The 57,671-nt window shown below is 70.0% G+C and carries 44 protein-coding genes (2 of these 44 only partly in view); 22 read left to right on the top strand and 22 right to left on the bottom strand.

Annotated elements, in window-relative coordinates; translation table 11 throughout:
• A protein-coding gene (locus tag ACFY36_RS04915) for an LLM class flavin-dependent oxidoreductase (protein WP_499744561.1) crosses the window boundary here: on the bottom strand, window positions 1-349 show its 5' portion. Its footprint begins 512 nt before the window's first position; only the first 349 of its 861 coding nucleotides appear in the window; the start codon lies at window positions 347-349; its stop codon lies beyond the left edge, outside the window.
• Window positions 346-1,227, bottom strand: a complete 882-nt coding sequence (locus ACFY36_RS04910; RefSeq protein ID WP_499744560.1) for an ornithine cyclodeaminase family protein — start codon at window positions 1,225-1,227, stop codon at window positions 346-348. Before ACFY36_RS04910 ends, ACFY36_RS04915 begins: the two co-directional genes overlap by 4 nt.
• A gap of 40 nt (window positions 1,228-1,267) precedes the next feature.
• On the opposite strand from ACFY36_RS04910, the gene ACFY36_RS04905 reads away from it, so the two are divergent.
• The 9 genes from ACFY36_RS04905 to ACFY36_RS04865 all read left to right on the top strand — a co-directional run bounded on the left by ACFY36_RS04905 (window position 1,268) and on the right by ACFY36_RS04865 (window position 10,216).
• Window positions 1,268-1,933, top strand: a complete 666-nt coding sequence (locus ACFY36_RS04905; protein ID WP_499744559.1) for a GntR family transcriptional regulator — start codon at window positions 1,268-1,270, stop codon at window positions 1,931-1,933.
• Window positions 1,930-3,081: an NAD(P)/FAD-dependent oxidoreductase gene (locus tag ACFY36_RS04900; protein WP_499744558.1), complete on the top strand. Its 1,152-nt coding sequence runs from the start codon at window positions 1,930-1,932 to the stop codon at window positions 3,079-3,081. Before ACFY36_RS04905 ends, ACFY36_RS04900 begins: the two co-directional genes overlap by 4 nt.
• A gap of 13 nt (window positions 3,082-3,094) precedes the next feature.
• Complete coding sequence (locus ACFY36_RS04895) at window positions 3,095-3,403, top strand: (2Fe-2S)-binding protein (protein WP_499744557.1); 309 nt, start codon at window positions 3,095-3,097, stop codon at window positions 3,401-3,403.
• A complete protein-coding gene (locus ACFY36_RS04890; protein WP_499744556.1) occupies window positions 3,396-4,787 on the top strand; it encodes an FAD-dependent oxidoreductase in 1,392 nt (463 codons plus the stop codon). The genes ACFY36_RS04895 and ACFY36_RS04890 overlap by 8 nt, the downstream gene beginning before the upstream one ends.
• Entirely contained in the window at window positions 4,784-5,695 is a 912-nt protein-coding gene (locus ACFY36_RS04885) for a dihydrodipicolinate synthase family protein (RefSeq protein WP_499744555.1), read from the top strand. Before ACFY36_RS04890 ends, ACFY36_RS04885 begins: the two co-directional genes overlap by 4 nt.
• A 1-nt stretch (window position 5,696) precedes the next feature.
• Window positions 5,697-6,698, top strand: coding sequence for a proline racemase family protein (locus tag ACFY36_RS04880; protein ID WP_499744554.1), 1,002 nt, complete (start codon window positions 5,697-5,699; stop codon window positions 6,696-6,698).
• Between the two features lie 7 nt (window positions 6,699-6,705).
• Window positions 6,706-8,211: an aldehyde dehydrogenase (NADP(+)) gene (locus ACFY36_RS04875; protein ID WP_499744553.1), complete on the top strand. Its 1,506-nt coding sequence runs from the start codon at window positions 6,706-6,708 to the stop codon at window positions 8,209-8,211.
• 78 nt (window positions 8,212-8,289) lie between these two features.
• The gene (locus tag ACFY36_RS04870; RefSeq protein ID WP_499744552.1) at window positions 8,290-9,450 is read left to right on the top strand and encodes a cytochrome P450 family protein; all 1,161 of its coding nucleotides are present in this window, start codon (window positions 8,290-8,292) and stop codon (window positions 9,448-9,450) included.
• Window positions 9,451-9,472: 22 nt separating this feature from the next.
• A complete protein-coding gene (locus ACFY36_RS04865) occupies window positions 9,473-10,216 on the top strand; it encodes a hypothetical protein (protein WP_499744551.1) in 744 nt (247 codons plus the stop codon).
• Here ACFY36_RS04865 and ACFY36_RS04860 read toward each other — a convergent pair.
• Complete coding sequence (locus ACFY36_RS04860; protein WP_499744550.1) at window positions 10,176-10,643, bottom strand: nuclear transport factor 2 family protein; 468 nt, start codon at window positions 10,641-10,643, stop codon at window positions 10,176-10,178. The genes ACFY36_RS04865 and ACFY36_RS04860 overlap by 41 nt on opposite strands.
• 149 nt (window positions 10,644-10,792) lie before the next feature.
• Between ACFY36_RS04860 and ACFY36_RS04855 the strand changes: the two genes are divergently transcribed.
• Window positions 10,793-11,260: a cyclic nucleotide-binding domain-containing protein gene (locus tag ACFY36_RS04855; protein ID WP_499744549.1), complete on the top strand. Its 468-nt coding sequence runs from the start codon at window positions 10,793-10,795 to the stop codon at window positions 11,258-11,260.
• On the opposite strand, the gene ACFY36_RS04850 is transcribed toward ACFY36_RS04855, so the two are convergent.
• A complete protein-coding gene (locus tag ACFY36_RS04850; RefSeq protein ID WP_499744548.1) occupies window positions 11,242-12,093 on the bottom strand; it encodes a TetR/AcrR family transcriptional regulator in 852 nt (283 codons plus the stop codon). The two genes, ACFY36_RS04855 and ACFY36_RS04850, sit on opposite strands and share 19 nt — an antisense overlap.
• 61 nt (window positions 12,094-12,154) lie before the next feature.
• On the opposite strand from ACFY36_RS04850, the gene ACFY36_RS04845 reads away from it, so the two are divergent.
• Together ACFY36_RS04845 and ACFY36_RS04840 are read left to right on the top strand one after the other, a co-directional pair.
• Complete coding sequence (locus ACFY36_RS04845) at window positions 12,155-12,532, top strand: nuclear transport factor 2 family protein (RefSeq protein ID WP_499744547.1); 378 nt, start codon at window positions 12,155-12,157, stop codon at window positions 12,530-12,532.
• A gap of 11 nt (window positions 12,533-12,543) precedes the next feature.
• Window positions 12,544-13,332: an LLM class flavin-dependent oxidoreductase gene (locus ACFY36_RS04840; RefSeq protein ID WP_499744546.1), complete on the top strand. Its 789-nt coding sequence runs from the start codon at window positions 12,544-12,546 to the stop codon at window positions 13,330-13,332.
• Here the strand turns inward: ACFY36_RS04840 and ACFY36_RS04835 are convergent.
• The 3 genes from ACFY36_RS04835 to ACFY36_RS04825 form a co-directional block, all read right to left on the bottom strand.
• On the bottom strand, window positions 13,308-15,563 hold the full coding sequence (locus tag ACFY36_RS04835) for a hypothetical protein (protein ID WP_499744545.1): 2,256 nt from the start codon (window positions 15,561-15,563) through the stop codon (window positions 13,308-13,310). The genes ACFY36_RS04840 and ACFY36_RS04835 overlap by 25 nt on opposite strands.
• A 4-nt stretch (window positions 15,564-15,567) precedes the next feature.
• The gene (locus tag ACFY36_RS04830) at window positions 15,568-16,443 is read right to left on the bottom strand and encodes an EamA family transporter (protein WP_499744544.1); all 876 of its coding nucleotides are present in this window, start codon (window positions 16,441-16,443) and stop codon (window positions 15,568-15,570) included.
• Window positions 16,444-16,510: 67 nt separating this feature from the next.
• Window positions 16,511-17,104: an NADPH-dependent F420 reductase gene (locus tag ACFY36_RS04825; protein ID WP_499744543.1), complete on the bottom strand. Its 594-nt coding sequence runs from the start codon at window positions 17,102-17,104 to the stop codon at window positions 16,511-16,513.
• A gap of 70 nt (window positions 17,105-17,174) precedes the next feature.
• On the opposite strand from ACFY36_RS04825, the gene ACFY36_RS04820 reads away from it, so the two are divergent.
• Entirely contained in the window at window positions 17,175-17,654 is a 480-nt protein-coding gene (locus ACFY36_RS04820; protein WP_499744542.1) for a MarR family winged helix-turn-helix transcriptional regulator, read from the top strand.
• On the opposite strand, the gene ACFY36_RS04815 is transcribed toward ACFY36_RS04820, so the two are convergent.
• On the bottom strand, window positions 17,651-18,490 hold the full coding sequence (locus tag ACFY36_RS04815) for an aldo/keto reductase (RefSeq protein ID WP_499744541.1): 840 nt from the start codon (window positions 18,488-18,490) through the stop codon (window positions 17,651-17,653). The genes ACFY36_RS04820 and ACFY36_RS04815 overlap by 4 nt on opposite strands.
• Window positions 18,491-18,631: 141 nt before the next feature.
• On the opposite strand from ACFY36_RS04815, the gene ACFY36_RS04810 reads away from it, so the two are divergent.
• Window positions 18,632-19,351 (top strand): L-type lectin-domain containing protein, encoded by a 720-nt coding sequence (locus tag ACFY36_RS04810; protein ID WP_499744540.1) that lies wholly within the window; start codon window positions 18,632-18,634, stop codon window positions 19,349-19,351.
• A 1-nt stretch (window position 19,352) separates the two neighbouring features.
• On the opposite strand, the gene ACFY36_RS04805 is transcribed toward ACFY36_RS04810, so the two are convergent.
• Window positions 19,353-20,174, bottom strand: a complete 822-nt coding sequence (locus tag ACFY36_RS04805; protein ID WP_499744539.1) for a helix-turn-helix domain-containing protein — start codon at window positions 20,172-20,174, stop codon at window positions 19,353-19,355.
• 102 nt (window positions 20,175-20,276) lie between these two features.
• On the opposite strand from ACFY36_RS04805, the gene ACFY36_RS04800 reads away from it, so the two are divergent.
• Window positions 20,277-21,113: an SDR family oxidoreductase gene (locus ACFY36_RS04800; RefSeq protein ID WP_499744538.1), complete on the top strand. Its 837-nt coding sequence runs from the start codon at window positions 20,277-20,279 to the stop codon at window positions 21,111-21,113.
• A 24-nt stretch (window positions 21,114-21,137) separates the two neighbouring features.
• On the opposite strand, the gene ACFY36_RS04795 is transcribed toward ACFY36_RS04800, so the two are convergent.
• Window positions 21,138-24,500, bottom strand: coding sequence for a phosphodiester glycosidase family protein (locus ACFY36_RS04795; protein ID WP_499744537.1), 3,363 nt, complete (start codon window positions 24,498-24,500; stop codon window positions 21,138-21,140).
• A 197-nt stretch (window positions 24,501-24,697) separates the two neighbouring features.
• Here ACFY36_RS04795 and ACFY36_RS04790 point away from each other — a divergent pair, with 197 nt between their 5' ends.
• Genes ACFY36_RS04790 through ACFY36_RS04780 form a run of 3 tightly spaced genes read left to right on the top strand, consistent with a single transcriptional unit; the run spans window position 24,698 to window position 26,827 of the window.
• Window positions 24,698-25,735 (top strand): sensor histidine kinase, encoded by a 1,038-nt coding sequence (locus tag ACFY36_RS04790; RefSeq protein ID WP_499744536.1) that lies wholly within the window; start codon window positions 24,698-24,700, stop codon window positions 25,733-25,735.
• On the top strand, window positions 25,732-26,367 hold the full coding sequence (locus ACFY36_RS04785; RefSeq protein ID WP_499744535.1) for a response regulator: 636 nt from the start codon (window positions 25,732-25,734) through the stop codon (window positions 26,365-26,367). The genes ACFY36_RS04790 and ACFY36_RS04785 overlap by 4 nt, the downstream gene beginning before the upstream one ends.
• A 58-nt stretch (window positions 26,368-26,425) precedes the next feature.
• Window positions 26,426-26,827 (top strand): hypothetical protein, encoded by a 402-nt coding sequence (locus tag ACFY36_RS04780; protein ID WP_499744534.1) that lies wholly within the window; start codon window positions 26,426-26,428, stop codon window positions 26,825-26,827.
• On the opposite strand, the gene ACFY36_RS04775 is transcribed toward ACFY36_RS04780, so the two are convergent.
• On the bottom strand, window positions 26,745-27,908 hold the full coding sequence (locus ACFY36_RS04775; protein WP_499744533.1) for an NAD(P)/FAD-dependent oxidoreductase: 1,164 nt from the start codon (window positions 27,906-27,908) through the stop codon (window positions 26,745-26,747). The genes ACFY36_RS04780 and ACFY36_RS04775 overlap by 83 nt on opposite strands.
• A gap of 74 nt (window positions 27,909-27,982) precedes the next feature.
• On the opposite strand from ACFY36_RS04775, the gene ACFY36_RS04770 reads away from it, so the two are divergent.
• The gene (locus tag ACFY36_RS04770) at window positions 27,983-28,453 is read left to right on the top strand and encodes an RrF2 family transcriptional regulator (RefSeq protein ID WP_499744532.1); all 471 of its coding nucleotides are present in this window, start codon (window positions 27,983-27,985) and stop codon (window positions 28,451-28,453) included.
• Window positions 28,454-28,520: 67 nt separating this feature from the next.
• Entirely contained in the window at window positions 28,521-28,916 is a 396-nt protein-coding gene (locus ACFY36_RS04765; RefSeq protein ID WP_499744531.1) for a DUF6188 family protein, read from the top strand.
• Here the strand turns inward: ACFY36_RS04765 and ACFY36_RS04760 are convergent.
• The 4 genes from ACFY36_RS04760 to ACFY36_RS04745 form a co-directional block, all read right to left on the bottom strand.
• Window positions 28,840-29,322: an alpha/beta fold hydrolase gene (locus tag ACFY36_RS04760; RefSeq protein ID WP_499744530.1), complete on the bottom strand. Its 483-nt coding sequence runs from the start codon at window positions 29,320-29,322 to the stop codon at window positions 28,840-28,842. The genes ACFY36_RS04765 and ACFY36_RS04760 overlap by 77 nt on opposite strands.
• Window positions 29,323-29,446: 124 nt before the next feature.
• Entirely contained in the window at window positions 29,447-30,880 is a 1,434-nt protein-coding gene (locus ACFY36_RS04755) for a hypothetical protein (protein ID WP_499744529.1), read from the bottom strand.
• 8 nt (window positions 30,881-30,888) lie between these two features.
• Window positions 30,889-31,227 (bottom strand): trypco2 family protein, encoded by a 339-nt coding sequence (locus tag ACFY36_RS04750; RefSeq protein ID WP_499744528.1) that lies wholly within the window; start codon window positions 31,225-31,227, stop codon window positions 30,889-30,891.
• A 41-nt stretch (window positions 31,228-31,268) separates the two neighbouring features.
• Entirely contained in the window at window positions 31,269-31,889 is a 621-nt protein-coding gene (locus tag ACFY36_RS04745; protein ID WP_499744527.1) for a TetR/AcrR family transcriptional regulator, read from the bottom strand.
• A 150-nt stretch (window positions 31,890-32,039) separates the two neighbouring features.
• Here ACFY36_RS04745 and ACFY36_RS04740 point away from each other — a divergent pair, with 150 nt between their 5' ends.
• Window positions 32,040-33,008, top strand: a complete 969-nt coding sequence (locus tag ACFY36_RS04740) for an LLM class flavin-dependent oxidoreductase (protein WP_499744526.1) — start codon at window positions 32,040-32,042, stop codon at window positions 33,006-33,008.
• On the opposite strand, the gene ACFY36_RS04735 is transcribed toward ACFY36_RS04740, so the two are convergent.
• Entirely contained in the window at window positions 32,988-33,428 is a 441-nt protein-coding gene (locus ACFY36_RS04735; protein ID WP_499744525.1) for a hypothetical protein, read from the bottom strand. The genes ACFY36_RS04740 and ACFY36_RS04735 overlap by 21 nt on opposite strands.
• Here ACFY36_RS04735 and ACFY36_RS04730 point away from each other — a divergent pair, their 5' ends adjacent.
• Complete coding sequence (locus ACFY36_RS04730) at window positions 33,429-33,671, top strand: DUF3632 domain-containing protein (RefSeq protein ID WP_499744524.1); 243 nt, start codon at window positions 33,429-33,431, stop codon at window positions 33,669-33,671.
• Window positions 33,672-33,724: 53 nt separating this feature from the next.
• Here ACFY36_RS04730 and ACFY36_RS04725 read toward each other — a convergent pair whose 3' ends face one another.
• The 6 genes from ACFY36_RS04725 to ACFY36_RS04700 form a co-directional block, all read right to left on the bottom strand.
• A complete protein-coding gene (locus tag ACFY36_RS04725) occupies window positions 33,725-39,724 on the bottom strand; it encodes a LamG-like jellyroll fold domain-containing protein (RefSeq protein ID WP_499744523.1) in 6,000 nt (1,999 codons plus the stop codon).
• 136 nt (window positions 39,725-39,860) lie between these two features.
• Window positions 39,861-40,529, bottom strand: a complete 669-nt coding sequence (locus ACFY36_RS04720; protein WP_499744859.1) for a HEAT repeat domain-containing protein — start codon at window positions 40,527-40,529, stop codon at window positions 39,861-39,863.
• Entirely contained in the window at window positions 40,529-47,503 is a 6,975-nt protein-coding gene (locus ACFY36_RS04715) for a polymorphic toxin-type HINT domain-containing protein (RefSeq protein ID WP_499744522.1), read from the bottom strand. Before ACFY36_RS04715 ends, ACFY36_RS04720 begins: the two co-directional genes overlap by 1 nt.
• 198 nt (window positions 47,504-47,701) lie before the next feature.
• Complete coding sequence (locus ACFY36_RS04710) at window positions 47,702-53,665, bottom strand: LamG-like jellyroll fold domain-containing protein (protein WP_499744521.1); 5,964 nt, start codon at window positions 53,663-53,665, stop codon at window positions 47,702-47,704.
• Between the two features lie 83 nt (window positions 53,666-53,748).
• Window positions 53,749-54,009 carry a hypothetical protein gene (locus ACFY36_RS04705; RefSeq protein WP_499744520.1) on the bottom strand — a complete coding sequence of 87 codons (261 nt, stop codon included), beginning with the start codon at window positions 54,007-54,009 and terminating at the stop codon, window positions 53,749-53,751.
• Window positions 54,010-54,029: 20 nt separating this feature from the next.
• On the bottom strand, window positions 54,030-57,671 hold the 3' portion of the coding sequence (locus ACFY36_RS04700; RefSeq protein WP_499744519.1) for a polymorphic toxin-type HINT domain-containing protein. Its footprint extends 3,405 nt past the window's final position; the window shows 3,642 of its 7,047 coding nt (coding positions 3,406-7,047); the start codon falls outside the window, past its right edge; its stop codon occupies window positions 54,030-54,032.

Genomic DNA, 57,671 nt, shown 5'->3' with positions numbered 1-57,671 from the left:
GCGGGTCACCGAGAACCAGCGCGTCGGGCCCCTCGGCGCCGGCGCCCAGCCCGACGTCGATGCGGCCGCCGCTGAGCTGGTCGAGCGTCATGAGCTCTTTGGCGAACGGCACGGGATGCCGGTAGTTCGGCGTGGCGACCTGGCAGCCGAGGCGCACGCGCGTGGTCGTCACGGCCGCCGCGGCGAGCAGGGGAACGCAGCCGTACCACGGATTGTCGGCCAGCAACGGCCAGGTCAAATGATCGTAGGTCCAGACAGTGTGCACGCCGAAGCGCTCGGCCTCGGACACCTCGGCGAGAAATGTGCTGGCCGGATGGCGGTCGGGCAGCACCAGAGCGGACAGTCTCATGCGGCGGCCTCCACGACGGCAGTGGCGATCACGAGATCCTCCCAGCCCATCCCCACAGTTTTGATCAACCGGGGCCGGGTGGGGACGGAATCCCGGACCAGGTCGGCATAGGTGACCAGCGCGCCGTCGTCGATGACGCCGGCCTCGATGGCCTGAATGACGTCGCCGGCCTCGCGCAGGGCAGCCGCGCGAGATTCCACGAGCACGCCGCCCCGGCTCACCGTCTCGGCGTCGACCTCACGGGCCTCGGGCTCGTGCGATCCGACGGCCACCACCACGGCCTCCGGCGCGAGCAGCGAACCGGAGAAGAGAGGCTGCCGAGCCGTGGTGCAGCAGACCACGATGTCGGCCTCGGCAACTGCGGAGGCGTCGGCAGCGGTCGCGTGCAGGCTCTCGGCGAAGGCGGCCGTCTTCGCCGGGTCGCGGCCCACGATCCGTACGGAATCAATCGATCTTGTCGCCCGCAGCGCCGCGACGTGACCGCGAGCCTGAGGGCCCGTGCCGAAGACGACCAGCCGGTGGGCGCCGGGCGGAGCGACCAGGTCGACGCCGAGCGCCGACACCGCCGGAGTGCGCAGGGCGGTGAGCGCCGCTCCATCGAGGACCGCGCGCGGCACCAGCGTCTCGGCGTCGAAGAGCACGTAGACCCCATGGATGCGGGGCAGACCGCGGGACGGGTTGCCGGGGGCGATGGTGACCAGCTTGACGCCGGCGGTCTTGCGGTCGGCGGAGGGCATCACGAGGATCTCGCCGGTGCCGGTATTCATAGGTATGCGCGGTGGCTCCCGCTCGGGGTCGAGGCCTGCGGTCAGGGCACCGCGCAGGGCCGCGACGGCTTGAGAAAAGCCGAGCGAGTGCACCTGGTCCGCATTGAACATGCGCTGTACTATGTCACATACCACTGGAGGAGGCAACAGCATGACGATCGGCCCACTGCACACCGCCGGCAGCTATCGCCAGTCCGTTGAGGAGGCGGTTTCGGCCGCCATCGTCTCCGGAGAGTTCCCACCGGGCACCATGCTGACCGCTCCCACGCTGGCCGCGCGTTTCGACGTTTCCGCCACTCCCGTACGGGAAGCGCTGTTGAATCTCGAGAAACGCGGTTTCGTGGAGATCGCGCGCAACAAGGGCTTCCGGGTCACCGAGGTCAGTGAGCAGGAGCTCGAGCAGATCGTGCAGATCCGTCAGTGGCTCGAGGCGCCGGCGATGCGCCTGCTCGCGGGCAAGATCGACGGTACGGCGCTGACCGAGCTCCGCGCGCAGGCCGAAGACATCGTGACCAGCGCGGACGCCTCCGCGTTGCAGACTTATCTGGCGGCCGACACCGCCTTCCATCTTCATCTGCTCAGCCTGACCGGTAACGATCGGCTGGTCACGCTGGTCGGCGATCTTCGGCAGCAGACCCGGCTGGTGGGTCTGGCCAACATGCTGGGCACGCCCGAGCTGGCCCGTTCGTCGGCCGAGCATCACACCCTGCTCGACCTTCTCGTGGCCGGTGAGGGCGCCGCCGCCGAGGGTTTGATGCGGGTGCACATCGGCCATGTCACCGGCTGGTGGAGCGGTCGCCCCGAGGGCGCGCGATGAGGGTGATCGTCGTCGGCGCCGGCATCGTCGGCGCCGCCGTGGCGCGCGAGTTGGCCGGCGCCGGCGCGTCCGTGACCGTTTTGGATCGCGCGGCTTCGGCGGGCGGCACGTCGGCCGCGGGCGAGGGAAACCTGCTGGTCTCCGACAAGGGGCCGGGCGACGAGCTGGTGCTGGCCCAGCGCTCCCTGGCGCTCTGGGAAGCGATGAAAGACGAGGTCAAAGGCTTTCCCAGCATTGAGTACGAGGCCAAGGGCGGCCTGGTCGTCGCCACCACCGAGGCCGGGGCCCGGGGATTGCGGGCGTTCGCGTCCCGCCAGCGCGGCGCCGGGGTGATCGCCGAAGAGGTCGATCCGCACGAGTTGGAACCCGAGCTGACCCGCGACTACACCGCGGCCGTCCATTATCCGCAGGACGCGCAGGTGCAGCCCGCGATCGCCACCGAGGCGCTGCTGGCCGAGGCCCGGCGACGGGGCGCCGCCGTACGGCAAGGGGTCGAAGTCCTCTCTTCTCTTCTCTCGGGCGATCGGCTCGCCGGCGTCCGCACCACCGCCGGTGACCTGCACGCCGACCATGTCGTGATCGCCGCCGGGCCCTGGTCCGGCGAGGTCGCCGCCCGCCTGGGCGTCGCGCTGCCGGTGCGGCCTCGCCGGGGCACGATCCTGGTCACCACCCGCATGCCGCAGCGCATCCGCCACAAGGTCTACGACGCCGACTACGTGGGCGCCGTCGGGTCGAGCGACGCCGCGCTCCAGACATCCAGCGTGGTCGAGTCGACAGCGTCCGGCACGGTTCTGATCGGCTCCTCGCGCGAGCGGCGCGGCTTCGACGGCCGGATCGAGGCGCGGGTCCTGTCCGCGCTGGCCGCCAAGGCGATGGTGCTTTTTCCTTTCCTGGCCGATGTTGCGGTGATGCGGGCGTACGGCGGCTTCCGCCCCTATGTCCCCGACCATCTGCCGGTGATCGGGGCCGATCCGCGGCTGCCCGGCCTGTGGCATGCGACCGGACATGAGGGCGCGGGCATCGTGCTGTCGGCGGCGACCGCCGAGTTGCTGGCCGACCTGCTGCTGGGGCGGGAGACGAGGGTGCCGGCTTCGCCGTTCGCCGTGGAAAGGCCGACTTTGGCCTCGCATCTCGTAAGTAGTGTGTGACATACTACTGAGCATGACGACGACCGGACCGGCCCGCATAGGCCCCGCCGACGACCCCGTTCAGCCGGGCGAGGCGGCGGAGATCGTGATCGTCGTCGACGACGTCCCGGTCGCGGGCCTGGCCGGGCAGACCATCGCCGGGTTGCTCATGGGCGCGGGCCGCCAGAGCTGGCGCACCACCGGCCGGCAGGGCCGGCCGCGGGGCGTCTTCTGCGGCATCGGCGTCTGCTTCGACTGCCTGATCACCGTGAACGGCCTGCGTGACGTGCGCGCCTGTCAGCGCCGCGCCGCCGACGGAGACGAGGTGACCACCCATGACTGAGGTTCTGATCATCGGGGCCGGTCCGGCCGGCCTGGCCGCCGCCGCGGCCGCCCGCCGGTCCGGCGCCCGGGTCGTCGTGCTCGACGCGGCCGAGGATGTCGGCGGCCAATACTGGCGTCATCTCCCCGCGCAGCGCCCGGCCGCCCGCGAGCAGGTGCTGCATCACGGCTGGGGACGGTTCGCCGCCCTCCGAAGGGAACTGACCGGAGTCGAGATCGTGACCGGGGCGCAGGTCTGGCTCGCCGAGCGCCACGACGACCGGCCACCCACCGTGCACGTGCTGATCGGCCCCGCCGACGGCGGCGATCGCCGGCCACAGACTTTCGAGCCCGACGCGCTCGTGTTCGCGACCGGGGCCTACGAGCGGACACTGCCCTTCCCCGGCTGGGACCTGCCCGGTGTCTTCACCGCCGGAGCCGCCCAGGCGCTGGCCAAGGCCGAGCGGGTCGCGGTGGGCCGGCGCGTGCTGGTCGCCGGGGCGGGCCCGTTCCTGCTGCCGGTGGCGTCCAGCCTGATCCGCACCGGCGCCCGGGTGGCCGGCGTGCTCGAGGCCGGCGGCTGGGGCCGGCTCGGCCGCGCCTGGACCACTCGCCCGGCCGAGCTGCTGAGCGCCTCGCACAAGACCGGCGAGCTCGCGGGTTACGTCCGTGATCTCGCGCGTCACCGCGTTCCCTACCGCGTGGCGACCGGCGTGATCGCCGCACACGGCCGCGACCGGGTCGAGGAGGTGACCGTCGCCCGCCTCGACACGGAGTGGGCGCCGGTTCCCGGCACGTCCCGGCGGATCGCGGTGGACGCGGTCTGCGTCAGCCACGGCTTCCTGCCCCGTACCGAGCTGGCCGTCGCCGCCGGATGCGCGACCGGGCCCGACGGCGCCGTCGTCGTCGACGGCGCCTGCCGCACAAGCGTGCCCGGCGTCTTCGCGGCCGGCGAGATCACCGGCATCGGCGGCGCCGATCTGGCCCTGGCCGAGGGCGCGCTCGCGGGCACGGTGGCCGCCGGGGCGGCTCCCACAGCGGCCCAGCGCCGCGAGGTCCTGGTGAACCAGCGCTTCGCCGCCCGTCTCGGCGCCGGGCACGGCATCCGCCCGGGCTGGACCGGATGGCTCGCCGACGACACCCTGATCTGCCGCTGCGAGGAGGTGACCGCGGGCGAGCTGCGCGACATCGCCGCGGCCACCGGGTCGCGCGGGCTACGGTCCCTGAAGCTGAGCACCCGTGCGGGGCTCGGCGTCTGCCAGGGCCGGGTCTGCGGGCGCAGCGTCGAAGAGCTTCTCGACCGTACGACCGGCGGCCTGCTCGACCCGGGCCGGACCGCCACCCGCCCCCTGGCCGGCCTGGTTCGCCTCGGCGAACTGGCACGCATGCAAGGAGACACCGAATGACCGAGACTCTGCGTGGCGTCATCGTCGCCACCGCCCTCCCCTACCGTGAAGACCCCTCCGCCCCGGCCGGCCTGGCCGTCGACTACGACAAGTTCGCCGAGCACTGCGACTGGCTGATCAGCAACGGCTGCCACGGTGTCGGGCCCAACGGCTCGCTCGGCGAATACTCGTCGCTGACCGACGCCGAGCGGCGCAAGGTCGTCCAGGTGGCGGTCGAGGCCGTCGGCGGGCGCGGCGTGGTCGTCGCCGGCGTGCACGGCCCGGGCTGGCACCAGGCGAAGCACTGGGCCGAGCTGGCGGCCGAGGACGGCGCCGACGGCGTGCTCGCACTGCCCCCGACCATGTACCGGGCCAGCGCGTCGCAGGTGGTCGAGCACTACACGCACATCGCCGAGGCCGGGCTCCCGATGATGATCTACAACAACCCGTACGACACCAAGGTCGACCTGGTGCCCTCGCTGGTGGCCGAGATCGCGCAGATCCCGCAGGTGAAAGCGGTCAAGGAGTTCAGCGGCGACGTGCGGCGGCTCTTCGAGATCCGCGAGAAGTGCGACATCGACGTGGTGGCCGGCGCCGACGACGTCCTGTTCGAGCTCATGGTGGACGGCGCGGTGGGCTGGTTCGCCGGTTTCCCCAACGTGTTCCCGGCCGAGTCGGTGCGCATCTACAACCTCATGCTCGACGGTCAGGTGGCCGAGGCCCGCGCGCTGTACGAGAAGCTGGTCGCGCTCTTCCGCTGGGACTCGCGCACCGAGTTCGTCCAGGCCATCAAGCTGAGCATGGACATCGTCGGCCGGTACGGCGGCCCGTGCCGCCCGCCGCGCGGCGCGCTCACGCCGGAGCACCGCGCCCAGATCGAGGCCGAGACCAAGCGGGCCGTCGAGGCCGTCGCGAGCCTGGCGGTCTGACATGCGCGCGTCCCGCATGTTCACCGCGGTCGACTCGCACACCGAGGGCATGCCGACGCGGGTCGTCACCGGTGGTGTCGGCACCATCCCCGGCGCCACCATGAACGAGCGCCGCCTTCACTTCATCGAGCACCTCGACGGCATCCGGCAGCTGCTGATGAACGAGCCGCGCGGGCACGCGGCGATGAGCGGCGCGATCCTTCAGCCGCCGACCCGGCCGGACGCGGACTTCGGCGTGGTCTACATCGAGGTGTCGGGCTGCCTGCCGATGTGCGGGCACGGCACGATCGGGGTGGCGACGGTGCTGGTCGAGACCGGCATGGTGCCGGTCACCGAGCCGGTCACCACGATCCGGCTCGACACCCCGGCCGGCCTGGTCGTCGCCAGGGTGCACGTGAGCGACGGGCACGCCGACGCGGTCACTCTGGAGAACGTGCCTGCGTACTGCGACCGGCTGGACGCGAGCATCGACGTTCCCGGCCTCGGCACGGTCCCGTACAGCCTGGCGTTCGGCGGCAACTTCTACGCGATGGTCGACCTCGACGCGGTCGGGCTGCCGTTCGACCGGGCCCGTCAGCGCGACATTCTCGACGCCGGGCTGGCCATCATGGAGGCGATCAACCAGCAGGACCCTCCCAAGCACCCGTCGATCGCCGGCGTCGACCACTGCCACCACGTCGAGTTCCTCGCGCCGGGCTCCGACGCCCAGCTGTCCCGGCACGCGATGGCCATCCATCCGGGATGGTTCGACCGCTCCCCCTGCGGCACCGGCACATCGGCCCGGATGGCCGAGTTGTGGGCGCGCGGCGAGCTGGCGCTCGGCCAGGACTTCGTCAACGAGTCGTTCATCGGCAGCCGTTTCACCGGCCGGCTGATCGGCGAGGCGACCGTCGGCGGCCGGCCCGCCGTCCTGCCGACCATCACCGGACGTGCTTGGGTGACGGGCATAGGCCAGTACATGCTCGACCCGTCCGACCCCTATCCCACCGGCTTCGCGTTCTGAGGTTCTCATGACTGACGTAATCGGCGCCGCGGCCGCGGCCGACTTCGGCGCCTTCTCACCGCGCGATCGGGCTCGCGCCCTGGTCGCCGTCGCGGACGCGCTCGACGCCGCGGCCGACGAGCTGGTCCCCGTGGCGCAGGCCGAGACGGGCCTGGCCGAGGGCCGGCTGCGCGGCGAGCTCAAGCGGACCACCGTGCAGCTCCGGCTCTTCGCCTCGGTCGCGGCCGCGGGCGAGTTCCTCGACGTGCGCATCGACGACGCCGACCCGGACTTCGTCCTGGGCCCACGGCCCGACCTGCGGCGCTACCGGGTGCCGCTCGGCCCGGTGCTCAACTTCGCGGCGAGCAACTTCCCGTTCGCCTTCTCGGTGCTGGGCGGCGACACGGCCTCGGCCCTGGCGGCGGGATGCCCCGTCGTGGTCAAGGCCCACCCCGGCCACCCGAAACTCTCCGACCGCACCGCCGAGATCGCCCGCGCCGCGATCGCGTCGGCCGGCCTGCCGGCCGACGCCCTGACCGTGATCCACGGTCAGGAGGAGGGCGTCGCCGCGCTGCGCGACCCGCGGATCACGGCGGCCGCCTTCACCGGATCGGTGGCCGGGGGCCGTGCGCTCGCCCGTATCGCCGCCGAGCGCGAACACCCGATCCCGTTCTACGGCGAACTGGGCAGCATCAACCCGGTCGTCGTGACACCGGCCGCCCTCGCCGAGCGGGCCGACCAGATCGCCGCCGGTTTCGCCACCAGCGTCACCAGCTCCGCCGGCCAGCTGTGCACCAAGCCGGGCCTGCTCTTCGTCCCGGCCGTCACTTCCGCACCCGAAGGCGACGCATCGGGCGACCCGGCTGGGGATGCTTCCGTGGCCGGGGGAATCGCTGGGCTTGCGGCCGGTGCCTTCGAGGCGGCGGGGCCGCATCGGCTGCTGCATTCCGGCATTGCCGAGGGTTATGCGCGGCGGCGCGACGAAGTGCTGGGCACGCCGGGGGTCACGGTGGTCGTAGCGGGCGAGGTCTCCGACCTTGATGCCTCGCCGACGTTGGTGGAGACCGATCTGGCGACGCTGATCGAGCATCGGGACACGTTGCTGGACGAGGCGTTCGGGCCGTTGTCGGTGGTCGTTCGCTACGACCCCGGCGGGGCGCTCGCCGGTGAGCTGGCCGGGCTGGTCGAGGGGTCGCTGGCGGCCGGTGTGCACACCGGCGCCGGTGAGGACTCGCCGTGGCTGCGCGATCTCGTCGCGCTGTTGAGTGACCGGTCCGGGCGGCTGCTGTTCAACGGGTGGCCCACCGGTGTGGCGGTGACGCCGGCCCAGCAGCACGGCGGACCGTGGCCGGCCACCACCAACCCGACCACCACGTCGGTGGGCACGGCCGCGATCGACCGGTTCCTGCGGCCGGTCACCTATCAGGACTGCCCGCCCGCGCTGCTTCCCGAGCCGCTGCGCGACGACAACCCGTGGGACGTTCCGCAGCATCGCTCCCCCGCCGGCGAGTCGGCCCACTGGGGCGAGATCTGACGATGGCCCGGCCCGGTCGCGCATCGCGATCGGGCCGGTACTCTCATCGATAGCCATGGATGGCGCGGAGGAGAGCCCATGACGCAGGACGCTCAGCTCGATCTCACCGACCCGGCGTTCCACGCCGACCCTCATCCGTTCTACGCCCGGCTGCGCAGCGAGGATCCGGTGCATCGGGTGCGGCTTCCCGGCGGGGCCGACGCCTGGCTGGTCACCCGGTACGAGGACGCCAAGCATGCGCTGAGCGATCCGCGGCTCTCCAAGCAGTACCCGGCGATCGGCCTTCCCTCGGTCAGCCGGCACATGCTCGCGGCCGACCCGCCCGACCACACGCGCCTGCGGCGGCTCGTGTCGGCGGCCTTCACCGGCCGCCGCGTCGAAGCGCTGCGCCCGCGTATCGAGGAGATCACCGCGGGACTGCTGGACGACATGGCGGGGCGGCGCGAGGTCGATCTGATCGACGCCTTTGCTTTTCCGCTGCCCATTCAGGTCATCTGTGAGCTGCTCGGGGTGCCGGCCGGCGATCGCGACGCCTTCCGGGAGTGGACCACCATCATCGTGGGCGGGCCGCAGCCGGGCGTCGACCACTCCGGTGCTGTGCTGGCGTTGATCGCGTACATCCAGGAGTTGCTTGCCCGGCGGCGCCACCAAGGTGGGGACGATCTTCTGGCGGCGCTGCTCGAGGTGCGCGAGGAAGGGGACCGGCTCAGCGAGGACGAACTGACCTCGATGGTGTTCCTGCTGCTCATCGCGGGGCACGAGACCACGGTCAACCTGATCGGGAACGGGGCCTGGCTGCTGCTGAACGAGCGGGAGCGGTGGGAGCGGGTGATGGCCGATCCGGGGCTGCTGCCGGCGGCGATCGAGGAGATGCTGCGGTTCGAGGCGCCCGTGGAGACGGCCACGTTCCGGATCGCGGCGACCGATCTGACCATCGGCGACCAGCGCATCGCGGCCGGGGACCAGGTGGTGATCGGGCTGTTGGCGGCCAACCGGGACGAGCGCTTCCCGTCGCCGGACGAGATGGTGCTCGACCGGGACAACAATCCGCATCTGGCCTTCGGGCACGGCATCCACTACTGCCTGGGGGCGCCGCTCGCCCGGCTGGAGGGGCAGATCGCCTTCGCGCGGCTGATCGAGCGGTTCCCGGGTCTTCGCCTGGCGCCGTCGGCCCGTCCCGAGTGGCGGCCGGGGCTGCTTCTGCGCGGGCTGCGGGGTCTGCCTGTGTTGTTGTCTTGAACCGCGGTTCCACAATTGGGGAATGCGGTGGTGGGGGCGGGCGGAATGCCCGGTACGGGAGGTGGAGCGCGACTGGATCGAGACGTCGCTGGACTGGATGATCGGCGAGTTCGGGCGGGAGCGGCTGCTGGGGACGGTCGTGCTGCCCACGGACGAGTTCTTCCCGGGGGTCTACCGGGGAAGCCGGGACGACGTCCGCGCGGTGTTCCGCCGGGTCTGCGCGCACATGGGGGTCGATCCGGCGCGCATCGACCTCGAACACGATGCTGACGACGAGGACGACGGGTTGGCCGCGTACGTGCCGTTGAACCGGCGATGGCACGTGGCGGCCGGGCACCACCGCGTTCGGAACGGGCGCTCGGTCATCGGCATCCGCGACGACAAGGCGGCCGAGCCCATGGCCCTGGTCGCCACCATCGCCCACGAACTCGGCCACGCGATCCTGCTCAACGACGACCGCGGCGCGGGTGGCGGGCTACGGATCGATCCGGAGCGGGAAGACCACGAGCCGCTCACCGATCTGCTGAGCGTGTACTTCGGGCTGGGGATCTTCGCGGCCAACGCGGCCTTCGAGTTCAACCGGCACGAGGCGGGATACCGGACGTCGCGGCTGGGTTATCTGACGGAGCCCATGTACGGCTATGCGCTGGCACGCTATGCCTGGCTGCGCGGGGAACCGGAACCTTTGTGGGCCCGGTGCCTGGACACCAACCCGCGGGTCTATCTCAAGCGCGGGCTTCGCTATCTGGAGCGGAACCCGGCCTGACGCCGCGGGCCAGGGCGGCCAGCGTGTCGTGGTCGATGCGGTGGGTCAGCGCGTCGGCGTGGCGGTGCAGGAGCAGCCAGCGGTCCTCTTCCCGGCGGAAGACCAAAGTCACCCGCAGGGACCAGTCCTGGGTCAGGCCGCCTACGCGGCCGTGCTGGCGTTCGATCAGGACCAGCACAGCCAGGTCGCCCGACTGGTGGGCGGCAACGATCTCGGTCTCCGCCTCGCCGCCCTGGAACCACTCCGCGATGCCCGCCACGGCCTCGTCCGTCACAGTGGCGCCGTGATCGACCTCGCCTCCGTACGGGGACATCAAGGTGTAGTCGCCGGCGTGCGGGAGCAGGTCGAAGTAGCCGCGCGCGTCGCCCCGGATCAGGCAGCGGGCCGCCGCGGCCACCCGGTCGAGCAAGGGAGCAAGGTCGGTCATCGGGCCATGGTGACGGCCCGGGCGCCGAGACGCCGCCGGATAGGCGACAACGGGCGGCCGGCGGCGGAAGTAACCGGGCCGGCCGGGCCGGAAGGTTGACGGTCCTTTCGGCCCTACTGGGAGCCCGGCCGCCGGACAAGCCTGGAGCCATGACCACACTGTCCGTCTTCGATCTGCTCACCATGCACGACTTCGTGGCCGACATGCCGGCGCACTGGACGCACCGGCTGTCGTGGGCGGGCCGCCCGGTCTACCGCGCCTCGGGGCACCGGCTGTGCCGTGAGGACGGCGCGGCCGACCGTTTCTGGCTCGTCCACTCCGGGACGGTCGCCATCGACCTGTTCGTGCCCGGCCGTGGCGAGGTCACCATCGAGCGCCTCGGCGCCGGCGCCGTGGTGGGCTGGTCGTGGCTGCTCCCGCCCTGCCGTTGGCGCTTCGGCGCCGTCGTGGCCGAGGACATCCGGGCCGTCGAGCTCGACGCCGTACGGGTCCACAAGCTCATGGCCGAGGACCCCGGCCTCGCCCTCGACCTGGGCCGGCGCTTCCTCGCCGTCACCGGCGATCGTCTGGCCGCGGCCCGGCATCGTCTGGTCGAGCTCTACGCCGTGGCTCCGTAGTCACCAAGCCCCCGCTCCAGCAAGGCGAAGGCCTCCGCTCCCTCGGCCGCCACCACCGCCGAAAGCTCACGAACCGCCGAAAGCTCACGAACCGCCAACGACGGCTCACCGCCCGCCGCCCCAGCCGAGGACGAAGGCGAAGGTGACGGCGAGGGCGAAGGTGAGGGCACGGGCGAAGGTGAGGGCACGGGCGAAGGTGAGAGCACGGGCGAAGGTGAGGGCACGGGCGAAGGTGAGGGCACGGGCGAAGGTGAGGGCACGGGCGAGGACGCGGGCGAGGACGGAACGGCCGTTGCGCCGGAGGGAAAGGCGCTGGACAGCACGATCTCGCGGACGTGCCGGACCAGGGAGCGCTGCACCGCCACCAGCGCGTGGGCGACCACCCGGGCCTGGACCGGGCCGGCCGGCAGGTGGGTGGCCAGGGCGTCGGCCGTACGGATGTAGGAAAGCTCCTCCCGCGCCCGCAAAGCCGGACTGTCCGCGATGACCCGGTTGACCGTCCGCAGGCGGTCGAGGGCCCGCGGATCGTCGCCCGCCCGGCCCAGCAGGCCGCCCGACTCGAGCAGCAGGCGGCGGAACGCCGACAGGACGCTCTCGCCCGCCGGCCGCGCGGCCACCGCGTCCACCAGGTCGAGCCCGTACCTGTCCAGGCGTTCGAAGAACAGGTCCTCCTTCGACGCGAAGTAGTTGAACACCGTCGCCTCGGACACCCCGGTCGCCGCCGCGATCTGCGCCACCGTCACGCGCTCGAAGCCGCGGTCGGCGAACAGCTCCCACGCCCTGTCGGCGATCTGGCGCCGGGTGCGCTCCTTCTTCTCCTCGCGAAGTCCCATCCTGCTCTTTCTTTTTTAGTCGCTCTAAGTTTAGAGTGACTCTAACAATCGAGGAGGCGACATGCCAACAGCAACGCGCGCCACGATCGACGACCTTCAGCAGCGGGTCAACCGGGCCCTGCTCGACGGGGACTGGCGCACCCTGACCGAGCTCGTCGCGGCCGACGCGGTGATCACCGGGCCGCGCGGCTTCGTCATCGACCGCGACACCTGGATCGGCGTTCACCGCGAGAGCGAATACGAGCAGGTTCGACTCGATGTCGTCGAGAGGACCACGCACACGTACGAGGGCTCCGGTCTGCGCTCCGACCTGGTCGAGTCCGAGTGCCGATACCACGGCGAGGTGATCCGCGGCCGGTTCCGCGTGAGCCAGATGTGGGCCACCTCCGGCGGCCGCTGGCAGCTGGCCGCGCTCCAATACACGACGGCGGCCGCGTGATGGACGTCAGCGTGAGCATCACCAACCACCCCGTCGATCTGCGGGATCTGGGCCGGGCCGCCGACGACTGCGGGTTGCACACGCTCTGGGTCGCCGATCACCTCGTCCAGGCCGATCCCGCCGCCAAGGCCACGGATCCGATGCTCGAGGCGTACTCGGTCCTCTGTTTCCTCTCGGCCGTGACCTCGCGCGTCCGGCTGGGGGCGATGGTCAGCCCGGTCACCTTCCGGGCTCCCGCGCTGCTGGTCAAGACCGTCACCACGCTCGACGTGCTCTCCGGCGGCCGGGCCTGGCTCGGGCTCGGCGCCGGCTATCAGGCCGACGAGGCCGAGGCCATCGGCCTGCCGCTGCCCCCGGTCGGCGAGCGCTTCCGGCTGCTCGAGGAGACGCTGCGGCTGGCCGCCGCCACCTGGAAGGGCGACACTCCGCTCTCCTATCCGCCGCCCGTCGCCCGGCCGCCCGTCCTGATCGGCGGCACCGGCGAGCAGCGGACGCTGCGCCTGGTGGCCGAGCACGCCGACGCCTGCAACCTGTTCGACGTCCCGGACGGCGGCGCGACCATCCGGCGCAAGCTCGACGTGCTGCGCCGGCACTGCGACGCCGTCGGCCGCGACTTCGGCGGCATCACCAAGACGGTCGCCACCGGGCTGGCCGACGGTGAGCCGGCGGCGGCTTTCGCGGCGCGGTGCGCCGAGTTGCGGTCGTACGGCATGGACCATGTCGTCGTCATCACCCGCGGGCGCCCTTTGACGCCCCGTGATGTCGAGGTCGTGGCTCAGGCGCCGGGCCTGATCTCGTAGACCGTGGCCGCGCCGTCCTGATAGCGGATGTCGGCGAGCCGGGTCAGCGCGGGCGCGACCTCACCGGCCCGGCTGTCGGCGAACAGCCATCTCACGCCGTACTCGTCGCGCAGCCGCCGGATGTCGGCCTCGTCGCCCCGGGCGAAGGCGCGCTCGTTCAGCTCGTGGACCGCGGGGTCGGGCGGAGGCTGGAAGTAGTACGCGAGCCCGTTCTTCCCGTGCGCGGCCACCGCCGAGTCCGAATAGCCCCAGCTCTCGATCAGCATGCGCCGCCCGCTGAGGCCGGCCACCCAGAAGGCGCGGGCGTTGCACTTCTCGGCATTCAGAGGGACGCAGTGCACGTTCGTGGCGACCAGGTCGTCCTGGCCCGAGTGCTCGCCGAGCCAGAGCGCGGCCCGCATCTCGGCCGCCGTCACGGCCACGGCCGGTCGCACCGTCGGCCGGGGGTCGTTCAGGCTCGCCAGCTGATAGCTCACCCCGCCGGCCAGCCCGGCCGCGACGACCGCGGCGATCAGCGCCGTCGGCAGGGCCACCAGGGCCCGCTTGCGCCGGATGGCCACCGCGATCCCGGCCGCCACCACCACGGCCACCGCCGTGATGAGGAACGGCTCGGCCAGGGCCTTGCCCCATCCCACGAAGTTGTTCCGGGACGGCCCGTGGATCTGCGGCACGACCACGACCCAGGCCGCGGCGGCCAGCGCCGCCCCCACCGCCGCCGCCCGGAAGCGGTCGGCCCGGTCGGCCAGGGCGCAGACGGTGAGCAGCGCGCCGAACGGGGCGGTGCCGGCGAAGAAGTAGATCTGGCTGGACGACGGGTGCCAGAAGACCCAGACCGCGCCGACACCGGCCAGCACGATCCCGCCGAGCAGCCACCAGGCCGCGTCGAAGTCGCGCGGCCGCAGGGCCAGGCCGAGCAGGCGCGGCGCCTGCGACACCACCCACCACAGCACGACGAAGGCGACGAAGAGGTGGCCCGCCGTCACGGCGTGGGCCACCCCGTCCGGCACCAGGCCGCCGAGCTCGATGCCGTCGCCGGAGCCGATCGTCCGCTCGTACGGGGGCATCCGGCGCAACGTGCTCAGGAACTGCAGTTGCAGGGTGCCCGCTCCCCCACCGGCGAACAGCCTCAGTCCGGCCAGCATGCCGAACCCGGCCACGGCCAGCAGCCCGGCCGCCGTCCACGGCACGCGCCGATGCTTGATCAGCAGCGCCACGCCGGCCAGCCCAAGACCGGCCACCAGCGGCGGCAGCGCGCTCGACTTCGATCCCGCGCAGGCCACGGCGAGCAGCGGCAGCGCCGCCCACATCCAGCGCAGCGGCCGGCCGCGCAGCGCGTCGACCGCGATCACCGTGAAAAGGGCGATGAGCGGCATGACGTACGTCTGTGAAGGGCTGATCAGCATGACCGGCAGTCCGCTGCCGAACGGCATGACCGCGCCGTTGGCCAGCATGGCCCGGCCGGCCACGACGGCCGCCGCCGCGACCGGGCCGGTCCACCAGCGGCCGCTCACCGTGCGGGCCAGCGCCGCGAAGACGAAAGCGGCCGTGCCCACGATCGGCAGGAACCACAGTCGCAGATAGACGGTTTCCGGCGCGATGCCGGTGAGGGCCGAGGCCGACGCGATGTCGGCGTCGGACAGGTAGTGGTAGCGCAGCGTCTCGCCGTCCACCTGGGGCACGTGGAACGGGATCGTGCGGGCCATCTCGTGCACCAGCGCGAGGTGGTAGTAGATGTCCTGGTAGATCTGGAACGTCGTCGGCGGCAGCGGGACCGTCCGGAGGTTCGTCACCCCCGCCAGCACCACCAGGAGCAGCACCACCGACATGCCCCACGACCAGGCCAGGGGCAGCGGCTGGGGATCGCTGATCCGCCAGTGCCGGCGCAGTCCGGGCACCGCCACGAAGAGCAGCACGACCAGCCCCAGCCAGATCGGCAGCAGCAGCCCGGCGCCGGTCGCGGCCGTCAGCGCCCAGCCGATCAGCTGCACGACGAGCCCGGCCGCCGCGCCCAGGCCGAGGTCCTCGGGCCAGTTGCCGCGGCTGCCGTGCAGCGCGCGCAGCACGAGCGTGCCCGGGAGCACGACGGCGACCGCGAAGTAGGCGGCGTAGATCGCGATCGGCCCGGCCGGGGTGTCGAGCCGGAGGAGCGTGGCGACGGCCGCGACCGCCGGGATCAACCACGGCAGCACCCGCCACAACACGTTCGCGCGGGGCTTGTCCGCTGTGGTCATGTAGTTACACCTGAGGGCTCGAGTCTGTGCGCCGGCTGTGCGCCGACGGCGCATCGTAACCACCCCGCACAAGCGCGATCGCGGCCAGGCTGACCAGCATCAGCGCGACGATCGGGGCCGGGCCGAGCCGCTGCCCGAGGATCACCAGCCCGGCGACCGCCGCGGCCGCCGGTTGCAGGCTCATCAGGACGCCGAAGATCCGGGTCGGCAGCCTTCTCAAGGCGATCAGTTCCAGGGTGTACGGGATGACGCCGGCCAGAAGCGCAACGACGACAGCGCCGCCGAGCAGGCGCGGTTCACCGAACGCCTGTACCGCCCCCGAGAAGCCGAAAGGCAGCACGAGCAGCGCCGCGACCGCGAACGACACCGCCAGTCCGCCCACCCCGCTGACCGCCCCGCCGAGCCGCGCGCTGAAGACGATGTATCCGGCCCCGCACGCGCCCGCCGCGAGCGCGAGCACGAGCCCGGCCAGCGGCACGTCCGCGCCGGCCCGCAACCCGAGCAGCGCCACCCCGCCCGCGGCCACCAGCGCCCACGACAGGTCGGCCAACCGCCGCGTCTGCACCAGCGCCAGCACGAGCGGCCCGGCGAACGACGCCGTCACCACGATCCCCTGCGGCGCGATCCGCAAGGCCAGGTACGACAGCATGGTCAGCCCGGCCGCGAACGCGCCGAGCAGGATCGCGGCCCGCCACGCGGCGCCCGTCCACCGCCACACCCGGGGCCGCACGACGACGGCGAAGACGAGCCCCGCCAGCCCCATCCGCCAGGTCAGCACGCCCGCCGGGCCCAGCTCCCCGAAAAGCGTGCGCGCGACGGCCGACCCCGACTGCGCCGACGCGACCGACGCCACCACCAGCATCGCCGGCGCTGCCCTCATGTCGCCGACGGTAGGTGCGGCCGCTTCCGGGGCGGTACGAAGACGTACCACCCCGGGGTTTCAAGCGTCAGGCGACGACGGCGAAGCCACCCGTCCAGGAGACCTTCTCGGCGGCGGCCAGGCCGATCTGGAGGAAGCCGAGGGACTCGAGCTCGCGGGCCCGCTTGAGGCCGCCCGCGTCGACGGCGCGCAGACCGGCCGCGGCGACCACGCCGGCCAGCAGGGCCTTGGCGTCGGCGTCGTCGCCGGCGATCAGGACCGCGGTCGGTTCCGTGCCGTTGGTGCCGGCGACGAGCGTACCGGCGAAATTGGTGTTGAAGGCCTTGACGACGCTCGCCGTGGGCAGGGCCGAGGCGATGCCGGCGGCGGCCGAGCTGTCGGCCGGGACGACCAGGTCGTCGAAGGTGGCGAAGTCGACCGGGTTGGTGATGTCGACGACGACCTTGCCGGCCAGCTGGCTGGCCCGCTCGGCGATGATGCCGGCGACGGCCGCGTGCGGCACCGCCAGCACGACGATGTCGCCGGTGACCGGCTTGGCGGCGTCGGCGCTGGTGAAGGTCTCGACGGTGTTGCCGCCCTTGGTGACCAGGTTCGCGATCGCCGCGCCCATGTTCCCGGTGCCGATGATGCTGACGTGTGCCATCTGGACCATCTCCCTCATTGGTTGTTGCTACAACTATCGCATCGAACCTAAGTTGTAGCAACAACCAATTGCGTGGGATGATGTGGTCATGGACACACGATGGCTGACCCCCGAGGAGCTGAACGCCTGGGTTCGCCTGGCCGCCGTGCTCGAGCTGCTGCCGGGGGTGCTGGAGAGTCAGCTGCGCCGCGACGCCGACCTCGGTCATTTCGAGTACTACGTGCTCGCGATGCTCTCCGAGGCCGACCGGAAGACGCTGCGGATGACGGCGCTGGCCCAGATGACCAACGCCACCCTCCCCCGCCTCTCGCACGTCGTGCAGCGCCTGGAGACGCGCGGCTTCGTCGAGCGTTTCCCCTGCCCCGAGGACCGGCGGGCGACGAACGCCCGGCTCACCGACGCCGGCTGGGAGAAGGTCAAGGCGAGTGCGCCGGGCCACGTCGCCACGGCCCGGGAGTACGTCATTGACGCCCTCACCCCGGAACAGATCGCCCAGCTCAGCGAGATCACCGGCGCGATCCTCACCCGCCTCGACCCGGGCGGCAAGTTCGCCGCCCGGCGCTCCTAGACCAGGGCCTCGTACTCCTCGTCGGTCAGCCGGATCTCCGCAGCGGCACAGTTCTCCTCCAGATGCGCCACCGAGGAGGTGCCCGGGATCGGCACCATCACCGGGGAGCGGCGCAGCAGCCACGCCAGCGCCAGCTGACCGGTCGTCGTGCCCGGGTGGGCCGCCGCGACCTTGTCGAGCGGGCCGCCGGGCCGGGCCAGCGCGCCCGCGTCGACCGGCGCCCACGGGATGAACGCGATGCCCTGCTCGGCGCAGTAGTCCACCAGTTCCTCGGCCCGGCGGTCGCCCAGGTTGTAGCGGTTCTGCACCGAGGCGACCGGCACTCCGAAGTCCTGCGCCTGCTTGACGTCCTCGACCGTCACCTCGGACAGGCCGACCTGCTTGGCCAGGCCCTCGTCGAGGAACCAGCGGAGCACCTCGAACTGCTCCTCGCGCGGTGTCCTGGGGTCGATGCGGTGCAGCTGCCACAGGTCGATCTGCTCGACGCCGAGGCGCCGCAGGGACAGCTGCATGCACTGCTTGAGATATTCGGCGCGGCCCAGGGCCACCCACGCTCCGGGACCGGTACGAGCAAAACCGCCCTTGGTCGCGATGACCACGTCGCCGTAGCCCTTGCCGTCGTGCAGGGCCTCCCGGATCAAATTCTCCGAGACCTCCGGGCCGTACGAGTCGGCGGTGTCGATGAAGGTCACACCGAGCTCCACCGAGCGGCGCAACACCCGTACCGCCTCGTCGTGGTCGGCCGGCGGGCCCCAGATGCCCGGTCCGGTGATCCGCATGGCGCCGTATCCGAGCCGCTGGACCGTCCGGCCGCCGAGATCGATCGTGCCGCTCATTCCGCACTCCTCAAAGCTTGTTGAGATCCCCAAACTATGCCGACGCAAACACCTGCCGCCAATGCGCCGATTCCGCGTACGGGAGCCCCTCGGCCGACCTACGTTGAGCCCGCCAACACCGCTTCTCTGGAGGACGGAACAATGTCCCAGTCTGTCTATCGCAAGCGGCTGACGGGCGGTCTGCTGACCGCCGCCGCGTCCGTGGCGGCCGCCGTCGCGGCGTCGCCCGCCCAGGCCGCGCCGGGCGGATTCCCGTTCAGCGACTTCAGCCTCAACGGCTCGGCGAGCTTCGTGTCGGCCAGCGATTCGCCCAGCTCGGTGCTGCGCCTGACCGGCGGCGGCTATCGCCAGGCCGGCTCGGCGTGGGGCGCCGAGCAGATCGACCTGACCCGCTCGTTCGAGACCAGCTTCGGCGTGCACCTGCGCGGCAACGCCCCGGGCGCGGACGGTGTCGCCTTCCTGGTGCAGGCGGCCGGCCCGAGGGCCCTCGGCGGCTGGGGCGGCGGCCTCGGCTACCGGGGCATCCACGAGAGCGTGGCGGTCGAGCTGGACGACTTCCGCAACCCGGGCGACGCCGACGCCAGCCACGCCGGTGTCGTGCTGCGCGGCAACCCGGACTACCACCTGGCCGCCGCACCGACCGGCACGCCCCTGTTCGGCACGCCCGTCTGGGTCCGTGTCACCTACGACGCCGGCACCCACAACCTGGCCGTGCACGTCGGCCGCCGGCAGCTGATCAGCACGACCGTCGACCTCGCGGCCCAGGTCGGCGCCGACATGGCGTGGGCGGGTTTCACCGGCTCCACCGGCAGCACGTCGTCGACCCAGGAGATCCTCGACTGGAACCTCTCAGTCAGCTGACTCACGGCGGCCCCGCTGTTTCCAGCTCGTTGGCCAGCAGGGCCAGGGCGTCGGCGGCCGGGCTGCCCGGCTCGGCGTGGTACATCACCAGCTGCAGGCCGTCGCTGCCGATGACGGCCAGCTTCTCGCGGCGCAGCCGCATCTCGCCGGCCCGCGGATGGTGGATGACGCCGGTGTCGCTGCCGCCGCGGTGGATGTCGTGCCGGGCCCACAGCTTGCGGAACTGCTCGCTCTTGAGCGACAGCTCGCCGATCAGCGACTGCAGGCGCGGGTCGTCGGTGTCGGCGCCCATCTCGGCCCGCAGCTGCGCCACCACGTTGCCCACGTTCTCGTCCAGGTCAGGGTGGGCCAGCCGGGCCGACGGGTCGGTGAAGAGCACGACCAGCCGGTTCGTGCCGGGCCGCATCAGCGGGGACAGCTCGGCCGCCAGCGGGTTGGCGGCCAGCACGTCCCGATAGCGGTTGACCACGAACGCGGGCACGTTCAGCGTGCCCAGCAGCATCTCGATGCCGTCCGGCACCCGGTCGGCGGCCTTCGGGGCCCGGCGCCGGCTCTTCGGCCGGGCCAGGTCCAGGAGGTACGAGGTCCCCTCGGCGTCCAACCGCAGGACACGGGCCAGCGCCTCGACGACCTGGGCCGACGGCGTCCGGTCGCGGCCCTGCTCCAGGCGCAGGTAGTACTCGGCGCTGATCCCGGCCAGCATCGCCACCTCCTCGCGGCGCAGCCCCGGCACCCGGCGCAGCCCGCCGCCGGGCAGGCCCACCTCGCCCGGCGTCACCAGTTCGCGGCGTGCCCGCAGAAAATCGCCCAGCGCGTTGTCCATGATCCCCACGGTACGAGCCGCCGCGCCCCGGTGCCTGTCCCCGCCACTACCAGGAACAACTCTGTCTGCCACTTCCCCCGCGGCCCGCGCAGAGTCGACCTCATGACATCGAAGACATGGTTCATCACCGGCGTCAACAGCGGCTTCGGCCGCCAGATGACCGAACAGCTGCTCTCGCGGGGCGACCGCGTCGCCGGCACCGTGCGGCGCTCGCACTCCGTGGACGATCTCCGGGAGAAGTACGGCGACCGGTTCTGGGTCGCCACCCTGGACGTGACCGACCGGCCGGGCGTGCGCTCGGCCGTCGACCGGGCGTTCGCCGAGCTCGGCCGCGTCGACGTGATCGTCAACAACGCCGGCTACGGCCTGTTCGGCGCGGCCGAGGAACTGACCGACGAGCAGGTCATCGCCCAGATCAACACGAACCTGCTGGGCTCGATCGCGGTGGTCCGGGCGGCCCTGCCGCACCTGCGGGCCCAGGGCGGCGGCCGGGTCATCCAGATCTCCACGTACGGCGGTCAGGCCACCAACCCGGGCGCCTCGCTCTACCACGCCGGCAAGTGGGGCATCGAGGGCTTCATCGAGGGCACGGCCCGCGACGTCGCCCCGTTCGGCATCGAGATGACGATCGTCGAGCCGGGCGGCGCCCGCACCGAGTTCCGGTTCGGCAGCCTGCAGTTGGCCACCCCGCTCGAGGCGTACGACAACACACCCGCCGCCATGGTCCGCGGGGCCAAGGACCGCACCCGTCCCCCGCTGGGCGACCCGGCGAAGATGGCCGCCCGCATCATCGAGAGCGCCGGCCAGTCACCGGCCCCGCTGCGCCTGGTGCTCGGCTCCGACGCGTACAGGTTCGTGACGAGCGCCCTGCGCGAGCGTCTCGCCCAGATCGAGCCGCAGGAGGCCCTGGCCGCCTCCACCGACTGGGCCGAGGGATGAGTCCCCTCGGCCCAGCGGCCGGGCCTACTTGACCGTCACGGTCTTCGAGGTGGTGATCGGGGCCAGCGACGCCGCGCCCGTGTAGGCGCGCATCGAGTCGCTCGTCACGGTCACCGTCACCGAGCCGCGGCGCAGCGCGGTCAGCTCGCGCGTGGCCGGGTCGAGGATGGCCACCTTGCCGCTGCGGCGGGCGGCCGCCACGGCCTGGTCGCCGCTGCCGATGGCCAGGGTGGACGAGCCGCTCCAGTGCACCGACATCGGATACCGCAGCGGCACCACCCGCGTGCCGGTCCCGACGCCCTCCGGCTGCACGATGCTGCCGCTGAGCGAGGCCGTCCGGCCCGGGGCGACCGAGACCGGCGCGTTCAGCGTGATCGACTGGGCGAAGGCCCGCACGTCCACCGTGAGCCACTGCTGGGCGGCGTTACGGGTCCGGTCGACCGACCAGTCGGCCCAGCCGGTGAAGCCGCCCCGGTCGGGCGTGCCGTACGGGTCCTTGCCCGACGACGGGTGCACGAAGTACGGGACGCCCTCGAGGCGGTGGACGTCGGCGATCTGCGCGTGCGAGCCCATCATCATCGCGCCCTTGCCCGTCCTGCCGCGGAAGTCGGTGAGCAGCTTCTCGATCAGGGCCGCCTCGTTGCGGTCGGTGATCTGGCTCGACTTGGTGTCGGCCGGGTCGTCCACCGGGTGGTGGGCGGCCACGACGACGTTGCGCACCGACGGGTCACGCTCGGCGTCGGTCAGCGCCTGGGCGAACATCGGCCACTGGTCCCAGGCCGAGGCCCGCAGCGAGCCGAGCGAGCTGGCCAGCAGGATGAACCGGGTGCCCTTGTGGTCGAAGGTCTGATACGGCCGGCCGAACTCCTTGGTGAAGTTGGTCAGATCCTGCTGGGTGTTGTCGAGGCCGTACGACTCGTGGTTGCCCGGAACGTAGTAACAGGGCACCGTTCCCGGCTTGCCCGACGGCTTCTGTCCCGCCGCGACCAGGTCGCAGCCGGCGTCGGTCAGCACCTGCCGGGCCAGCGACAGGTCCTGCGGAAGGCCCCGGTCGGTGATGTCGCCGTTCAGGATGACCAGGTCGGGCCGGGTGGCCCGGATCCGCTGGATGGCGGCGGTGGCGACCTGGGTCAGCGCCGGGTTGTCCGCGGTGAACTGCACGTCCGAGAGGGAGGCGAACTTCCACGTGCCATAGCCGCCCGGCAGTGTGCCGTCGGCCGAGACGAGCCGGTCGGCCTGGAGGGCGGGCCGGGCCGGCAGGTCGATCGAGGTGGGCACGTCGGCCTCGACGCGGTTGAGGACGAACGTGCCCGCCTTCTGCTGGGCCACCGCGGTGTTGATGCCCTGGAAGCTGGCGATCGCGATCGGGAAGACCGTGCTGGCGGGCAGCGTGAAGGTGGCGTTCTGCCACTCGGTGCTCGCCTCGAGCGCGGTGCCGTAGACGCCGGACGCCTTGCCGGTGCCGTCGTAGTAGCCGAGATACGTCAGCCCGGCCGGCACGCTGATGCTGGACTTCATGCGGACCCGTACGCGCAGCGGCTGCCCCGGCACGGCGATCCGGCCGGCGGCCGACGTGGCCGTGATGCCCACGTTGCGCATCGCCGGGAAGTCGATCTTCAGGCCGTCGGCGTCCTTCGCGAACGTGGTCGCCGCGGTGCTGTTGTTGCGCCAGCGGGCCAGCACGTCGTCATCGAACCCGTACGCCGTCACGGTCTGCACGCCGATGGTGATCGGCAGCTGGACCGACTTGCCGCCCACCGAGATGGTCAGGACCGTGCCCGCCGCCTTCAGCGGGACGATCTTCAGCTTGCCGCCGGCCGGAACCACGTCGATGACGCTGTGGTCGTACGCCAGCTTCAGGTCGGCCGGGTCGATCGACGCGGTGTAGCCCTGATCGTCGCGGCCGGTCACCCCGACCGTCACCGCCTGCGAGGCGGCCGCCTCGGCGATGGAAAGCCGCTGCGCCGAGAGCTCGACCCGGTCCAGAGCGCCCAGCACGTCGACCTTCTTGACCGCGAGCTCATGTCCCGCCCAGGCCGTGACCAGCACGGAACCGCGCCGCGGGGCGGTGACCACGCCGGACTTGACCGACCAGCGCACCGACTGCGGCTTCACGGCCACGGGAGTCTGGTGGTCGTCCACACCGGCCGCGGTCAGCGTGCGGTGCAGCCCCGGGAAGACCTTGGCCTCGCCGTTGATCAGCAGGTCGTGGAGCTTGCCGTCGCCGGGCGCCACGAAGACGCCGACACCGTTGGGGTCGTTGCGCTCGTGCCCGTCGGAGGGCACGTTCCGTACGGTGGCCTGGTCGTCGCCCAAAGCCCTGGCGACCATGGTCGTCGAGCCACCGCCGTCGAGGTTGACCGCGGTCCGCACGCCGAGCGCGGCCAGGTCGCGCGCCTCCTTGTCGATGCCGACGCCGCCCTTGCCGGTGCCGCCCGGACCGTCCCAGGTGGCCAGCACGAGGGTCCTGCCGCCGTCCTTGAAGCCCAGCGCGGTGCGCGGCGCGATCGACGGGTCGAGGCCGGGCACGACCTTCCCGTCCTTCACCACGGTGCCGCCGTTGCCCAGGGCGAACTTCATGGCCTTGCTGGCGTCGTTCGACATCCCGTAGGACAGCGTGGCCGCGTCGCCCGCCTTCAGCGCCCGCAGCGCCGTCGCCGCCGTGTCCCGCCCGACCAGGGTGAAGCCGTCGGCCGGGATCTCCCCCGCGCCGGGCGCGCCGACCGAGACGACCTTGCCGCCGGAGACGACCGCCTCCACCGCGTCCACACCGGTGAACCCGCGGTTGCGGCTGTAGGTTCCCCAGGCTCGGGTGTACGCGACCAGGCCGTCCGCGGGCACACCAGCGCCGTTGGCGGCGTTGATGGTGAGGACCTTGTGGTCGGCCCCGCCGAAGACCGCGCCGGCGTCGACGGCGAGGTCGACGAGCTGGGCCACACCGTCCTTGCTCACGCCGACGTGCTGCCGCCCGCTGACGTCGGCGGTCTTGACCAGCTGCCCGTTCTGGATCTCCCCGCCCAGGGCGGCGTTGCTGCCACCGATGTCGAAGAACTCACCGTTCACCCCGGCGACCGCGCCGGCCTTGTCGGCGGCCTCGCTGAGCGGCCCACCCGAGGCGACCGCCCCGGAGGTGAGAAGGTCGGTGCTGACGGCTTTCTCGGACAGGTCGACGGTCAGGAACCGGGCGTCGTACCAGCCGCTGCTCTCCAGCGCTTGCACGTGCCGCAGATCGATGCCGGGCCCGATCCGCTCCGCGGTGTCGACCAGCGGGATGCCACCGGTGACAGGCGCTGTGGGCTTGACCGAGGCGTTGGCGGCCACCGGCGACGCGATCAGCGTCGTGGCGGTGGCGACCGCCCCCACCCAGGGCAGGACTCTTGATCTCATGGGCCGGGACGCTAGAGATCTTGCATAACGCGAGAATGAATCACACCCAGCGCCCCCATGAACCTGTGACGCGCCTGTGTACTTGCTAAGGACCAGAACCCACCACGGCCGACGGCCTGGCCGGTGGGCCGATGAGCGGGCGGCCGCTGGGCGGACAGGCGTTTGACCCCGGGCCGGGGCTGCCGGAAAGTAAGGGCGTGAGAGCAGCCATGGCCGCGCTGACCGTCGCGGCCTTCGTGACGCTGCTGGTCGATGTGGCCGGTGGGAGCCGGCCGCCCGTGGCGCTCGTTCCCGGGGCGATCTTCCTGGTGCTGGCCACGGCCGGGTACGAGTGGGTCACGCGCAAGGCCCGGCCACGGCTCTCATACGCGTACATAATCAGTCTCTTCTGTTGTGGCTTTGCGGTCTTCGTCGTCTCCGAGGCGTCGGTCGGCGCCACCCTCATGCTGGTCGTGCTCGTCATCCAGGCGACGCTGACCATGCCGGTGGCGGCCGTGGTCGTGCTGGTCGTGCTTCTGCCGCTGTTCCACGCCGGGATGGCGCTGTCCGAGGGCGTGCGCGAAGGGCTCGGGCTGCTCGCGGCGGCTGTTTTCGCGGCCGTCCTCACCAAGCTGCTGATGCGGGAGCAGGCCGCGCGCCAGGAGCTCGCGCGGGCCCAGGCCGAAGTGGAGCGCCTGGCCGTTCTGGAGGAGCGCAACCGGTTCGCCCGCGACATCCACGACGGGCTCGGGCACGCGCTGACCGTGGTCCAGATGCAGATCAAGGCGGCCCGCGCGGTCCTGTCCCAGCCCTCGAAGGCCGACGAGATGCTCGGCAAGGCGCAGGATCAGGCCGAGGAGGCGCTGCGGGGGGTGCGGCGGTCCGTCGGGGCGCTGCGCTCGACCGCGCCCCTGCCCGAGGCTCTGAAGCGGCTGACGGACGAGACGATCATCGTCGGCCAGGCCCGCCCGCTGACCGCGGAGGCCGAGGAGTCCCTGTTCCGTACGGCTCAGGAGGGACTCACCAACGTCCACAAGCACGCCGGTGCGGCCGAGGCTCGGCTGATTCTCGATTTCTCAGACCCTGCTTGTGTACGCCTGGAGGTGCGCGACAACGGCACCGGCGTCGCCGGCCGCGACACGGGCGGTTTCGGACTGCGCGGCCTGCGCGAACGAGCGGACCGGATCGGTGGCCGCCTCACCCTGGAGCCGGCCCCCGGCGGCGGCGCCACCCTGCGGATGGAGGTGCCCGGATGACCCGCGTGCTGATCGTCGACGACCAGGCCCTGTTCCGTGAGGCCCTGGCCGTCCTGCTCGGCGTGGTCGACGGCCTGGAGGTGGCCGGGGAGGCCGGCAACGGCGACGAGGCCCTGACCCAGGTCGCGCGGACGAGCCCCGACGTGGTCCTGATGGACCTGCGCATGCCCGTGCTCGACGGCATCGAGGCCACCCGCCGCATCCGCTCCGCCCACCCGGGCACCCAGGTCATCGCCCTGACCACTTTCGACGACGACGCCGACGTCTTCGCCGCGCTGCGCGCCGGAGCGGTCGGCTACCTGCTGAAGGACGTGTCGTCGGAGCGTCTGGTCGAGGCCGTCCGGGCCGCCCACCGCGGCGAGTCGGTCCTTCAGCCCTCGGTGGCGGCCAAGGTGGTCGCCACCTTCGCCCGGGCGGCCGCGCCCCAGCCGCCCGCCGACCCGCTGTCCGACCGGGAGACCGAGGTGCTCCGCCTCCTGGCCGAGGGCCGCAGCAACCGCGAGATCGCCGCTGCCCTGTTCCTGGCCGAGGGCACGGTCAAGAACCACGTGACCAACGTGCTCGGCAAGCTGGGCGTCCGCGACCGCACCCAGGCCGCCCTGCGCGCCCGCGACCTCGGCCTGATCCCGTGACCCCACCCATGACCTTCGGCACCTGAGATCATGACCCCGGCGCCCCGACCATCGGCGTATGACGAAAACACGCTTCGCCCTCCACTACATCGAGATGGTCGTCGCCATGTTCGTGGGCATGTTCGCCCTGGCTCCCCTGTGGCCCTCGCTGGAGGCCTACCCGGCCGCCGAGGCGATGGCGATGACCGTGAACATGTCGGTCGGCATGGCCGCCTGGATGCTCGTCCGCAAGCATTCGTGGCCCCACATCGCCGAGATGTGCGCCGCGATGGCCGCGCCCTTCCTGGTGCTGCTCATCCCGTACGGCATGGGCCTCGTCGACGGCGGCACCCTGATGCTGGCCGGCCACCTCCTGATGTTCCCGGCCATGCTCGTCCCTATGCTGCTGCGGCGGCACGGTTCGACAGCCGCCCGGCCCGGGTCAGCAGCGCCTCGGCCGACCACGCCGGCGGATAGATGAACCGCGTGTTGATGATCTGCTTCTCGGCCTTGGCCCGCTCCCCGGTGTGACTGACGACCCGGTCGAAGCCCTTCGTGGCGACGGCGCCGGCCGGGCCGAGGTCGAGATGATTGCTGTACGGATCGGGGGTGAACGGCAGCGTCGCCCGGCCCAGCAGGTCGGCGACCGCGTTGTGCCCCGCGCATTTGCCCATCGGCTGGGCGTACTGGCAGCTCTGCATCGTCAGCTGCCCGGCCTCGACCATCGCGGCCGCCGTGTCACCGGCCGCGTAGACGTCGGGAACACCCGGCACCCGCATGGCGCCGTCGACCAGCAGCCGGTCCAGCCCGTCCCGGGCGGCCGGGATCTGCGCGGTGAGCGGGCTGGCCACCATGCCGACCGTCCACACCACGGTCGGGCTCGCGATGACCTCGCCGCTGGAGAGCCGGACCTCGGACGGCGTGAGTGACGTGACCGTCGTACCCAGTCGCCGCTCCACGCCGAGACGGTCGAGGGCGGCCTCGATCTCCGCTCGCGGCCCCTCACCCAGCGCCGCACCGACCGCCGAGGACCGGTCGACAAGGACGACCCGCTCGGCCCTCCCGGCCAGCTCGGTGGCGATCTCGAGCCCGGTGAAGCCGGCCCCCACCACCACGACCGTGTGCGGCGGCAGGTCCCGCAGGTGCTCATCGAGCGCGGAGGCGGCCCCGATGGTGTCCACGTCGAACAGGTGCGCCGCCCCTTCGAGCCGGGGCCGCACGACCTGGCTTCCGGCGGTCAGGACCAGTTTTCCGTACGCCAGGGAAAGCTCCTCACCGTCCCGGCCGACCGCCGTCACGGTCCGCCCGGCGACGTCGATGGCCCGCACCGTGGCGGCCACCCGCCGTACACCGACCGGCCCGAGGATCGAGTCGAGCGGCACACGCATGCGGCCCGGGTCGCTCTGATAGAGCCGCGGCCGGATCACCAGGTCGTCCCCGGCGCTGACCAGCGTGACCCCGATATTCTCCCCGGCATCGTTGGCCGCCCTCACCGCAGCCGCCGCGCTCCACACACCCGCGAATCCGCCGCCCACCACCAAAATCTCGTTCATCTTCTTCATATCCTGGACATTAAATATCCAGGATAGTTTCGTCCACCGGATGTCGCCTCCATCACGGATATAGGATGTCCAGAATGCGGATGAGCAAGGGCGTCGAATGGGCGGTCCACACACTGATCAACCTGAGCCTGCTCGACAGCGACCGGGCCCGGGTCGGCCAGCTCGCGGCGGCACACGAACTGCCCGAGGCATATCTGACCAAGCAGCTGCAACACCTGGTCAGGGCGGGCCTGCTCGTCTCCACGGCCGGCCCGCAAGGCGGTTACAGCCTGGCCCGGCCCGTGGAGGAGATCACCCTCCGCGACGTGGTCGAGGCCATCGAGGGCCCCGCTCCGGTCTTCCACTGCGCCGAGATCCGCCGGTGCGGCCGCATCGGCGAGTTCATGCCACCCTCGGACGGCCCCTGCGCCGTGAAGGTCGCCATGCACCGGGCCGAGACGGCGTGGCGTGACGCGCTGGGCGCCGAGAGTCTCGGTCGGATCAGGACCGAACTGTACGGCAAACCCGGCGTGACTGAAGTGATCAGAGCTGCGTTCCTGTTTTAAGGCCCCGTTATGAAAGCGGTCGATACGGTCCAGCTCGTCAGTTCACGCCGAGCCGATCGAGGTACGCATGTCGCCGCTCTCCCCCCTGGTTGGACAGCACCTGGAGTACGTCCGCCTGGGCGACGCCCTGGTCCTCAGCTTCTCCCGCGGCAGCCAGATCCTCATCGAGACGGCCGCCCATTTGACGACCCCCGAGACCCAGGCCCAGCTCCTGCCGGGCGACGACAGCTCCGATGCCCTGGCCTCGCTGCTGGGCGACGTGGTCAGCACAGCCCAGACAGCCGGCGACGGCGAGCTGTCCATAACGTTCGGTGCCGGCTACGAGCTGCGCGTAACCGCCGACCCCGAGGTGGAGTCGTGGGCGTTCACCAACCCCGACGGCCCTCTCATCGTCTGCCTCCCCGGAGGCGAACTGGCCGTATGGGCCAACACCAGAGCCTCAACGACGCCCAAAGCCGGCTAGCCGCAGATGAACGGCGAACAGCAGCACCGCCAGTCCTGTCCCGACCACTCCTGGCGCCGGATAGGGCCGCTCCGAAGCGACCGCGATGACGGCCCCGACGAGATAGGGCGCGGGCCGCGCGTCGGCGGCCACGAACATGGCGCCCCGCCACGGGGCGGACCAGGGCGATCTCCTGGGCGACGAAGCCGCCGAGGGAGAATCCGAGCAGATCGATCCGGTCGAGCCCGAGCGCGCCGGTGAACGCGATGATGTCGCGGGCGCTCCGCCCGGCCGGCCGGGCCGGCTCGCCGGTGGAGGCGCCGAAGCCGGCGTAGTCGACGAGGATGACCTCGCGGGACGCGGCGAGACCGTCGGTCAGCGCCGGGTCCCAGTTGTCGAGGTTGCCGCGGAAGTGCTGGAGCGGCACGAGCGGGACGTCGCCGCCCGATCCGAAGCGGCGGTAGGCGTACGAGACGCCGCCGTCCTCGGCGAACCGGGTCGGCGCGGGGCGACCCGTGACCGAAAGGGCGGCGCCGGTCGCCCCCGCGCACTCAGGGCACGAATCGCAGCTCCGGGAAATCCCGGTCGAACAGGGCGGCGAAGTGCTGGCGCAGCCAATCGGTCATCCACTGGCATTCCGCCTCGCTGCGCCCGTTGTACGGCACCGCCAGCTCCAGGGTGTCGCCGAGCATGACGGCCTGGAGGCCGAGCATCTCGAGATATCGGGTGGTCATGCTCTCCAGGAAGTCCTTGTCCCTGTGGTACGTGGTCTTGTCCGAGTAGTCGATGATCACGAAGTTGAACAGGTCCCGCCACTGCCCGGCTCCGATGAGAAGGCCGTCCACACCGATGAAGGCGGCCGGCGACATCTCGGCCCGCCACTGCCGGCTCTGCTCGTAGATGAACGAGAGAGGATCGGTGGTCCCGTGCACTGCTTCCGCGCCGACCTCGGCCGGCGTGCACCAGTCCAGTGACGCGAAGAGCTCACCGACGTAACGCTGGGCGTCCCGGTGGTCCCGCATCGGCGTCACCCCCGTGGCGGCGCTCAGGAGCCGCCCGAACCGCACTGAGGGCATCAGCTGGTCGAATCCGGGCTTCGCCAGGCGCAGCCGGGCGTGCTGAGGCAGCAGGGGCGCGCACAGGGCGGCGTCGCAGATCGCCATGTAGCTCAGCAGGAAGGAGTCCACGTCCCGGGTCCGGATCGTCTCCATCGCGCTTGCGAGCGGTTCCCGATAGTGGCGGAGCTCCGCCGGAACCGCGGCGCCGGCCCAGGCTTCGAAGGTCGCGAAGTCGAGTCCTGAGCCCCAGAGCTCGGCCGCGGTGGCGGCGGACTCGAGGATGGCCGCGACGCTCCACTGATGGTTGCCGCCGAACACGCTCAGACCGGTGACGAGCTTCTCCATACGCCGGTCGAAGTCGCTCCCCCGGCTCTTCATCTCGGTGGCCAGCGCCTCGGCGTCGAAGTTCATCAGATCGGCCAGGGAGTCCTGGACCAGGGCGAAGGTCTCGCGCAGGCCGAGCAGCGGCGGCCGGAGAGGGAGCCGGCCGCCCTTCACCCGCTCGATGTCCCCGACGAACCACTCCGTCAATCGGGTCGCGCGCTCGTCGTCGCCGCTCAGCACGGCGATGAGGTGCTCGACGTTGAGCCACAGGGAGAAGGCCCGCCCCACCTCGGCCTCGACCTCCGCCGGCATGGCGGGAAGGTTGGTCAGCAGGGGCAGCCGGACCGGGCAGCCGCCCTCCAGCAACGTGCGGACGGCCACGACCGTGGCCCGCTTCTGCAGGATCCGGCAGCACTGGAGGAAGTAGCCGTACGGCGTGGTCACGGCCTGCAGATAGTGGGTCAGCTCATGCAGATAGGTGCGCAGCGGCTCCGGCTTGCGGCCCGTGGCCGCGGCGGTCAGCAGATCCTCCTGCCGGAAGTTGAAGCGGGCGAAGAGGCTCACCGAATCGAGCCGTCCCGCCTCGACGATGTGCAGCGTCATGCGGCGGCTCAGCCGTCCTCGGTCCGCTTCGGCCGGACCGCGCCGAAGCCACCGAAGGGTTGCGGCTGGTCGCGCAGGGCGGTCAGCCGCAACGACACCTTGTGGACGCTCTGCTTGTCGTACTGGGCTCCGGCATCGGCCTTGACGACTTTGAGGTCGAAGCCGCCCGAGCCTTTCACCGACCGGGTCACCACGAAGCTGACTTCCAGGTTCATCTCGCTGACCTCGAAGACGGCCGGGCCGCCGGCCGCCAGCCGGTTCCGCTGCGAGGCCAGCAGCTCCTGCGACACCGCCGTCACCAGCGCTTCGATGGAAAGGTCGTCGGTGTCCTCGTCATCACCCAGCATCTGCCGAATGTAGGCCGGTGGACCACGTCCATGATGTCTGATCAGGGACTTTTCCCCCGCTGCTCCAGCGCTTCGTACAAACCACGGGGTTCTGGAGCGGGCGGTAGCGGCTCCTCGCGCCCGGCCGCGCAGGCCCGCATCAGATAGCCGACGAGCCGGGCGGTCGCGGCCTCGTCGCCCAGGCGCACGACGGACGAGGTGGCCAGCAGGAACAGGGGCAGGTCGTGGGGCGAGAAGTCCGGGCGCAGGCGCCCGGCTGCCTTGGCCCGGCCGACGAGGCGGACGAAGTCGCGCAGCGCCGCCTGCCGTTGGGCCTCGAGCCGCTCGGCGCCGGGGAACATCGTGGTGAGCACCTGGTTGAAGCCGCGGCTGCCGCTCTGGACGCGGACGAGGTATTCCAGGAAGCTCCGGAATCCGTGCCAGGCATCGGGATCCGCGGCCGCGGCGGCGGCCGTCAAGGCGTACTCGTGCATGGGCCCGGCAAAGGTCTCCTCGATGAGCTGCTCGCGCGCCGGGAAGTTGCGCATCACCGTCGCGATGCCCACCTCGGCCCGCCGGGCCACCTCGCTCATCGGCACGTCGATGCCGGACTCCCCGAACACCGCCGCGGCCGCCTCGAGAATCTTGGCGCGGTTGCGTTCCGCGTCGGCCCGCCGTGCCACCGATCACACCCCCGAATATTTGGAAGACCTCTTCCGTTTAGGTTAGCGTGCGGAAACGGAAGACCCCTTCCACATATTTCGGATGGAGAACACCATGGCACTCAGCGATCTCGGCTTCTTCGTCGGTGCCTGGAAGACAGCGGCCCGGTCATGACGGTCCAGATCGGCGTCTCCACCCTGACCGACCTGCCGGCCGGGACGAGCCCGGCCCGGCGGATGGAACAGATCGTCGAGCTCGGTGTGCAGGCCGACGAAGTGGGGCTCGACGTCTTCGGCGTCGGCGAGCACCACAGCGCCGACTTCCTGGTCTCGTCGCCGGCGCCCGTGCTCGCCGCGGTCGCCGCCCGCACCGGGCGGATCCGGCTGACCAGCGCGGTCACCGTGCTCAGCGTGCACGACCCGGTGCGGGTCTGGCAGGACTTCGCGACTCTCGACCTGATCAGCGGCGGCCGGGCCGAGATCACCGTGGGCCGCAGCGCCTTTCCCGACCCGTTCGCGCTCTTCGGCGTCGACCTGAACCGCTACGACGAGGCCTTCACCGAACGGCTCGACCTGTTGCTGCGCCTGCGCGACGGTGACACCACGCCGTGGCCGGGTGGGCACCGGCCGCCGCTCGTGCCGGCCGACGTGGTTCCGCGGGCCGCGCAGGAGCCGCTGCCGGTGTGGATCGGCGCGGGCGGCAGCCCCGGCAGCGCCCTGCGGGCCGGCGCCGCCGGGCTGCCGCTCATCCTCGGCTACATCGGCGGCTCGCCGGACGACCTGCGCCGGCTCGCCGACCTGTACCGGGCCGCCGGCGGCACCCAGGTCGGGCTGGCCGTGCACTACTTCGCCGCCGCGACGGAGCGGGAGGCGCGCGAGACGTACGCGAACTACCGCGACTTCCTGCCCTTCCCCGTCTCCCCCGTCGCCTTCGCCGGCGGTCTGCGCCCCGGCGGTCATCTGTTCATCGGCACCAGCGAACAGATCACCGAGAAGCTGGAACGTCTGCACAAGCTGGTCCCGTTCGACCGGGTCCAGGCCCTGGCCGACTGGGGCGGCCTGGACGCCGGGGCGGTGCGGGAATCGGTGCACCGCCTCGGCGCCGAGGTGGCGCCGGCGCTACGCGAGGTCGCCCAGTAGCGGGCCCAGGTTCACCTCGAGCTCGGCGCCGTGCCGGGCGTAGCGGATGTCGCACGCCAGCAGCAGCTCGTCACCGCCGCCGCGCGCCCGCCCGCGGATCTTCGCGACGGAGACGACCGGCGCCGCGCTCAGCTTGATGACGGCGTCGGTCCACAGCGGCGGGACGTCCTTGATCTGCCCGAGGTCGATGTCGCGCGGTGATGTCGCCGCGTTCGTGGCGCCGGTCGCCGTGGCGTGCCGGAACGAGCCGGACGAGGTCGAGGGCGTCCTGTGGGCGGCCTGGGGTGAGGTCGTGGCCCTGACCGGGCCGCCCTGAACGCCTTCGCGGCCCGGCTCACGCCCGGCGTCATGGACTTTCTGTTGCAGGGGCTGTGGACGATCGGGACCGCCCTGGATACCCCCGCCGACCCGGCGCTGCACGTGCTGGCCGCCGTCGCCTGGTTCCGTCACGCCGGGCCGCGGCTGGTCGACGCCACCAAGCACAACCGCACGTACGCGGGCCGTCTCGGTGACGCCTCCGGCAACGGCTTCAGCGTTGCCCGGTGGATCGGCTGGCGGCGCCGCTTGGAAGCCCTGGCCGATCAGGGTGACCGCGCCGCCCGGGACGGCCTGAAGCTCATGAAGCGCTACGACCGGGCCATCGTGTGCGGCGGCGCGCACTGACGCCTGGCTGATCGGGGTGGCGCCCGGAAGACCGGACGCCACCCCGTTCGGTGTTACGACTCGAAGAGCTCGGCCACCTGGTCGGCCGTGATCGCACCCTGGTAGGAGCGGACCGCGTCGATGTCGCCGGGGAACCATTCGGCGGGCTGACCCGCCGACCGGCCGCGACCGGCGGTGAAGCTGCCGGCCGCCTGCCACGGTGTGGCGGTGACCGGCGTGGTCGCCGCCAGCTTGCCGTTGACGTAGAGCCGCAGCTCACCGGCCGCCGCGTCGTAGACGCCGGCGAGATGCGTCCAGGTCTCCACGGCTGCCTCGGCCGGGCTGTCGGCCTTGGTCACGTCCGGGGCGGCCGTGTCCGTGTCGGCGGTGGCGAAGCGCCAGCAGGTGCAGTCATGCGCGTACTGGAGCTTGAACCGGCCCGTCTGCGAACCGTCCTGACCGACCAGGGTGTAGTCGGCGCCCGACTTGGTCAGGCGGGCCCAACCGGCGACCGAGAACGACTGATCGGTCCGGAGCAGGGCGGGTGACGTGACGGCCTCGCTGGTGCCGTTGAGGGTCAGCGACGACCAGTCGCTGTCGTTGTGGCCGGGCGACCAGACCTGGTTCGCCGGCAACGTTCCGTCGTGTCCCAGGCCGGTGTCGTCGACCACCGTGGTGGGCGTCGTGTTCTCGAACTCCCAGTCGCTGATCGGCACGGCCGCGGCCAGGCCCTCCATCTCGGCCGGTTGCGTCATGCGCGCCCACACCCGCACATCGGAGATGTCGCCGGCGAAGAAGGTGCTGCCGCCGCGGCCGATCCAGGTGGCGCCGTCCGCGTCGTTGAACGGCGTCACCTCCTCGACCGAGGTCTCCGCCACTCCGTTGACGTACAGGGTCAGCGAGGACTGGTCCGCGTCGAAGACCGCGGCCAGGTGCGTCCAGACGTTCTGCTGTGCGGGAAGGATCGACAGGGCGTCGTTCCACACCACCGTGTCGCCGCCCGGAGCGGACGGCATCTGCGCCAGCCACCGGTCGGTCGACTGCTGGTAGAACAGCGACAGCGGCGCGTAGCCCGCGGCGTTGCGGGCGAAGACCGTACGGTCCTGGGACTTGTCGGTCAGCCGCACCCAGGCCGAGACCGTGAAGCTCTTGGTGACGTTCGGCTTCAGGTCGGTCTGGCCGTAGCTGCTGGTGCCGTTGAAGGTCGCCGCGACTTTGCCCAGCGCGCGGCCCTGACCCCAGCTCAGCTCGTTGAGCCAGGCGTCGTGCGTCTCCCGGTCGGGGCCGGTGCCCCAGCCGACGTCACGGCCCCACTCGCCGCCGCCCTCGTCGAGGCGCCACACACCGATGGGCTCGGCGTCCGGCTCGGTGCCCCCGCTCTGCGACTCGTCGATCCGGTCGCCCGGATCCGAGTCGTCCAGGTACTGCCGGGCCAGGGCGTCGTAGTAGTCGGTGTCCGGCGCCCCGTCGGTGAGATAGTCGCCCAGCACGGTGTCCGACGTCGCGGAGCTCTCGGCGGAGACGGCCGACGCGAAGTCGATCACCCCGTCGGCGTAGTTGTCCAGCGGCGCCCGCCCATCCGGGCCGAGGATGAACTGGTTGACCAGCTCACGAGCCGCCTCCTGGGCCGCGGTGTGTGTCACCGCGAAAGGTGGCAGCGTGGCGACGTACACCTTGAGTTTGCCGGCCTTGGCCGGCAGCACCTGGGTGTCGTCGGACTGGTACTCCCGCAGCTGGGTGGCCAGCGCGACGAGCTTGTCCTTCACCTGCGTGGCGCAGGCGTCGGCGGTAGTGGTGCACGCGAGCAGGTCGCTCGATCCCGACGAGATCAGCACGTTGCGGACGTTCGTCTGGTTGAGGATCCGGCGATCCACCAGCCCGTTGGCGTTCTTGGCCACCCGCACGGTGGACTCGGGCAGCACGGCCCGGTTGCTGGAGCTGCCGGTGCCCTGGTTGAGAACGCCGAACGGCACGAGCCGATCACCGTCGGACGCTCCGGCCAGCGCCACGGCCAGCCGGCTGTCGAGCTGGCTCACCGTGTCGGCCGCCGCATGGTCGGCATTGACCGTCTGGTCACCGAAGAGCACCAGCGAACCCGCCGGCTTGGTGGCCGAGGTGGTGACGTCGACGCCGGACAGGAACGGCAGACCGTAGATGGCCGACTTCGCATATCCGGTGGCCGCCTGCTCCTTCGTGTGGTCGGCGCTGTCCGAGGCACTGGTGTAGATCGGCGTCTTGCCGTCACGATGCCCGGCCAGAGCCGTGAGAGAACCGTTGACCTTGAGGCTGACCAGCGCCGTGGTCAGCTCGGGCACGGTCATCGCCACCGGATCGCTGACCACCTCGGCCCCGGCCGGCACGGTCACGCTGGTGGCCCCGCCGAAGGTCAGCGCCACCGGGGTGGCTGTGGCGGCCGCTCCGCCGGCGCTGTCCTGCACCGCGAACGAAGCCGCGCCGAAGGTGACCGGCGTCTTTCCGGTGCCGTTGGACAGGCGTACGCGGACCTTGTGGGTGTCACCGCCGGTGGCCAGGGTCAGCCGCACCGGGATGCGGACAGTCTGCCCGTTGAGCGTGGCGTTGGCGCCGGTGTTGAGCGGCACCGCCGCGACGTCCTGTGCGGTGGACCAGCTGCCGGTCCAGCGGGCCGACTCGGTGCCCGACAGCGGGCGGATGCCCAGCCCCAGGAAATGCAGCGTGGGCGTATTGGCCTGCGGGACGGTGGACACCAGGGGCAGCGTGATGCTCTCCACTACGGCACCGGGACAATGCAACGGAACACTCGCGCTGAACATACTGATCGCCAGGGGAACCTGTTGACCGCTGCTGTAGTTCTTCTTGGTGTAACCGAGAACGGCGTCGCCGGCGGGGACCTTGGTCCAGTCGGGTAGCGAGTCCAGGATGTAGTCCTGGCTCTTCACGCAGCTTCCGTCGGCGTACGTGATGGTACCGGTCGCGCCCCTGGCCGGTCCGAAGGTCGTGAAGCCGGTGAAGACAACGGCGCTGCCCTTGTTGACCACCCCGCTGGCCGGGACGGTGACGATCTGCCCCGACGCGAGCATGTTGTCGCTGGCGCCGTTGCCGAACGCGGCCGGCAACTTGATCGCCGCGCCGTTCACGGTGACGGTGCTACCCGGGTTCCAGCCGGAAGCCTTCAGGTCGGTGGCCTCGATGCTCGAGCCGGTGCCGTCAGCGTCGGCGATCGTGACCTTCGGTGGCGTCCCCGCCGTGAACGTACTGATGGCGGTGTTGTTGTAGCAGGCCGTCGGGTTGTTGATCGGGCAGGTCAGCACGGGCGCCAGGCGCACGACGTCGATGCCCGACTGGTAGCCCGCCGAAGCCGCATTCTTATTAATCATGGTGAACGTCAGGGTGTGCACACCCTGCGCCAGGTCGAGCGGCTTGCCCTGCTTCTTCCCGATGACGTCGAAGTTGATGTACCGGGTCTCCGGCACGGCCGAATAGGAGTCGTACGACTCGTGGAGGACGGTCTCCGTCGGGAGCCCCTTGTCGAAGACAAGCCGGTAGATGCCGTTGGCGGTGCCGGCCGTGATGTTGACACCGATCTCCCAGAGTCCCGGGGAGGGCACGTTGAACGAGTAGGTGACGCTGTCGCCCTTGGACACGTTGGCCGTGCCGTTGGCCAGCACCGCCTGGTAGCCGTCGGCGTAGTAGAGGGAACCGCCGCCGGCCTGGTTGATCACCTTGCCGGTGGTGGTCGCCGAGTACTTCGGGACGACAGTGGTCGTCCCGTCGGTGTTCGTCGCCGTCCATCCGTTGAGCAGCTTGGTGCCCGTGGCGAAGGTCGGCGTGCTGCGGCCGGCGTAGAAGATGTAGGTGGTCTGCGGAGACGTCGAACCGGCCTGGTCGACCGCCTTGACGGTCAGCTTGTGCGCGCCCGCCGTGCCCGGTGTGAACTGCGGACCGGCGCTGCCGTTGAGGACGGCGGCTCCGGTGCCGTTCGCGTTGTCCGACTTGGCGTAGTAGATCCGCCCCGCCACGGGTGTCGTGACGCTGGTGCTCCAGTTGGTCAGCGTGTTCTTGACCCCGCTGTAGGTGACGTTGGCCAGATCACCGTCGAGGGAGAACAGGAAACCGGTGATGTTCTCCGGCTTCCCGGCGACCCGGGTCGGGCTGATGACGAAGGTGCCCTTGTCGCTGAGCGCGCCACCCAGCTGCTTGGGCGGGAACTGCGTCGAGTGCACCTTCGGCGCCAGGGGCGCCGTCGTGTCGATGGTGAACCTCTGCCACGGCGTCCAGCTGGACGCGGTCAGGCCGCTCTCGTTGATGACGGTGGCCCGCCACAGGTATTCGCCGTCCTGCAAGGTGGGGATGGTCCACGCCGTGCCGTACTTGCTCTTCGCCGTCGTGGCCCGGGCGATCCGGGTGCTGCCGCGGTAGATCTCGTAGATCATGGCGACGTTCTCGGCATGCCCGTTGTGCACGCCGTTGGTGCCCTTGGCGGCCAGCGTCGGCGTGTGGGTCGTGGTCATCCACTTGGACATGTCCCAGATGGCCGGGTTGATCGTCGGGTCACCGTCGCCGTTCAGCAGCGTGGGCCGGTAGCTGTAGGTGACCGAGAGGCTGGCGCCGCCGCCGTAGCCGAGCTGCTTCCAGGCGTACTTGTCGTCCATGTTGGCCGCCTGCACCAGGAAGTTCGCCCGCGAAGCCCGGTTCTTGGCGATCGTCTTGATGTAGCTGGTGACGTTGAAATTGAGCTTTGCCGGCGACACCCGGACGTCCTTGGTGCCGCAGTCGTCCTCGAACCCGGCGACCGTGGACAGGACACCGGTGGTCTTGGCCGGTTCCTTGCCCCAGCGCAGGGCGGAGGCGCTGTAGGCGCTGGGGGCGGCGGTGCCGTACACGACGGCGTTGGTCTTGTAGCAGGAAGCGGCCCACCGGTGGGTGACGTAGAGGGTCGCACTCGAGACCTCCGCACCAGCGACACCTGAGGTGTTCATCTGGTAGTACGTGCGGGCCCGCTCACCCGCGCCGCCGGCCCAGTCGTCGTAGCCGATGCGGGCGCTGGTGGCGCCGGTCTTGGAGGTCGAGTTGTAGACGTCCCAGCCGTTGCTGGAGATGCGAGCCCACTGGTGCTGGGTGGGGTTGCCCTGCCAGACGGGGTCGATGAAGACGGGGAACTTGGTCGTCTTGGCGGTGAGAAGAGCCCGGTCGGGCGTGAGGCTCTGCTTACCCCCACTCACCCCGACCTTGATCTTGGCCCGGCGCCCGCCGATCTGGTTGGGCCCGGGGCGCTCGACGCTGTCGCTCTTCTTCTTCACGGTCGCGGACGGCTCGGGCGCCGGCGTGCTGCTGTCCCACATGAGGGCGGTGTCAGCGTGGAAGACGGTCTCGCCGGTCTCGGTGTCGACGGCCTCCGCACCGCCGTTCCGCGTCGGCGAGACCTTGACGCCCTTGCCGGCGAGCCCGAAGTCAATCTTCTGAAGCGCGGGGTTGGCGGCGGCCTTGGCGTTCTTGACGACGAGCATCGAGGAGTATCCGGTGGCGTCCGCCGTGACCTGAAGGTCGACGTCGGGATAGACGTTCGGATAGGTGGCGGTGTCCCCGGCAACGGTCGGCTTGGGCAGTTTGCTGGGCCAGGTGAAGGCCAGGGACGCTTTGCCATCCTTGAGCGACACCAGCGAGGTGCTGCCACCGGCCCCGAAGACCACATCGGACTGGGCGGCCTTGGGCGCGAGGGTGCCATCGGCCCGCGCGACGAGCGTGGTGTCGATGGGAACCCACTGCCCGTTCTGCATCACACGCTGAGGGCTGGAGGTGTAGGTGGTGGTGAGCTTCCCATCAGGCTGAGCCGAGGTCGTCGACGACCCATCGGTCAGCGAGGGAACCGGAACCGGCTCACCGGTCTTACGAGCTTCGTCGACCGCGGCTCCAACCGGATCGGCCGCCTTCTTATCAGCAGCCGCCTGCTCAGCGGCCGACGACGGAGTGGGGGTTGCGGGGGCGGGGGTGCGCGCCTGGGCGGGCGCGGACACCCCTATCGCCCCAACAGTGAGCAGCGCGGCCACCGCGGATGACGCGGACAGCCGCCGCCCACGCAACAAGCGTGAGGACATGGAGGGAGGAGCCCTTCTCTCGGGGAACAACAAATTCGAGACGAGCAGGTGCGGGCCATGGGCCCTTAAGACGAAGCCACCGCTTCACGAACCGCGGGCCACCATCGGCCCGCGGTTCCGCAGCGGATATCCGCGGTCATCTACCTACTTCTCTGGATGCAAATACACTTACATCATCGGGACCTTCGGCAGCAGCCCATTGAAGAGCAGGTCCGCCGCGATCGGGAATACGGGCCGCAGCCGCCACCGCGACCCTCTGGCCAAGGCCGTCTTCATCTTGCAGTCGCTCGAGTATTTCCGATTCGAATCCGCCACCGATCACTCGCCGAAACCAGCCGAGAAGACGAGTCAATCTCCCCTCTCCTAGCCGATCGATCGCGGCCGAGAGTTGCGCATCCGAAATCCTGGACAGGAAAAAAATAACCGCTCTGCGAACCGCTGGATCGTCGTCGTCCAGAAGGCTCAAAGCCTTGCCGATCAGATCTCCGTCGTCAGGGCCCGCGCTGGAGTGCACGACATCAATCGCCCAGTACCGAACCTTCCGGCTCGGCGATCGCAGAAGAGGAGCTATGTCACCGAGCAACGGTGCCGCCTTGCTCCCCAACTCGGACAACACCCATATTCCAGCCTCGGCCGTCGGGATGTTCTCGCTCGACAACAACGCCTTCAAACGCGATATCGAGTAGCCGCGAAATATTTCCTGCAGGAGAGCGTAAGCGTCTTCGCCGTACTCTTCAGGGCTCCGACCTGAATTCGATATGCGCTGAACCAGCGCGTCTCCAGCTTGTCCTGTATCCACAATCATCACTTACCGTTCAACCTGTTACGGACGTCGCGAAGTAGAGCCTCTTCATCCGCCAGCCGCTTGGCATGGCCATAGTCGAGACCAAGATCTAGGTTCACCTCTTTACGCCGCGCGATGCTCTTCACCAACTCACCCTCAAGCTGTTCGAGCTGCTCCGCCGTCCAATGGGAGGGAACGCGATTTCCAGGTGGCATCTCGCCATGGACCTTGCCAGTGGAGTCCAGACCAGGGACGTCGCACTCCATGTTGTGCACAAGCACGGGAGTCGAGCCGGCAAGCACATAGTACGTGTGGACGCTGGCGACTGTGAGGTTGTACATCGCCTGCCGGCCCGTGAAGAGCCGAACCGCGTTCACTTCGGGGAGGGTCAACGGCGCGATGGTCGTAAGACCATCACCCGGAGCCATGACCAGGGGGTTCACCCATTCGCCACGGTCAGAGATCCAGAAGGGATGGTCTCTGGTGGTGTGGATGACGTTCTTCTGGTCTCCCGCCTCGACGGTCAGGTCGGCGAGGTCGGTATCAGTGTTGACGTGGAGAGCTGTTACGGCCTGCGGTCCGGTTCTGCCGGTCTCGGCGTCGGTGGCCAGAACCTTGTCTCCGACCTTGATGTCCACGATCGTCTTGGTCGAGCCGTCGGCCATGAGAACACGGGTGTCAGGCGAGAAGCTGTTGCCGCCGCCGATTTTGCAGACACTGACGCCGAAACCAGGTTCGTCGACTCCGTCGACCTTCGCTTTGCCCGACTTCCTGCCCTTGCCGACGCGCATATTGCCAGGGCCGGCGGCGTCCATGATCATGCCTTGGATCCAGGCGACCGTGAACAGGTACCTCTCGAAGCATTTGCCTTGGCAACCCTTGTACCAGGTGATCGTCTGGGCGTGCATTCCGCTCAGTTCGTTCGTGAACCACTGCTCACAGAAGGTGCCACGGTTGCAGGCATTGACCATGGCCCACAGCAGCTTCATCTCGTCCGTGCCGCCGAGCCGGCGGCCGTTCTCGGTGAGCCTGTAGTACTCGTCGTTGACCATCAGGGCGAACTTCCAAGGATCTTCGACCTCGTTGACGGTCACGGTGACACCGGCGATGGAGACCTCACCGGATTCGCCCGTGCCGGAGTAGGGCACGGGGTCCTTCTCCTTGTTGTCCCCTTTATCGACCGGGCGTTCCTCGAGCGGGGTTCCGCACGTGCCGCCGTTGTTCCGCTCGCATCCCGGCACGTCGCCGTCGACTCGCAGGCCGGACGGGTCGGCGTGGGTGATCGGGTTGTCGCCGGCGTAGGTGTAGCCGCCCAGCTGGGCCGGATCGGTGGTGACCAGCAGCGGGTCGGGGCTGATGAAACGGCCCAGCACCGGGTCGTACTTGCGGGCGCCGGTGTCGGTGTAACCCGTATCGAGGTTCTTCGGCGCACCCAGGTAGCCGCGGGTCATGTCCGGCCAGCCCGTGGTGTTGGCGCTCTTGCGGTCTTCGCCGTACGGCTTGAACTGCTGGCGGGAGATCTCCTGAGTGGTGGTGTCCATCGACAGCGTGGCGCTGTCGTGGGTGTCGCTGATCATGTAGTGGGTGCCGCCGCCCGGCAGGGTCGAGCGGATGGCCACCGCGCCGCCGGCACCGCCGTGGCTGTACGTGCGGACCGCGCCCAGCGAGACCATCGGGTCGGCGGCGGTGTTGATGACCACCTCGGTGTCGCCGGCGAACAGGCTGGTGCGGCCGGGGTCCCGGCGGATCAGCTGGTTGCCGTCCGCGTCATACAGATACTTCGTCGTGCCAGAGCTCGTCGTGACCTCGGCCAGACGGCCTTCGTCGTCCCACTTCAGCGTCTGGTTCTTGCCGCTCGTGGCCGTACGGCTGAGCAGGTTGCCGGCCACGTCATAGACGAAGGTCGTCGGGTCGGCGTTGCCGCTGGTGGCGGTCAGCGTGTGCGGCTGGGCGCCGGTGCGGTTGCAGTTCGCCGAGCAGCCGAGCGTGTACTTTGTCGTGACGTCGCTGGTGCCGCTGCCGGTGGCGTGATCCTGCAGCTGAGTACGGCTGCCGATCGCGTCGTAGGTGAACGACTGCCAGTACGAGCCGGCACCGGTCGCCACCCCGCCCGCGACCGGCTTGGCCACGGACTCGGCCGGGCAGGCGCCGGATGAGGTCCAGGCGTCGGCCAGCCGGGCCAGGCTGTCGTAGCGGTAACACTGGGTGTCGGTGACGATGTTGCCGTTCTCGGACTGCTTGTTCGTCACCGACAACGGGTTACCGGCGTCGTCGTAGCTGTAATTGGTCTCGTCGACCAGCGGACCGATCCCCTGCACCCGGGAGACCTGCCGGCCGATACGCCGCAGCGTGAATTCGTCGTAGCTGTAGAGGACCTCGGCCTGGTTGCTGGACGGGCCCAGAGTCACCTTGCTCGGCTGGCCGAAGTCGGTGTAGACCGTGCCCGCGACGTACGACCCGATGCCAGCGGTCTTGGTCGGCGCGCCCAACAGGTTGTGGCCGTAGTTGATCGTTTCCGAGGGCAGGCCGCCAACCGCCGGGTCCGTCTGCTGTGCGAGCAGCTCGGTGTTCGGCGTGTAGGCGAACGACGTCGTGTAGGAGACGGGAAGGGGCTTCTCCTCGGACGGCAGGGTGATGGTCTGGCCCATCGGGTTGCCCAGCGTGGAGTAGCCGGTCACCTCGACGGTGTAGCCGCCGACCACATCCTGGACGTAGCGGGTGGATGAGGTGGGTTTGCCGATGCGAAGGGTGTCGTACGTCCAAGAGGCGAACTTGAAGTCGCTCTTGTTCTTGTCGGTCGCCGTGAGCTTGCGGCCGAGCAGGTCGTACGTGTAGTCGAGCTGGATGCCGCGCGCGTCCTTGGTCCAGATCGTGTTGTTCGCGTCGTCGTAGCCCGCGGCGCCGATGCCGGTGTCCGGGTCCGTCTTGCGGGTCTGCCGGCCCAGCAGGTCGTAGGTGTAGGTCCAGACGGACTTGTCGGGTCCCGTGATCGTGGACTGCTGGCCCGCCGCGGTGTAGGCGTACGTGATGCTGTTGGCCGTGCCGCCGGAGGCGGTGAAGCCACCGGTGAGGCTGCCCGACAGCGTCGGCGCCGTCGTGTGCTGTTGGAGTTCGGTGAGCTGGCCACGCGCGTTGGCGATGCTGGTGGTGGCGATGCCACCGGTGGGCGGGATCGTGGTGACCTTGTCGCCGGTGTACGCGTTGCGGGTGTGCCAGGTCTCGACGCCGTTGTGCTCGGTGGTCGTCTGGGTCACCCGGCCCATGCCGTCGTGGTCGGTGACCGTCGTCGACGGGATCGTGACCTGCGACAAGCTGTCGGAGACGAGCGTGTCGCCCGGGTTGCCGGAGACGGCGTACGCGTTGTTGGTGATGACCGTCCGGCCGTGCGAGTCGTACTGGGTGTCGGAGACGACCGTGCTGCCGTTCTCGCCGGTCGTCTGGGACTCGAGCGGGCGCAGCATCGCGTCGTGCAGCACCTTGTTGACCACATACGTCGTCGGGGCGCCCACCGCGTCGCTGTCCGTCAGCGTCCTGGTGGTGACCACGTTCGGGCCGTCGGAGCGCAGTCTGTACTCGAACATCTGGTTGGCGGGAGCCCCGGCCGCCTTGCTCTTGTTCGGCAACCAGGCCTTCGTCATCCGGCCCAGCGCGTCGTACTCGGACGAGGTCAGGGCACCGTCGATGCCGATCGAGGCGATCGGGAGCTGACGCAGCGGGTTGTTCGTGAGGGTGCCGACGTGGCAGTTCTTGCTTGACTCGGTGACCGCCGAGCAGTCGACTCCCGCCGCCGCCTGCGTGATCGTGGTGACCTTGCTCGGCAGCGCGCCGCTGTCCGGGCTGTACTTGGTGTAGACGGTCTGGGCCAGGCCGTCCGACTTCGGCGTCTGGGTCGTCGTCCGCGTCCGGCCGTAGCTGTCGTACGTGGTCGCGGTCGAATCAAGCCAGGCGCTGACCTTCACGCCGCTGGCAGCCGAGGCGGTCTGCAGGAGCGTCGGGTTGCCCGCCGTCGGTCGCGCGGGGCTGGTCTGCCCGTCACCGTTGTAGGCGAAGGCGTTTCCGTCGTACGACGTCCGCACGTCGGACAGCAGCGTCCCGGACGGTGTCGCCCCGGCGGCGGCGCAGTCCTGCGCCGTGGTGATGGCCTCGGCCGGCACCACGAACGGAGCGGTGCCGCCGCCCGGCAGGGCGACCGAACCGTCGAGGTAGCGGATGAACGCGCACTTGCTGACGTTGCCGGCGGCGCCGGTCTCGCCGCGGTCGGCCGTCTGCACCGGCATACCCGTCGTGCTCTGGCCCAGCGTCGCATTGAAGAAGGTGAGACTCTCCGTCCTCCGCCAGCCGTAGGAGACCTTCTGGCGGGCGACCTTCCGCGACGTTCCGACCATGTACGCCTCGAGCGCCGCCAACCCGTCGCGGGCCCGCGACGCGGTCGGCCCGATCAGCTTCGGCACGGTGACCGTCGACGAGTCCGGAGTGCCGTTGGCCCCGGTGTAGGTGACCGTCTCGAAGACCGAGCCGGCGAACTCCGGCGCGTCCGGCGCCGAGATCGTCCCGTCGGTGCTGGTGAGGTCCGGGACCGGACGGGTGCCGCCGCTCGGCGTCCGGTCGCCCTTCATGCCGAGGAAGTAGTAGCTCTTCGTCAGCGTCTTCTGGTCGTACACCTGGTTCTTGTTGGTGTAGTGGAACACCGACGTGTTGCCGGTGGTGACCTCGACCTCGGAGTAGCCGCGGAACTGGCCCCAGGTGCGGTTCTCCTTCTTCACCACCTCGTTGTCGTCGTAGCGCCATCCGATGTCACCGCCGTACTTGTACTGGGTGAGCGTCTTGGGCTGGCTGCCGTCCTGGTAGTGGTTGTAGTTGTCGATGGTCTCGACCGACGTGACCGGGTGCGTGTAGAACCAGTCGATCAGCGGGCGCGGCTGAGCCTCGGGCGTCCAGTAGACCGGGAAACAGCCGGTCTTGTTCGAGGCCGCGTACGCCTGCGCCGCCGTGTCCTTGTCGTCGTTCAGGTCGCTGGCCGGCACCCCGGCACAGTTCGGCGTGCTGTACGTGACGATGGTTTCCGCGCCGGTCTCCGACACGACGGTGCCGACCCGGTTGAAGTACAGGCCCTCCAGGCCCGGCAACGTGCCCACGCGGTTGCGCAGCTGCTTCGGGTAGAAGGTGACCGTGCCGCCGTCGGCGTCCGCGGTCGCCCCGCCCTGCCGGTCCACGCCGATGTGCTTGACCGACTCGAGCCACAGCGTCGGCGCGTGATCGCCGCCGGTCGGGAAGGTCTGGTTCAGCTCGTAGCGGTCCATCTGCTTCATCGCGCCGCCGACCAGAGCCTGCGAGACGATCGCCGTCAGCCGCTTGCGCGACCAGAAGCTCGGCGCGTGATTGGTACAGGTTCCCGTGCTGCCGCAGCTGAGGTCGATCGGCACATCCGGCCAGTACTCGGGATGCGAAATCGTGAACTGGTCGCAGTTGTTGCCGGCCGGCACGCCCTTGATGCAGCGCTCGGCGGTGGTGAACAGCACCTGCGCCGGCGGGTTCGCCGCGAAGATCGTCGTCGGGCGCAGGCCGTAGTCGATGCGCTGGAGGGTGCTGCCGCGGACGTACTCGACGGGGGTGTCCTTCATGTTGGCCCCGTAGTGGCCCAGCTCCTGGTCGTAGTAGTACGCCCGCGCGTTGCCGTTGCGGTCGACGACGTAGTCCAGGTTGAACCGGTAGCCCAACGTGCACGACGTCGCCGCGAACGAGCCGTCCGGGCAGGCCGCCACCCCGTCGTGCGCCTTGTAGATCGGCTGCCGCTGCACCGACTTGGTCTCGTCCTGCCCGGCGGTCCAACCCGGCAGGCGGTTGAGGCCGAAGTAGTACTGCACGCCGTTCTCGACGACCCGGAAGTACTCGTTGTTCTTGGTGTAGTTCGTCGTGTTGGTCAGCCGGTCGATCTTCGTGGTCGACGCGTCGTGCGCCGAGCGGAAGGTCTTCGTCTTGTCGTCGTAGACGATCGGCGTCGAGCTTCCGTTGAGCGACAACGTCAGAATCTCGCCGGCCCAGCACGCGTCGCCCGAACCCTCCGGCGCGCCCGAACCGTCGATGTCGTCACACGACTTGTAGGTGCGCTCGACGTAGCTCTCCGGCGTCGACCAGCCGTCACCCACCCACGAGGACTGGTTGTTCGTACCCGATGTCCGGGCGTCCTGCGACCCCGAGCTGTAGTTCAGGCTGACCGCGGGCGCCTCACCACCGATCGCCGGAGGCGTCGCGATCGCGTAGTTGTACACGAAGGAGCCGGTGTTGCCGCTGGTCGACCACGAGCCGCCCGGTGACAGGGACGTGGCCTTGTAGTCGCCGGTGGCACCGGAGGCGGCGGCCGACGCGGCCAGCACGACCGCACCGGAGGCCACCGTCGCCGACAACGCTTTTGCAGCGGGCAGCGGCGTCTGCGTGCGGCACCGTTCGAGCTCGGGCGTCGTCAGCGCGCACGAAGGCAGCTGGACCAGCCGCAGACGGGACGCGTAGTTACCGCCGTAAGCGTTGCTGAACGTGGACGGGTCGACGGTTACGTCGACCGGGCCCGCGGCGTCGCGCAAGGTGAACATCAAGCCGTTGACGCCGGCCGCCTGGGCCGTCTTCTGGTCGGCGGTGGTGACCCGGACCTGGGTGGCCGCGGCGCTGCTCACCGAGATCGGGGACGAGCCCGCGCGGACCTTTGAACGGCCGGTCAGCTTGACCGTCGTGTCCTGGGCGGCCGGCAGCGCGGCGTTCTTCGAAGCGTCGAACTTCGCGTACGTCTTCTTCGGAACCTCGCGCCGCTGGACTTTGCTCTTGCCCAGCTCGACCCGCTCGATCTTCTGCGGCTCGGGGAAGTCCGGCTTCTTCGGGTCCGCGGCCGCCGCGACCGGCGTCAAGCCGATCAGGGCCGGGCCACCCACCGCGATCAGGCCGAGTACGGCCAGGCGGCGCCATCGCGTCACCAGTCCTGGGGCCCATTTGTTTCTGGGCAGCATCGAGCGTCCTCCCCGTGTTTCCATGCCAAGGCATGGGCGGACACCGCGGCGCGGAGCGGCGCAGCGGTTGATGATCGAGCCCCAGGGCGATCAGAGTACGAAACGAGGAGACGCCGGTCTATATCGATGAACTTTTTCACAATTTCCGCAAAGGGGTGGCGCCCGAGGATCCGGACGCCACCCCTTTCGTGGGTGGTGCTACGAGTTGAACAGGTCGGTCACCACGTCGGCGGTGATCGCGCCCTGATAGGCGCGGACCGCGTCGATGTCGCCGGGGAACCAGTTGGCGGGCTGGCCCGCGGCGAGCCCACGGCCGGCGGTGTAGCTGCCGGACGCATGCCACGGCGTGGCGGTGACCGGGGTGGTGGCCGCCAGTTCACCGTTCACGTAGAGCTTCAGCGTGCCCGACACCGCGTCGTAGACACCGGCCAGGTGCGTCCAGGTGTCCACGGCGGCGCCGGCCGGTCCGTCGGCCTTGGTCACGGCCGGGGCGGCCGTGTCCGTGCCGGCGGTGGCGAAACGCCAGCAGGTGCAGTCGTGGGCGTACTGAAGCTTGAACCGGCCCGTCTGAGAACCGTCCTGACCGACCACTGTGTAGTCGGCGCCCGTCTTCGTCAGCCGGGCCCAGGCCGCCACCGAGAACGACTGGTCGGTCCGGAGCAACGCCGGTGACGTGATCGCCTCGCTGGTGCCGTTCAGGGTCAGGGCGTTGAAGTCCCAATCGTTGTGACCGTACGCCCACACGGGGTTGGCGGGCAGCGTCCCGTTGTGCTCGAGTCCGGTGCTGTCCACCGCCACCCCGGGCAGGCTGGTGTCCTCCAACTCCCAGTCGGCGATGGGGGCAGCCGCCGACAGGCCCTCCATCTCGGCCGGGTCCGTCGGCCTCGCCCAGATCCGCACATCGGAGATGTCGCCCTTGAAGAAGGTGCTGCCGCCGCGGCCGATCCAGGTGGCGCCGTCCGCGTCGTTGAACGGCGTCACGTTCTCGACCGAGGTCTCCGCGACCCCGTTGACGTACAGGGTCAGGGAGCCCAGCTCCGTGTCGTATACGGCGGCCAGGTGGGTCCAGACGTCGGTCTGCGCGGGTTCGATCGACAGGGCGTCGCCCCAGACCACGTCGTCGCCGGCCGGAGCGGACGGCATCTGCGCCAGCCACCGGTCGGTCGACTGCTGGTAGAACAGCGCGATCGGCGCGTAACCGGCGGCGTTGCGGGCGAACACCGTACGGTCCTGGGACTTGTCGGTCAGCCGCACCCAGGCCGAGACCGTGAAGCTCTTGGTGACGTTCGGCTTCAGGTCGGTCTGGCCGTAGCTGCTGGTGCCGTTGAAGGTCGCCGCGACTTTGCCCAGCGCGCGGCCCTGACCCCAGCTCAGCTCGTTCAACCACGCGTCGTGCGTCTCCCGGTCCGGGCCGGTGCCCCAGCCGACGTCGCGGCCCCACTCGCCGCCGCCCTCGTCGAGGCGCCACACGCCGATCGGCTCGGCGTCCGGCTCGGTGCCGCCGGTCTGTGAGTCGTCGATCCGGTCGCCCAGATCCGAGTCGTCCAGGTACTGCTGGGCGAGCCGGTCGTAGTACAGGGCGTTCGGCACCGACGAGGTCAGGTAGTCGTCCAGGACGGTGTCCGAGACCGCCGAGCTCTCCGTGGAGACCGCGGACGCGAAGTCGATCACCCCGTCGGCGTAGCCGCTCAGCGGCGCCGCGCCGTCCGGGCCCAGGACGTACTTGTTCACCTGCTGACGGGCGAGCTCCTGGGTGGCGGTGTGCGTACCGGCGAACGGTGGCAGCGTGGCGACGTACACCTTCAGCGGCCCGGCCTTGGCCGGCACCACCAGGCTGTCGTCGGACCGGTACTGGTGCAGCTGGCTGGTCAGCGCGACCAGCTTGTCCTGCACCTGGGTGGCGCAGGCGTCGGCGGTGCCGGTGCAGGCGAGCAGGTCGCTCGACCCTGACGAGATCAGCACGGTGCGGACGCCGGCCTGGTTGAGGATCCGGCGGTCCACCAGGCCGTTGGCGTTCTGTCCGAGCCGCACGGCGGCCGGCGGCAGCACGGCGCGGTTGCTCGAACTGCCGGTGCCCTGGTTGAGAACGCCGAACGGCACCACCCGGTCGCCGTCGGGCGCGGTGGACAGCGCCACGGCCAGCCGGCTGTCGAGCTGGCTCACCGTGTCGGCCGCCGCGTGGTCGGCGTTGACCGTCTGGTCACCGAACAGCACCAGCGAACCCGCCGGCTTGGTGGCCGAGGTGGTGACATCAACACCGGACACGAACGGCAAACCGTAGATCGCCGACTTCGTATAGCCGGTGGCCGCCTGCTCCTTCGTGTGGTCGGCACTGTCCGAAGCGCTCGTGTAGATCGGCGTCTTGCCGTCACGATGCCCGGCCAGAGCCGTAAGGGAACCGTTGACCTTCAAGCTGACCAGCGCCGTGGTCAGCTCCGGCACGGTCATCGCCACGGGGTCGCTGACCACATCGGCGCCGGCCGGCACGGTCACGCTGGTGGCCCCGCCGAAGGTCAGCGCCACCGGGGTCGACGCGGCGGCCGCACCTCCGGCGCCGGCCTGCAGAGCGAACGAGGCCGCGCCGAAGGTGACCGGCGTCTTCCCGGTGCCGTTCGACAGGCGTACCCGAACCTTATGGGCGTCACCGCCCGTGGCCAACGTCAGCCGCACCGGGATGCGGACAGTCTGCCCGTTGAGCGTGGCGTTGGCCCCGCTGCTGAGCGGCACCGCCGCGACGTCCTGGGCGGTGGACCAGCTGCCGGTCCAGTGGGCCGACTCGGTGATCGACGTCGGGCGGATGCCCAGGCCGAAGAAGTGCAGCGTCGCCGTGCCGGACTGGGCCACGGTCGACACCACCGGCAGGGTGATGCTCTCCACGACGGCGCCCGGGCAGGCCAGGGGCACGCTCGCGGTGAAGACGCCGGCCGGAGCGGTGACCTGGGTGGCGTTGCTCTTGTTGTAGCGCGTGAAGGCGAGAGCGGCGTCGCCGGCCGGGACACTGGCCCAGTCGGGCAGGGAGTCCAGCGTGTAGGCCTGGCTCTTGATGCCGCAGCTCTCCTGGGCGTACGTGATGGTGCCCGTGGCGCCCTTGACCGGTCCGTGGGTGGTGAAGCCGGCGAAGACCACGGCGTTGCCCGCGTTCACCACACCGGTCGACGGGACGGTGACGATCTGCCCCGAGGACAGCATGTTGTCGGGGGTGGCGTTGCCGTACGCGGCGGGCAGCTTGATCGCCGCGCCGTTCACGGTGACGGTGGCGCCCGGGTTCCAGCCGGCCGCCTTCAGGTCGGTGGCCTCGAAGCTGGCGCCGGCCCCGTCGGCGTCGGCCACCGTGACCTTCGGCGTGGTGCCGGCCGTGAAGGTACTGATGGCGGTGTTGTTGTAGCAGGCGGCCGGGTTGTTTATCGCACAGGTCAACATCGGCGCCAGTCGTACGACGTCAATGCCCGACTGATAGCTGTTGGACGCCGTGTTGGTGCCGGTCATGGTGAACGTGACGGTGTGCACGCCCTGCTGGAGGGTCATCGGCTTGCCGGCGCTGTCCTTGAGGACGCCGAAGTTGACGAATCGGGTCTCCGGGACGGCGACGTACGTGTCGTAGTTGCTCAGCAGGGTCTTCGCCGTCGCCTTGCCCTTGTCGAAGACCAGGTCGTACTTGCCGTTCGCGGTGCCGGCGGTGATGTGGACGCCGACCTCCCACAGCCCGGTCGAGGGCACGTTGAACGAGTACGTCACCGAGTCGCCCTTGGACACCTTGTTCGTGCCGTTGGCGAGCACGGCCTGATAGCCGTCGGCGAAGTAGAAGCCGCCACCGCCGGACTGCGTGATGACCTTGCCGGTGGTGGTCGCCGCGTAGGGCGGCACCACGGTGGTCGTGCCGTCGGTGTTCGTGGCCGTCCAGCCGCTGACCATCTTCGTCGCGGTGGCGTAGGTCGGCGTGCTGCGGCCGGCGTAGAAGACGTACGCGGTCTGCGGTGACGTCGATCCGGCCTGGTCGACCGCCTTGACGCCCAGCTTGTGCGCGCCCGCGGTGCCCGGCGTGAACTGTGGTCCGGCGCTGCCGTTGACGACCACGGTCCCGGTGCCGTTCCCGTTGTCCGCCTTGGCGTAGTAGATCTTCCCCGGCACCGGCGTGGTGATGCTGGTCGTCCAGTTGGTCAGCGTGCTCTTGACCCCGCTGTAGGTCACGTTGGTGAGGTCGCCGTCGAGCGTGAAGAGATAACCGGTGACGTTGTCCTTGTGACCGCCGGTCTTGTCCGGGCCGAACACGAAGGTGCCCTTGTCACCGAAGGCCGCGCCCAGCTGCTTGGACGGGAACTGCGTCGAGTTCACCTTCGGGGCCCACGGCGCCGCGGTGTCGATGGTCAGCTTCTGCCAGGGGGTCCATGCGGTCGCGGTCAGGCCGGTCTCGTTGACGACGGTGGCCCGCCACTCGTAGTCGCCGTCCTGCAGGGCCGGGATGGTCCACGCCGTGCCGTTCTTGCTCTTCGACGTGGTGGCCCGGGCGATCCGGGTGCTGCCCCGATAGATCTCGTACATGATCCCGACGTTCTCGAGCTGCCCGTTGGCCAGTCCGTTGGTGCCCTTGGCGGCCAGCGTCGGCGTGTGCGTGGTGGTCCGCCACCGGCCCATGTCCCAGATGGCCGGGTTGATCGTCGGGTCGCCGTCACCGTTGAGCAGGGTGGGCCGGTAGCTGTAGGTGACGGACAGGCTGGCGCCGCCGCCGTAACCCAGCTGCTTCCAGAAGTACGGGTCGTCCATGTCGGCCGCCTGCACGAGGAAGTTGGCCCGCGACGCCTTGCTCCGGGCCACCGTCTTGAGGTAGCTGGTGACGTTGAAGTTCAGTTTGGCCGGCGAGACACGCACGTCCTTGGTGCCGCAGTCGTCCTCGTAGCCCTGGACGGTCGACAGCACGCCGGTGGTCTTCTTGGGTTCCTTGCCCCAGTGCAGACCGGAGGCGCTGTACGAGCTGGGCGCGGCCGTGCCGTACACCACCGCTCCGGTCTTGTAGCAGGAGGCGGCCCACCGGTGCGTGACGTAGAGGGTCGCGCTCGAGATCTCGGCCCCGGCCACTCCGGCCGTGTTCATCTGGTAGTACGTGCGGGCCCGCTCCCCCGCCCCGCCGGGCCAGTTGTCGTAGCCGATGCGGGCGCTGGTGGCGCCGGTCTTGGAGGTCGAGTTGTAGACGTCCCAGCCGTTGCTGGAGATACGCGCCCACTGGTACTGGGTGGGGTTGCCCTGCCAGACCGGGTCGATGAAGACCGGGAACTTCGTCGTCTTGGCAGTCAGCAGCGCGCGGTCCGGCGTGAGGCTCTGCTTGCCTCCGCCGACACCGACCTTGACCTTGGCCCGGCGCCCGCCGAGCACACCGGCGCTCGGCTTCTCGTCACTCTTGATGGCGGCGGCGCCCTTGGCGTTGGCCGCCGGCGTGGCCACGGGCGTGCTGCTGTCCCACATGAGAGCGGTGTCAGCGTGGAAAACGGTCTCGCCCGTCCTGGTGTCGACGGCCTCCGCACCGCCGTTCCGGGTGGACGAGATCGTGACACCGGTCCCGGTGAGCCCGAAGTCGATCTTCTGAAGCTTCGGGTTGGCCGCCGCCTTGGCGTTCTTGACCACGAGCATCGACGAGTACCCGGTGGCGTCGGCGGTGACCTGAAGGTCGACATCGGGCAGGACATTGGCGTACGTCGCGGTGTCGCCCGCGACGGTGGGAGCCGGCAGCTTCCCCGGCCAGGTGAACTTCAGCCCGGCGTCACCCTCCTTGAGCGAAACGAGGGCGTTGCTGCCACCCCCACCGAAGACCACATCGGACTCGGCCGCCTTGGGCGCGTAGCTGCCGTCACCGCGCTTGACGAGCGTGGTGTCGATGGGAACCCACTGCCCGCCTTGCTTGACCCGCTGCGGACTGGAGGAATAGGTGGTGGTCAGCTGCCCATCCGGATTCGCCGACGTGGTCGACGACCCATCGGTGAGCGAGGGAATCCGAACCGGCTCGCCTGTCTTGCGTGCCTCTTCAACAGCGGCCGCGACAGGATCGGCCGTCTGCTTCTCAGCCGCAGGAGTGGGTGTAGGTGTTGCCGGAGCGGCAGGGGTGCGCGCCTGAGCCGGCGCCGACACTCCTATCGCCCCAACCGTGAGCAGCGCGGCCACCGCAGATGACACGGACAGCCGCCGCCCACGCAACAAGCGTGAGGACATGGGGGATGGGCCCTTCTGTGGAGGGAATACGAGGCGGTTCAGCGCTGCTATTCGCTGAACCCCTTCTTCCGGAGGCGCTCCGTCAGCGGCGTCTGACTCGGCGGCCTCGCGATGAACTTGTCTTTTTGATCGTCGAATGAATCCAGGACGACCTCGACAATTTGATCTTCCACATAAACATCGCCGTCGTCTATGTACAAGGCATCGATCAACCCTGGCCTCGAGAGGCCGAGGTCGAGAAACACCCCCCAACGGAAGACGGCTACCACTCGGCCACGCGCGCTCTGGCCGATCCGCTCCAACTCCACGCGACCTGGGTCAGCACTAGTCACGGCCGGATCGCCGATCGTGGATACTGGTTGAGTCGCTCGAAAGCGGTGTTAGGGATAGCCACTTCCGAGTTCGGCACCCCATTGTGATTGCCGATGAACTGCTTGAAGTATTTCTCAAAGTCGGCCTTCGGAATGCGAACCCGAATGATCGCCGTGTCATATGCACCCCTACTAGCATAGTCGAGGGCAATTTCGAGGCCCTTCTCATTCAGGCCGAAGTACGCCTTCCCATCCTGGTACGGGCCGTCCGGACCCGGGAAGTCCGCGGGGTCGAACCCCTCCTTCTCCAGCTTGTCCGTCATCCCCTTGGTGGGCGCCTTGTAGAGAATGCACTCATCCGAGTTGTGTACGAGAACCGCGGTTTTGCCGGCCAGCACATAGAACGTGTGAATGTCCGCGACAGTCAGGTTGTACATCGCCCGCCGGCCATCGAAGACCCGGACAGACCCGATCTCCGGGTCATCCGAAGGCGAACGGGCCGCAAGCCCCTCGCCCGGTGCCAGATCGCCGGCTTCGATCCACTCGCGCCTGTCCTGGCTCCAGAACGGATGTTCCTCGGTGGTGTGGACAATGACGTTTCGGCCGTCGGCGAGCTTGATCGTGAGGTCGGTCAGCTCGGTGTCGGCATTGATGTGGAGGGCGGTGACCTCCTTCGAGGCGGTCTCACCGGTTTCCGGATCGGTCGCCAGGACTTCGTCGCCCTCGCGGACCTCGGCGATCGGCTTCGTTGAGCCGTCCGCCATCAGCACCAAGGTCTCGGGCGAGAAGCTGTTCTTCCTGAGGCAGGCCTTGCCGGAGCTCTCGACCAGTTCGGCGAGGTCCTCGTAGGCCTCTTTGGCGGATACCTTTGTCGCCTGGTTGAAGACCTTGCCCTCGGAGATCAGCCCGCGGGCGGCGCCGGCGCCGTCTTCGGCCAGGAGGCCGTCGGCTATGTCCTGTGAGGTAAGTCCGCCGGGGAGTTTGGGGCCGGTCACCTCGCCCAGGGCGTGCTCGACGTCCTTCGCGTACATGGACGAGCACGTCGCGCCGCCGCCGTTGGCGCCGTTGCAGGCGGCGCTCATCATCCACAGCATCTTGGTGTCGTCGTCGAGCGCTTCCCAGCGCTCGCCCCAGGAGCTGTGATAGAAGCCGTAGGCCCAGTCGACTTTGAGGGCGAACTTGTAGACGTTGTATTTCACCTGGGCGCCGGTCACTTTGACGCCCCCGACGGTGCCTCCCCCGTTGCCGTCGCTCTTGACGTCGAGGTTGGGGAGACTCTGGGTGCCGCCGCCGTCGACCACGCACTGGCCGCAGACCGGGGCGGGGTCTTTGGCGATCAGGCCCGACGGGTCGGAGCTGGTGATGGGGTTGTCGCCGGCGTAGGTGTAGCCGCCCAGCTGGGCCGGATCGGTGGTGACCAGCAGCGGGTCGGGGCTGATGAAACGGCCCAGCACCGGGTCGTACTTGCGAGCCCCGGTGTCGGTGTAACCCGTATCGAGGTTCTTCGGGGCACCCAGGTAGCCGCGGGTCATGTCCGGCCAGCCCGTGGTGTTGGCGCTCTTGCGGTCTTCACCGTACGGCTTGAACTGCTGGCGGGAGATCTCCTGAGTGGTGGTGTCCATCGACAGCGTGGCGCTGTCGTGGGTGTCGCTGATCATGTAGTGGGTGCCGCCGCCCGGCAGGGTCGAGCGGATGGCCACCGCGGCACCGCCGCCGCCGTGGCTGTAAGTGCGCACCGCGCCCAGCGAGACCGCCGGGTTGACGGCGGTGTTGATGACGACCTCGGTGTCGCCGGCGAACAGGCTGGTGCGGCCGGGATCGCGGCGGATCAGCTGGTTGCCGTCGGCGTCGTAGAGGTACTTCGTCGTGCCAGAGCTCGTCGTGACCTCGGCCAGGCGGCCCTCGTCGTCCCACTTCAGCGTCTGGTTCTTGCCGCTGGCGGCGGTACGGCTGAGCAGGTTGCCGGAGAGGTCGTAGACGAACGTCGTCGGGTCGGCGTTGCCGCTGGTGGCGGTCAGCGTGTGCGGCTGAGCGCCCGTGCGGTTGCAGTTCGCCGAGCAGCCGAGCGTGTACTTCGTCGTGACGTCGCTGGTGCCGCTGCCGGTGGCGTGATCCTGCAGCTGAGTACGGCTGCCGATCGCGTCGTAGGTGAACGACTGCCAGTACGAGCCGGCACCGGTCGCCACCCCGCCCGCGACCGGCTTGGCCACGGACTCGGCCGGGCAGGCGCCGGATGAGGTCCAGGCGTCGGCCAGCCGGGCCAGGCTGTCGTAGCGGTAACACTGGGTGTCGGTGACGATGTTGCCGTTCTCGGACTGCTTGTTCGTCACCGACAACGGGTTACCGGCATCGTCATAGCTGTAATTGGTCTCGTCGACCAGCGGGCCGATCCCCTGCACCCGGGAGACCTGCCGGCCGATACGCCGCAGCGTGAATTCGTCGTAGCTGTAGAGGACCTCGGCCTGGTTGCTGGACGGGCCCAGGGTGACCTTGCTCGGCTGACCGAAGTCGGTGTAGACCGTGCCCGCGACGTACGACCCGATACCGGTCGTCTTCGTCGGCGCGCCCAGCAGGTTGTGGCTGTAGTCGATCGTCTCCGACGGCAGGCCGCCGACCGCCGGATCCGTCTGCTGCGCGAGCAACTCGGTGTTCGGCGTGTAAGCGAACGAGGTCGTGTACGACACCGGCAGCGGGCCCTCCGCCGACGGCAGGGTCACTGTCTGGCCCATCGGGTTGCCCAGCGTGGAGTAGCCGGTCACCGCGACGGTGTAGCCGCCGACGACGTCCGGCACCTTGCGGGAGGACGACGTGGGCTTGCCGATCCGCAGGGTGTCGTACGTCCAGGACGCGAACTCGAAGCCCGTGCTCTTCTTGGTGGCGTTCAGCTTGCGGCCGAGCAGGTCGTACGAGTAGTTGAGCTCGATTCCCCGGGCGTCCTTGGTCGAGGTCAGGTTGCCCGCGTCGTCGTATCCCGCGAGGTTGATGCCGGCGTCGGGGTCGACCAGCCTGGTCTGCCGGCCGAGGAGGTCGTACGTGTAGGTCCAGACGGACTTGTCCGGGCCGGTGACGGTGGCCTGCTGACCGGAGTCGGTGTAGCCGTAGGTGACGCTGTTGGCCGTACCCCCGGTTGCGGAGAACCCGCCGGTGAGGCTGCCCGACAGCGTGGGTGCGGTGGTGTGCTGCTGGAGCTCGGTGAGCTGGCCACGAACGTTGGCGATGCCGGTCGTGGCGATGCCACCGGTGGGCGGGATCGTGGTGACCTTGTCACCGGTGTACGCGTTGCGGGTGTGCCAGGTCTCGACGCCGTTGTGCTCGGCCGTGACCTGCGTGGCCCGGCCCAGGCCGTCGTGGTCGGTGACCGTGGTCGACGGGATCGACACCTGCGACAGGCGGTCGGAGATCAGGGTGTCGGACGGGCTGCCCGAGACGGCGTAGGCGTTGTTGGTCAGCACCGTCCAGCCGTGCGAGTCGTACTGGGTGTCGGAGACGACCGTGCTGCCGTTCTCACCGGTCGTCTGCGATTCCAGCGGGCGCAGCAGCGCGTCGTACAGCACCTTGTTGACCGTGTACGTCGGCGCGGCACCCACCTGGTCGCTGTCGTTCAGCGTCCGGGCGGTCACGACGCTCGGCGCCGTCGAACGCACCGCGTACTGATAGGT

The sequence above is a fragment of the Actinoplanes sp. NPDC000266 genome (genome assembly GCF_042899005.1).
Taxonomy (GTDB): Bacteria; Actinomycetota; Actinomycetes; order Mycobacteriales; family Micromonosporaceae; genus Actinoplanes.
Note: the sequence above shows the minus strand (reverse complement) of the source record. Positions and strands in the feature narration are given on the sequence as shown.

Bases quoted from the DNA above. Each gene is read 5' to 3' on its own strand.
- ACFY36_RS04715 (WP_499744522.1), bottom strand. From the start codon at position 47,503: ATGCTGCCCAGAAACAAATGGGCCCCAGGACTGGTGACGCGATGGCGC.
- ACFY36_RS04795 (WP_499744537.1), bottom strand. From the start codon at position 24,500: ATGAGATCAAGAGTCCTGCCCTGGGTGGGGGCGGTCGCCACCGCCACG.
- ACFY36_RS04865 (WP_499744551.1), top strand. From the start codon at position 9,473: ATGCGGTGGTGGGGGCGGGCGGAATGCCCGGTACGGGAGGTGGAGCGC.
- ACFY36_RS04765 (WP_499744531.1), top strand. From the start codon at position 28,521: ATGTCGCCGCTCTCCCCCCTGGTTGGACAGCACCTGGAGTACGTCCGC.
- ACFY36_RS04800 (WP_499744538.1), top strand. From the start codon at position 20,277: ATGACATCGAAGACATGGTTCATCACCGGCGTCAACAGCGGCTTCGGC.
- ACFY36_RS04815 (WP_499744541.1), bottom strand. From the start codon at position 18,490: ATGAGCGGCACGATCGATCTCGGCGGCCGGACGGTCCAGCGGCTCGGA.
- ACFY36_RS04725 (WP_499744523.1), bottom strand. From the start codon at position 39,724: ATGTCCTCACGCTTGTTGCGTGGGCGGCGGCTGTCCGCGTCATCCGCG.
- ACFY36_RS04885 (WP_499744555.1), top strand. From the start codon at position 4,784: ATGACCGAGACTCTGCGTGGCGTCATCGTCGCCACCGCCCTCCCCTAC.
- ACFY36_RS04825 (WP_499744543.1), bottom strand. From the start codon at position 17,104: ATGAGGGAGATGGTCCAGATGGCACACGTCAGCATCATCGGCACCGGG.
- ACFY36_RS04845 (WP_499744547.1), top strand. From the start codon at position 12,155: ATGCCAACAGCAACGCGCGCCACGATCGACGACCTTCAGCAGCGGGTC.
- ACFY36_RS04895 (WP_499744557.1), top strand. From the start codon at position 3,095: ATGACGACGACCGGACCGGCCCGCATAGGCCCCGCCGACGACCCCGTT.
- ACFY36_RS04890 (WP_499744556.1), top strand. From the start codon at position 3,396: ATGACTGAGGTTCTGATCATCGGGGCCGGTCCGGCCGGCCTGGCCGCC.
- ACFY36_RS04810 (WP_499744540.1), top strand. From the start codon at position 18,632: ATGTCCCAGTCTGTCTATCGCAAGCGGCTGACGGGCGGTCTGCTGACC.
- ACFY36_RS04805 (WP_499744539.1), bottom strand. From the start codon at position 20,174: ATGGACAACGCGCTGGGCGATTTTCTGCGGGCACGCCGCGAACTGGTG.
- ACFY36_RS04910 (WP_499744560.1), bottom strand. From the start codon at position 1,227: ATGTTCAATGCGGACCAGGTGCACTCGCTCGGCTTTTCTCAAGCCGTC.
- ACFY36_RS04835 (WP_499744545.1), bottom strand. From the start codon at position 15,563: ATGACCACAGCGGACAAGCCCCGCGCGAACGTGTTGTGGCGGGTGCTG.
- ACFY36_RS04855 (WP_499744549.1), top strand. From the start codon at position 10,793: ATGACCACACTGTCCGTCTTCGATCTGCTCACCATGCACGACTTCGTG.
- ACFY36_RS04850 (WP_499744548.1), bottom strand. From the start codon at position 12,093: ATGGGACTTCGCGAGGAGAAGAAGGAGCGCACCCGGCGCCAGATCGCC.
- ACFY36_RS04740 (WP_499744526.1), top strand. From the start codon at position 32,040: ATGACGGTCCAGATCGGCGTCTCCACCCTGACCGACCTGCCGGCCGGG.
- ACFY36_RS04775 (WP_499744533.1), bottom strand. From the start codon at position 27,908: ATGAAGAAGATGAACGAGATTTTGGTGGTGGGCGGCGGATTCGCGGGT.
- ACFY36_RS04875 (WP_499744553.1), top strand. From the start codon at position 6,706: ATGACTGACGTAATCGGCGCCGCGGCCGCGGCCGACTTCGGCGCCTTC.
- ACFY36_RS04880 (WP_499744554.1), top strand. From the start codon at position 5,697: ATGCGCGCGTCCCGCATGTTCACCGCGGTCGACTCGCACACCGAGGGC.
- ACFY36_RS04785 (WP_499744535.1), top strand. From the start codon at position 25,732: ATGACCCGCGTGCTGATCGTCGACGACCAGGCCCTGTTCCGTGAGGCC.
- ACFY36_RS04720 (WP_499744859.1), bottom strand. From the start codon at position 40,529: ATGATTGTGGATACAGGACAAGCTGGAGACGCGCTGGTTCAGCGCATA.
- ACFY36_RS04750 (WP_499744528.1), bottom strand. From the start codon at position 31,227: ATGCTGGGTGATGACGAGGACACCGACGACCTTTCCATCGAAGCGCTG.
- ACFY36_RS04900 (WP_499744558.1), top strand. From the start codon at position 1,930: ATGAGGGTGATCGTCGTCGGCGCCGGCATCGTCGGCGCCGCCGTGGCG.
- ACFY36_RS04770 (WP_499744532.1), top strand. From the start codon at position 27,983: ATGCGGATGAGCAAGGGCGTCGAATGGGCGGTCCACACACTGATCAAC.
- ACFY36_RS04755 (WP_499744529.1), bottom strand. From the start codon at position 30,880: ATGACGCTGCACATCGTCGAGGCGGGACGGCTCGATTCGGTGAGCCTC.
- ACFY36_RS04860 (WP_499744550.1), bottom strand. From the start codon at position 10,643: ATGACCGACCTTGCTCCCTTGCTCGACCGGGTGGCCGCGGCGGCCCGC.
- ACFY36_RS04780 (WP_499744534.1), top strand. From the start codon at position 26,426: ATGACGAAAACACGCTTCGCCCTCCACTACATCGAGATGGTCGTCGCC.
- ACFY36_RS04905 (WP_499744559.1), top strand. From the start codon at position 1,268: ATGACGATCGGCCCACTGCACACCGCCGGCAGCTATCGCCAGTCCGTT.
- ACFY36_RS04820 (WP_499744542.1), top strand. From the start codon at position 17,175: ATGGACACACGATGGCTGACCCCCGAGGAGCTGAACGCCTGGGTTCGC.
- ACFY36_RS04830 (WP_499744544.1), bottom strand. From the start codon at position 16,443: ATGAGGGCAGCGCCGGCGATGCTGGTGGTGGCGTCGGTCGCGTCGGCG.
- ACFY36_RS04870 (WP_499744552.1), top strand. From the start codon at position 8,290: ATGACGCAGGACGCTCAGCTCGATCTCACCGACCCGGCGTTCCACGCC.